The organism is Bacteroides luhongzhouii, from assembly GCF_009193295.2.
Classification (GTDB): domain Bacteria; phylum Bacteroidota; class Bacteroidia; order Bacteroidales; family Bacteroidaceae; genus Bacteroides; species Bacteroides luhongzhouii.
In genome coordinates, this window is the sequence record NZ_CP059973.1 from 980,416 (window position 1) to 1,038,086 (window position 57,671).

A 57,671-nucleotide genomic window follows, 5' to 3' on the forward strand; every position below is an offset into this window, starting at 1 on the left:
ACAAAAACATATATCGGAATTATTACTTTACCAATTACGAAGTACGTCCGGGCTCCATCGTATCAATGCCCCAAACAGAAATTAAAATGGAACGCACAGGTAATATGGTGACTTTAACAAATACAGGAAAGCACCCTGCTATCGGAGTACACGTAGAAGTACCAGAAAAAATGGACCAACTTATCGTTTCGGAGAACTATATATGGCTTAACCCACAAGAATCAAAAATATTAAAAATAAATTTGGAATCTCCAGTTATTGTAAAAGGCTGGAATCTTCAATCACCCTATTAAACAGAACATTATGAAAAAAGTTTTTATTTCGGCTTTTCTACTACTTAGCCTTCTTACTCTAAATGGATGTAAAAGTAATCAACCTCCGGTAAAAGAGACAGGTGAACCTTACGGAGTAAACTTGGCATGCGCGGACTTCGGTTCATCTTTCCCCGGTGAGTATAATAAAGACTATACCTACCCGACAGATCAAGACCTCGAATATTGGCAAAAGAAAGGGCTGAAACTTATCCGGTTACCATTTAAATGGGAACGGCTACAACTTGACTTAAAAGGACCGCTAAACCAACATGACCTCAATAAAATGAAAGAATTGGTCAGAGCAGCAGAGAAACGCGATATGGTGGTTCTTCTCGACTTACACAATTACTGTCGCCGCTTCATGAACAACGAACATACCCTCATTGGAAACAATGGATTAACAATCGAAGACCTAGCTTCTTTCTGGCAAGCTATTGCTAAAGAATTCTCGACTTTTAAAAACATATATGGCTACGGGCTAATGAACGAACCACATGATCTGGCCCCGGGAACCAAGTGGTTCGACATGGCGCAAGCGTCCATCAATGCCATACGAGAAGTCGACACAAATACGCTTATTATGGTAGGCGGCAACGACTGGTCATCAGCAGAGCGCTGGATTGAACAGAGTGATACACTCAAATTCTTAAAAGACCCGGCTAATAACCTTGCTTTTGAAGCTCATGTATATTTTGACAAGGATGCATCCGGTACATACAAATATTCATACGAAGAGGAAGAATGTTATCCAGAGAAAGGAATCGACCGGGTAAAACCATTTGTAGAATGGATCAAGCAGAATAAATTCCATGGTTTTATCGGAGAGTATGGAATACCCGACAACGATCCCCGTTGGAATGAAACCCTCGACTTATTCTTGGGATATTTACAAGAAAATGGGATCAATGGTACATATTGGGCTGCGGGTCCGTGGTGGGATACCTATTTCATGGCAATCACCCCCAAAGACGGGAAAGACAGACCGCAAATGCCTATCATTGAGAAATATACAAGTACCTTAAAAAAATAGAATTATGTTCAAACGATTCTCCATCTGCTATATTTTATTCATGTTTTGTATAACTGGAACTTCCGCCCAAGAAGACCGGTGGACAGGAAACGCCACGAATCTATCCAAAGGAAACTTAAGGGTAAATTCTTCAGGACGTTACCTAGAATACAGTGACGGAACTCCTTTTCTCTACATGGGAGATACAGCATGGGAACTCATCAGCCGCTTAAATGACAAAGAGACTGAACTATATTTGGAGAATCGCAGAGAAAAAGGATTTACCGTCATACAAACGGTAATCCTGGATGAATTAGATGATATGGATGTTTCATCTAACGGAGAACCTAAGTTAAGTGACGGCAATATTGACAAGCCCGCTCCCGGCTATTTCACTCATGTAGACAAAGTTATTTCTCTGGCAGCAGCCAAAGGTTTATACATAGCTCTACTACCAACCTGGGGAGATAAGGTAGACAAACAATGGGGAAAAGGACCGGAGATTTTTACACCGGAAAATGCATATAGATACGGCAAATGGTTAGGAGAACGCTATATGAACGCACCCAATCTGATATGGATAATAGGAGGTGATCGAAGTGGAGACGGAAAAAACTTTGCCATTTGGAATGCATTAGCAACCGGTATTAAAAGTGTAGACAAAAACCATTTGATGACCTATCATCCTCATGGAGAGCACTCATCCTCGTTCTGGTTTCACAATGCTTCGTGGCTGGATTTTAATATGTGTCAATCCGGACACGCACAACAAGATTTCGCAATCTATCAACGTCTGCTTTTGCCCGATTTAAAAAAGGAACCACACAAGCCATGCATGGACGGAGAACCCCGATATGAAAATATTCCGATCAATTTCAAAAAAGAAAATGGAAGATTTGGAGATGATGATATCCGCCATACACTTTACCAAAGTATGTTCAGCGGAGCTTGTGGATATACATACGGCTGTAATGATATATGGCAGATGTTTGATACCGGACGTGAGCCTAAATGTGACGCCGACACTCCATGGTACCAATCAATGGATAAACAAGGAGCATGGGACTTAATTCACTTTCGCAGATTATGGGAAAAATTTGACTTTACTCAAGGAAAAAAACAACAAACCATCTTTGGCAATATACCTTTAGAAAATAAAAACTATCCCGTAGCATTCGGCAACAAAGACTACTTATTAGTATATTTTCCACTAGGTGGAGAGAGAACGATTTATTTGCCTTCAATGAAGGCATCCAAACGGTCTTTAAAGTGGATGAATCCTCGCAATGGAAGAATCACATTCCATCAAAATACAACAGCAGATACCATTCTCGTATCCTCTCCCACAAAGGGAAAAGGAAATGACTGGGTTTTAATTATAGAATAATTAACCGAGAAAAATAACTATAGAATATGAAAAGTAATAGATTAGAAGAGCTAACACAAAATTATGAAGCTCTTATCAACCGAAAAAATGAGATATGTAACAATAGCAACGGTATATATAAACGTTACTACCACCCTGTATTAACAGCAGAACATGCACCACTCATCTGGAAGTATGATTTTGATGAAAAACAAAACCCATTCATGGAAGAAAGAATTGGTATCAACGCTGTAATGAATACGGGAGCCATCAAGATCAATCATAAATACTATCTTGTGGCGCGTGTGGAAGGAGCAGACCGAAAATCATTCTTTGCAGTAGCAGAAAGTAATAGTCCCGTAGACGGATTTCGTTTTTGGGATTATCCGATAGAAATGCCGGAGACAGACATTCCTGATACCAATATGTACGATATGCGCCTGACCGCACATGAAGATGGATGGATTTATGGCATTTTTTGTGCGGAACGCAAAGATACAAACGCTCCAGCCGGTGATTTATCTTCCGCAGTAGCCGTTGCAGGTATTGCACGAACAAAAGACCTGAAAACATGGCAACGCTTGCCGGATCTGAAATCTCCGAGCCAGCAACGTAACGTAGTGCTTCATCCGGAATTTGTGAATGGGAAGTATGCCCTGTATACCCGCCCTCAAGATGGTTTTATTGACGCCGGCAATGGAGGAGGTATCGGATGGGCACTCATAGATGACATCTGTCATGCCGAAATAAAAGAGGAAAAAATCATCAATAAACGGTTTTATCATACGATCAAGGAGGTAAAAAATGGAGAAGGGCCACACCCCATTAAAACTCCACAAGGATGGTTACATTTAGCACATGGTGTAAGAGGATGCGCAGCCGGATTACGCTATGTATTATACTTATACATGACTTCTTTAGAAGATCCGACAGAAATTATAGCTGAACCTGCAGGTTATTTCATGGCCCCTATAGGAGAAGAAAGAATCGGTGATGTATCGAATGTATTATTCTCAAACGGATGGATTGAAGATGATAACGGAAAAATTTATATCTATTATGCGTCTTCGGACACCCGTCTTCATGTAGCCGAATCAACAGTAAGCCAGCTTGTAGATTATTGTCTGCACACACCAACCGACGGTTTCCGTTCTATAGAATCTGTAAAGCGGATCATTACTATGGTAAACCACAATAAACAATACCTGAAACAATAAATACATCACCATGGAAAACATAAAACTAAGAGAAAAAATCGGGTATGGATTAGGAGATGCTGCTTCTTCCATGTTTTGGAAGTTATTCACAATGTATCTGCTATTCTTCTACACAGACGTGGTAGGTATCTCTTCGGCAGTGGTAGGAACAATGTTCCTTATCACACGCATTTGGGACACTTTCCTCGATCCGTTTGTCGGAATATTAGGCGACCGGACAAACTCACGCTGGGGTAAATTCCGCCCCTACCTACTATGGATAGCCATACCATTCGGCATCTGTGGTATACTGACCTTCTCATCTTTTGGAGATAACATGACTACCAAAATAATATTTGCCTATGCCACATATACCCTTATGATGATGGTATATTCATTAATCAATGTTCCGTACGCATCTCTATTAGGAGTAATGTCTGCCAATCCACAAGTACGCACAGAGTTCTCCTCCTACCGCATGACATTTGCTTTTGGAGGAAGTATTCTGGTACTATTCCTCATTGAGCCACTGGTTGATATATTCAGTAAAATGAAGATAACGGAAAATATACCTGACATCGCTTTCGGCTGGCAGATGGCTGCAGTCGTATTTGCGATTATGGCTAGTGGAATGTTTTTATTAACTTTTCTATGGACAAAAGAAAGAGTGCAGCCCATAAAGGAAGAAAAAGGATCACTGAAAGAAGATCTGAAAGATCTGGGCAGAAACAAACCCTGGTGGATTCTTTTATGCGCAGGAATCATGGCATTAGTGTTCAATTCTCTTCGTGACGGTTCTGCTGTATTCTATTTCAAATATTATGTAGACAGCTCCGATACATTCTCTTTCTCATTCATGAATAGTGCCATTACTCTAATCACGATCTACTTGGTATTAGGACAAGCCGCCAATATCCTCGGAATCATGTTTGTGCCATCACTCACCAAAAGAATCGGTAAAAAGAAAACTTATTTTGTAGCAATGGTTGGCGCTACCATTCTAAGTGTTTTATTCTACTTCCTTCCTAAAGATTTTATCTGGGGAATTCTTTGTTTACAGGTCTTAATAAGTATCTGTGCGGGTATTATTTCTCCTTTATTATGGTCTATGTATGCAGATATATCAGACTATTCCGAATGGAAAACCGGAAGACGGGCAACCGGCCTGATATTCTCTTCTTCGTCCATGTCTCAAAAGTTCGGTTGGACAATCGGAGGTGCTTTGACCGGATGGCTACTGGCCTATTTCGGTTTCAAAGCAAATGTAATCCAATCCGACTTTGCTCAAACCGGCATTTGTATGATGATGAGTATCTTCCCGGCAATTGCCACCATGCTATCAGCATTCTTCATTTCACGTTATCCGTTAAATGAAAAAAGATTATATGAAATATCAACAGAACTCGAAGAGAGAAGAAAAAAGTAAATTCATCACTAACCAACTAACCAATATGGCTCATATTCCAATTCGGTCCTATTTATATTTACTATTGGGTACAACCCTATTCTCATGTGCACCTCAAGAGCTAAAAACGCCATTTGAATTAAAATGTGAGAATATACCCGTTCCTGTAGGAGTAGATACTCAAACTCCCAGACTCTCCTGGAAACTTCCGCTACTAGAGGAAGATAGTATCAACAGAGTTGAGATATGGCTATCAACAGACAGTACTCAATTATCAGACAGACAGTCTGGTTATTGGAACAAATCCATCATAGGAGCTCCCATAAGAGTCTCCTATGATGGACAACCATTAGATTCATATACAACGTATTATTGGAAAATAGGCTATCAAACCTCTTCCAAACAGAAAACTACATTTTCTCCAATATCCTCCTTCACGACAGGATGTTTATCACCCGACAACTGGAAAGGGAAATGGATTACTGACAAACATGACATCACATACCGTTCGGCACCCTATTATAGAAAGAACTTCCAATTAGACAAAACAATCGAGCAAGCCTTACTCACTATTGCATCGGCAGGCCTGCATGAGCTCTCAGTCAACGGGCAACGGGCAGGAAATCATTTCCTGGACCCTATGTATACACATTTCGACAAACGTATATTATCAGTCACTCATGATGTTACGTCATTACTATCTCTGGGTGAAAATGTAATAGGAGTACAACTGGGGAACGGCTGGTATAATCATCAATCCACAGCAGTATGGTTTTTCGACAAGGCTTCATGGAGAAACCGCCCTAAATTCACAGCACAACTCCATCTGCGTTACACAGATGGAACAACAGAATATCTGGGTACTGACTCAACCTGGCAAACAACTGACAGCCCGGTTATTTTCAACAGCATCTATACAGCCGAGCATTATGATGCACAGAAAGAATTAGCAGGCTGGGACTCCCCCGGATTCAACGCTACCGGATGGTATCATGCACAAGAAACCGAATCGCCTACGGAAACGATCAAATCACAAGTTATGCATCCGATTCGTGAAACGGCCCGCTATACAGCAACTCAATGTAAAAAAATAAATGACAGCTGCTACGTCTATCATTTCCCCCAAAACATTGCAGGTGTCACCGAGCTAAAAGTGAAAGGGAAAAAAGGAACAAAACTGCACCTGAAACACGGGGAACTTTTAGACAAAAACGGTATGGTAAACATGGCAAATATAGATTATCACTACCGGCCGACAGACGACAGCGATCCTTTTCAAACAGACATCGTCATACTTAGCGGAAAGCAAGATAGATTCATGCCCAAATTCAACTACAAAGGTTTTCAGTTTGTAGAAGTCTCATCATCTGCCCCTATTCAATTATCCGACGAAAATCTTGTTGCAGTAGAAATGCACAGTGATGTTCCGGCCATCGGCTACTGGTCTTCGTCATCCGAGCTGCTAAACAAAATATGGAAAGCCACTAACAGTTCCTATTTAGCCAACTTGTTCGGTTACCCGACTGACTGCCCTCAACGGGAAAAGAATGGCTGGACAGGAGATGCACATATTGCCATAGAAACAGGATTATACAATTTCGATGGTATCTCTATATATGAGAAATGGATGAACGACTTCTATGATGAACAAAAAGGCAACGGAGTCCTCCCGTGTATCATCCCAACTTCTGTATGGGGCTATGATTGGGCCAACGGGGTCGACTGGACGAGTGCTGTCGCCATTATCCCCTGGGAAATTTATCGATTTTACGGAGATGCCACATTACTCCGCCACATGTACGGACCAATCAAAAAATATGTCTCCTATATAGAATCCATATCAACCAATCATCTTACAGACTGGGGACTGGGCGACTGGGTACCTGTACGCTCAAAAAGCAATACAACCTTGACTTCCTCTATCTATTATTATACGGACGTCTGTATTCTGGCCAAAGCAGCCAAACTTTTCGGATATACCGAAGATGCCTCCTATTATAACACGCTGGCACAAAAAATAAAAGAGGCTATCAACACCAGTTTTCTCAATAAAGAAACAGGAATATATGCAGAGGGGACACAGACAGAACTTGCCATGCCATTATATTGGGGAATCGTTCCGGAAGAAGATAAAAAGAAAGTTGCTGCCAAACTACATGAATTGGTAGAAAAAGACGATTATCATCTGGACGTCGGTTTATTAGGAAGCAAGGCTATACTTTCCGCCCTGTCAGATAACGAATATGCGGAAACAGCTTACAAAGTCGCATCACAAGACACCTATCCTTCTTGGGGGTACTGGATCAAACAAGGCGCTACAACTCTACATGAAAATTGGCGGACAGATGTTGTTATCGACAACTCATATAACCATATTATGTTCGGAGAAATAGGAGCATGGCTATACAAAGGACTGGGAGGAATTCAGATCGATGAAAAACATCCCGGATTCAAGCATATTTTGCTAAAACCTTTCTTTCCGGCAGACATGGATGAACTTACCATACGTTATAATACTCCCTATGGCTGGTTAAATATCAACTGGATTCGTCAAACTAATGACTGCATCCGTTATACAATCGATATTCCGGCAGGCACTTCTGCAACATTTATTCCTTTTACGATGCCAGAATCCCAAAAATCTATAACTTTACAAGCCGGGAAACATTCACTTGAACTTGATTTTATTCACCAATTAATCAATCAATGATAACTATGTACAAAAGAATCACCTTATTCACATTCATTTGCCTGCTCGCTTTAGCAGGAATAGCCCAAAATAAAGACACTTATACCATTTTATTATCCGGAGCATCTTTTGCCGAACCTAACAATAAGTGGTTTGAAATGGGATGTCGTGCCCTTCACGCCATCCCCATCAATCGGGCTGTAAGTGCAGAATCTATTGCTCACACTGCAAATAAAATGCTGGACGGCACTCTCTATACCCCGGAAGAGTTCGATAACATTGATGTATTCGTCTTGATGCAAGTACATGAAAAAGACGTATATAACGAAGCAAACTTAAAAGAGAACTACAAGGATTATAAAACTCCTTTTGATGCTTCCGACTATGCCGTTTGCTATGATTATGTCATCAAGCGCTACATATCAGACTGTTATAACCAGAAATTCAATCCAAAATCCAGATATTACAACACTCCTTATGGGAAACCTGCTTCTATTGTCTTATGTACTCATTGGCATGACAGTCGTCCGATATTCAACACTTCGGTCCGAAAACTGGCAGAAAAATGGGGATTCCCAGTAGTTGAATTCGACAGATACATCGGATTCTCCAAAAACCAGAAACATCCGGTTACAGGAAAACAATATAGCCTAATTTACACTGGGGATTCACAAGAGACTCATGGAGAAGTATTTGGATGGCATCCGCCACATGGAGAACATTCATTTATTCAACAACGCATGGCTGCAATCTTTGCCGATACGCTTCGTAAGATATTGCTTCCCAAAGAATATATTAATGAATAATCACCAAATACTCATCGGATGAAAAAACTTCTATCATTAACAGTTTGCTTGTTATTTGTCCTATCACAAATAATGGCACAGCTTTCCGTACCTTCTTTCTTTTCAGACCACATGGTGCTGCAACGTGAGAAGCCAATCAATATATGGGGAACTGCCAGTGCCGGTGAGCGAATTAGCGTAACATTAGGAAATGCTCAAAAGAGTACCCGAACCGATAAAAATGGGAAATGGTCAGTCAGCCTACCTCCTATGCAAGCCGGTGGACCGTATACTCTAAATGTAAAAAGCCCCAAGCAGACTTTATCATTTACAGATATTTTAATCGGTGAAGTATGGATCTGTAGCGGACAGTCAAATATGGAGTTTCGTCTGCGTAGCGCTAATCATGCTACCGAAGAAGTCGCAGCTGCCAATTACCCTCAAATCCGTTCATTCAACGTAACTCAAGAAATGGGACACACTCCTAAAACCGACTTAAAAGGTAAATGGGAAGTGTGTTCGCCCGCCTCCGCTTCTGATTTTTCAGCTGTCGGCTATTTCTTTGCGCGTGAATTATACCAAAAACTCAATATTCCTATCGGATTCATCAACTCCTCATGGGGTGGTACGGACATCGAAACCTGGATGAGCATGGAAGTGATAGAGCATTTCCCGAAATATGAAAAATCATTAGCCCGTATGCGCTCTTCTGAATTCGAAGAATACATCAAGCACAGTGACAAAGTCAAAAAAGAATTCGAACAAGCCATCATAAACGAACCGGGAGAAAAAGAGAAATGGTATTTAGAAAATACCCCTACAGAAAACTGGAAGGAACATATTGTTCCGTCATTATGGTCAAATGAAGAGTTATCCGGTATAGATGGAGTTGTATGGTTTACTTATCAGTTTTCCATACCGGCCAATTGTTTAGGACAGGATGCAGAATTGAGTCTCGGTACTATCGATGACGATGACATTACCTGGGTTAACGGACATGAAGTAGGACGAACGGTAGGATATGACCTGAAACGTCTATATAAGATTCCGACAGAAGTATTAAAGGAACAGAATACCATCACTATTAAAATATCCGACTATCGTGGAGGAGGCGGTCTATATGGTCCTAAAGATGAAGTATACCTGAAAGTCAACAACCGAATTTTCCCTTTGTGTGATAATTGGAAGTATAAAGTTGCAGTATCGAGTGCACAATATGATTATGTAGAATATGGTCCTAACGCTTTTCCCTCTTTGCTGTTCAACGCAATGATTCATCCGCTGGTAGGTTTGGGGATGAAAGGGGTAATCTGGTATCAGGGAGAAAACAATGCCGCCCGCGCCAACGAATACATTGATTTATTTCCGGCTTTAATTAAAGACTGGAGAAGCAGATGGAATAACGAATTCCCATTCTATTGGGTTCAATTAGCAAACTTCATGTCTCCGGCCAAGCAGCCTTCCGAGAGCCATTGGGCCAACCTGAGGGATGCACAGTCGAAGACACTGGTCTTACCACATACAGGACAGGCCGTCATTATAGACATCGGGGAAGAAAATGACATACATCCCCGCAACAAACAAGATGTAGGTAAACGACTTGCTTTGCATGCTCTCCACAATGATTACGGATATAACTCTATTGTTTGCACCGGCCCGATATTCCAGTCAGTAAAAAGAACCGGAGATGCACTAGAGATCACCTTTGACACTTGTGATGAGCAACTAGTAGCTCGTAATAAATATGGCTATTTATCAGGATTCGCCATTGCCGGCACAGATGGAAAATACCAATGGGCACAGGCTAAAATCGAGAATAATAAAGTAATAGTATGGAATAAGAAAATACAGCAGCCGGTCTCTGTACGATATGCTTGGGGAGATAATCCCGACGATGCTAACTTATACAACGCAGCCGGTTTACCAGCCTCTCCTTTCGAAGGACACATCAACCAATAAACGGCCTACGAAAAAACAGAAAAAGAATACCGGCAATGAATGTATGATCATCATTTCCGGTATTTTTCATATTTACAGTCCACTCCCTAATCGTCCAGAGACTATATTTTCTCTTTCCGCAACGTTGTAATTTAAAGATTATCACGTATCTTTGCCTCCTCAAATCATAAATACGAGATATGGCTATTACAATCAAGAAAGTCTCCACAAAGAGAGAACTTAAGAAATTTATCCGTTTCAATTACAGAATGTACAAGGGCAACCCATATTCTGTGCCCGACCTCTATGACGACATGCTCAACACCTTCAACAAAAAGAAAAACGCAGCATTCGAATTCTGTGAAGCAGATTATTTCCTCGCATACCGGGACGATAAAATAGTAGGACGTGTAGCTGCAATCATCAACAACCAGGCGAACGAGAAGTGGAAATGTAAAAACGTTCGTTTCGGATGGATAGACTTCATCGACGATCCCGAAGTATCATCCGCACTCATCAAAACGGTGGAAGAATGGGGAAAAGAACGAGGCATGACTCACATTGCCGGCCCTCTCGGATTTACTGATTTCGATGCAGAAGGAATGTTAGTTGAAGGATTCGACCAACTTAGCACCATGGCCACTATCTACAACTACCCGTACTACCCCGTACACATGGAAAAGTTAGGCTTTGAAAAAGACGCCGACTGGGTAGAATACAAGATATACATACCGGATGCCATTCCCGACAAGCATAAACGTATCTCCGAACTGATCCAACGTAAATACAACCTCAAGATAAAGAAATATACTTCCGGAAGAAAGATAGCCAAAGACTACGGACAGAAGATTTTCGAACTGATGAACGAAGCATACAGTCCACTTTATGGTTATTCTCCATTGACACAGCGGCAAATCAACCAATACGTGAAAATGTATCTGCCGATCCTCGACTTACGGATGGTTACACTGATTACTGATGCCAATGACGAACTGGTCTGTGTAGGTATCTCCATGCCATCTCTCGCCGAGGCTTTACAGAAATCAAACGGGCGTCTGTTGCCACTCGGATGGTTCTATCTGTTAAAGGCATTATTTATGAAACGCCGTGCCAAAATGCTTGATCTGCTACTCGTTGCAGTGAAACCGGAATATCAAAATAAAGGTGTTAACGCTTTGTTATTTTCCGATTTAATTCCTGTTTATCAAAAATTAGGTTTTATCTTTGCGGAAAGCAACCCCGAACTGGAACTGAACGGAAAAGTTCAGGCACAATGGGATTACTTTGAGACTCAACAACATAAGCGCCGCCGTGCGTTCATCAAAGAGATAAAATAAAAAACAGCTATGGAAGAGAACGAATTGATACCTGTAGACAACAACAATGCAGTAGAGTACACTGACGACAACATCCGTCACCTAAGTGACATGGAACATGTACGCACACGCCCCGGTATGTATATCGGAAGGCTGGGCGACGGTGCACATGCCGAAGACGGAATCTATGTCCTCCTGAAAGAAGTAATTGACAACAGTATTGACGAGTTCAAAATGCAAGCCGGTAAGAAAATCGAGATTACCGTTGAAGAAAACCTTCGTGTCAGCGTACGCGACTATGGACGAGGCATCCCACAGGGAAAACTCATCGAAGCCGTCAGCATGTTGAACACTGGTGGTAAGTACGACAGCAAGGCATTTAAAAAAAGTGTCGGACTAAACGGTGTCGGTGTGAAAGCCGTCAACGCCTTGAGCTCCTGTTTTGAGGTACGCAGTTACCGCGACGGTAAAGTACGTATCGCCACTTTCTCAAAAGGAAACCTGCTGACCGACGAGATACAAAATACCGAAGAAGAAAACGGAACTTACATCTTCTTCGAACCGGATAATACATTATTCCTGAATTACAGTTTCAAGCCTGAATTTATTGAGACAATGCTACGTAACTACACGTACCTCAATACAGGGCTTGCCATTATCTATAACGGGCACCGTATTCTGTCGCGCAACGGTCTGGTAGACCTTTTGAATGACAACATGACGGCAACCGGACTTTACCCGATCATCCACCTGAAAGGGGAGGACATCGAAATCGCCTTCACGCATACCGGACAATACGGAGAAGAATATTACTCCTTTGTCAACGGTCAGCATACCACCCAAGGAGGTACACATCAGAGTGCTTTCAAAGAACACATCGCCCGCACCATCAAGGAGTTCTTCAACAAGAACATGGACTATACCGACATTCGTAACGGACTGGTTGCTGCCATTGCCGTCAATGTGGAAGAGCCTATCTTTGAGAGTCAGACGAAAACGAAGCTGGGTTCTACCAATATGGTTCCCGGCGGAGTGACAGTCAACAAGTATGTAGGTGATTTTATCAAACAGGAAGTGGACAACTTCTTGCACAAGAATGCAGATATAGCCGAAGCAATACAACAAAAGATACAAGAATCCGAGAAAGAGCGTAAAGCCATTGCAGGTGTAACTAAACTTGCCCGTGAGCGTGCAAAGAAGGCAAACCTGCACAACCGCAAATTGCGTGACTGCCGCATACACCTCAACGACCCGAAAGGAAAAGGACTGGAAGAAGACTCCTGCATCTTTATCACTGAGGGAGATTCTGCAAGTGGTTCCATCACCAAAAGTCGTGATGTAAACACCCAGGCAGTGTTCAGTCTCCGTGGTAAACCGTTGAACTCTTTCGGACTGACGAAGAAAGTGGTTTATGAAAATGAGGAATTTAACTTGCTTCAAGCAGCTTTAAATATAGAAGATGGAATTGAAGGACTGCGCTACAACAAAGTCATCGTAGCAACTGATGCCGACGTGGATGGTATGCATATCCGCCTACTATTGATTACCTTCTTCCTGCAATTCTTCCCCGATCTTATTAAAAAAGGACATGTACATATTCTGCAAACGCCTTTGTTTCGTGTACGCAACAAGAAAAAAACAATCTATTGCTACAGTGAAGAAGAGCGCGTTAACGCAATTAACGAGCTAAGCCCGAATCCGGAGATTACCCGATTCAAAGGTTTAGGTGAAATTTCACCGGACGAGTTCAAGCATTTTATCGGTAAGGATATGCGCCTGGAACAAGTGACCTTGCGCAAAACGGACGCAGTAAAAGAACTACTTGAATTCTACATGGGTAAAAACACCATGGAACGACAGAACTTTATTATAGACAATCTGGTTATAGAAGAAGATTTGGCATCATGAGAAAAGCAATATTCCCGGGTACTTTTGACCCCTTCACCATCGGACATTACTCGGTAGTGGAACGTGCACTCACCTTTATGGACGAAATCGTGATAGGAATTGGTATCAATGAAAACAAGAATACATACTTTCCCATTGAGAAAAGAGAGGAAATGATTCGGGAACTTTACAAGGATGAGCCTCGTATAAAAGTGATGTCTTACGACTGTCTGACCATTGATTTTGCGCAGGAAGTAGGGGCCAGATTCATTGTCCGCGGCATCCGTACGGTGAAAGATTTCGAGTATGAAGAAACAATTGCAGACATCAACCGCAAACTGGCGGGTATTGAAACCATCCTGCTCTTCACGGAACCGGAACTGACTTGCGTCAGCTCGACGATTGTACGCGAACTATTGACTTATAATAAAGACATCAGCCAGTTTATTCCCAAAGGCATGAAAATGAGTGAATAACACTCGGCAGGAATAGATGGCGAAACTAAAAAGATGATGAAGAAACTAACTATTATACTATCCGTTTGCTTGTGGACAATTGCCGCACAAGCCCAGAACTTCGGTTCTGAAGCCATGCGTAAGCTACAAATGGCAGAGTTCGCAATCTCCAATTTCTATGTGGACAAAGTAGATGAAGACAAGTTGGTGGAAGAAGCCATCATCAAGATGCTGGCACAACTCGACCCGCACTCTACTTATTCGGACGCAGAAGAAGTGAAGAAAATGAACGAACCTCTTCAAGGTAACTTCGAAGGTATTGGAGTTCAGTTTCAGATGATCGAAGATACCCTGTTAGTAGTGCAACCCGTCAGCAACGGACCTTCCGAGAAAGTCGGCATCCTTGCCGGTGACCGTATCGTTGCGGTCAATGACAGCACCATTGCCGGAGTGAAAATGAGTACGGAAGATATTATGAAGCGTCTTCGTGGTCCGAAAGGCTCTAAAGTCAACCTGACTATTGTTCGTCGTGGCGTACAGGATCCTTTATTGTTTACAGTAAAAAGAGATAAAATACCTATCCTTAGCCTCGATGCTTCTTACATGATTCAACCAAAGACAGGTTATATCCGCATCAACCGTTTCGGGGCAACTACTGCCGAAGAATTCAAGAAAGCAATGACAAGCCTTCAGAAACAAGGTATGAAGGACCTGATTCTCGACCTGCAAGGAAACGGAGGAGGTTACCTGAACGCAGCTATCGACCTTGCCAACGAATTCCTGGGACAAAAGGAACTGATTGTCTACACGGAAGGACGGACTGCCAAACGCAGTGATTTCTACGCTAAAGGAAACGGAGATTTCCGTAATGGACGTCTTATTATTCTGGTAGATGAGTACACAGCCTCTGCCAGCGAAATTGTCAGTGGCGCAGTGCAAGATTGGGATAGAGGAATTATCGTAGGACGTCGCTCTTTCGGCAAAGGATTGGTGCAACGTCCTATCGACCTGCCGGACGGTTCCATGATTCGTTTGACTATTGCACGCTATTATACTCCATCGGGACGTTCCATCCAGAAACCGTACGACAGTACTGTCGATTACAACAAGGACCTGATAGAACGTTTCAACCACGGCGAACTGATGAATGCTGACAGCATCCACTTCCCGGATTCGCTGAAAGTACAAACCAAGAAACTGGGACGTACTGTCTATGGCGGAGGCGGTATCATGCCGGATTACTTCGTTCCCATCGACACTACTCTTTATACAGATTATCACCGTAATCTGGTTGCTAAAGGAGCCGTGATTAAATTCACCATGCAGTTTATCGAAGGACACCGGAAAGAGTTGAAAAACAAATACAAGAAGTTCGAATCGTTTGATGAGAAGTTTGTTGTCGATGATGATATGCTCGCCACTTTAAAGGAAATCGGTGAGAAAGAAGGGGTGAAATTCAATGAAGAGCAATATCAGAAGTCGCTTCCTCTTATCAAGACGCAACTTAAAGCACTGATAGCCCGTGACCTTTGGGATATGAATGAATATTTCCGGGTAATGAATACCACCAATGAGAGTATACAAAAAGCGCTGGAAATACTGAATTCGGACGAATATCAGAAGAAATTAAAATAAAATAGCAAAATAAGTAGAATAAACCGTACCCGAACAGGCACCCTTGTTGTAGTATAAGTAAAATCATTAAAACCAAAGTATGATACGACAGTTTGATTTTACTTGGACAACAATCTGGTTGTTATTGATCGGGTACGGTTTATTTTTTATCTCTCTCCCTGCACAGGCACAAACAGGAGCGAAGAGAATCTCATTAGAGTTGAAAGACAAAGCCTTGCCTGATGCGCTGAAACTAATTGAAAAAGCAGGTGGGAAAAGTATTCTCTTTACCTACAACGGAACCGAAAGTTATCGTGTGACAATGAGCATACGCGAAAAGACAGAGCGGGAAACCATTGATCTGGTATTGAGTGGGAAACCCTTCATCTGCATGGAGCGGGAAGACTATTTTGTTGTACAACAACACAAGTCGGACAAAGCCATTGCGGTAGAAGGAAAAGTGTATGATGAGAAAGGAATTCCCCTCCCTTTCGTCAATGTACTTGCTCTTGCTGCCGATTCCAGTTTCCTCGCGGGAAGCGTAACGGAGGAAGACGGTTCCTTTCGCCTGCCACCCATAGCCGGAGAGGATTGCCTATTGAAGGCTACTTTTGTAGGCTACTCTCCGCAAGTAGTTCCCTGCCGGCATACAAACATCATCCGCCTCCAGCCTGACGCGAAATTACTGAAAGAAGTGGTTGTCACCGCCTCACGCCCATTGATAGAACGCAAGGACGGAATATTGACGGCTAATATCATCGGCACTCCCCTTTCGCTGATGGGATCGGCAAACGAGATGATTTCACATCTTCCCTTTGTCACAGGTTCGGAGGGGGATTTTTCTGTTATAGGAAGAGGCACACCAGACATCTACATCAATGGACGTAAAGTGAGAGACAACACCGAGTTGAATCGTCTCCAAGCTAACGAAATACTATCAGCGGAAATCATTACTACACCGGGTGTACAGTATAGTTCCTCTGTGAAAGCCGTCATCCGCCTCCGCACCATCCGTAAACGTGGACAAGGAATGAGCGGTAACTTCTACACTGACTACTCACAAGGGCGGGTAGCCAACGGCACGGAAGGTATATCATTAAACTACCGTACCGGCGGACTGGACATTTTTCTAAAAGGAGATTTTGCGGAGATTAACAACCATAGTACAAGTATAATAAACCGTGAGGTTCACGCCTCTTCAGACTGGAACCAACAGACGGAAGCCCAAAATAAAGGCAACTACAATACCTTCAATGGAGAAGTGGGATTCAATTACGAGGTTAACGATCACCAGTCATTCGGCGTGCGTTATACACCGGGCACAAATATTGGCAACTCCCATTCCGTCACAGAAGGTAATACGCTCATTCTCCAAAATGGCAAAGAAACCGACAATCTACACTCCCGCCAGGAAACCAATGCCCACACCGGCTGGTGGCAGGGAGCCAACGGATACTACAACAGTACACACGGAAAATGGAATATCGACTTCAATGCCGACTACGTATATGGGCGTGACCGTATACAACAATATGCAGAAAATAATGGTATTGAGGACGCCACATCAAGCAACCGTGTACGCAATCGCCTCTATGCCGCCAAACTTCTTATTACCGCTCCACTGTGGAAAGGCAAGCTCTGCTTCGGCACAGAAGAGACATTTACCAACCGTCACGACATCTTCCTCCAAAACGGTTTTTCTGCCGATGCTGACGACCGCATCAAACAGACCATGATTTCCGGTTTCGCAGATTATAACCTGCCATTAGGTAAGTTCAATATTTCGGCAGGGCTACGCTATGAATTCCAAAAGACAGACTACTACGAGAAAGGGATCCACCAGAAAGAGCAAAGCCCCACGTATCGACACTGGATACCGGTTGTTGGCATCGCATACACTCCCGGAGACTGGTCTTTCAGCCTTTCTTACCGGACAATAAAATACAGCCCTAGTTACGAGATGCTCACCAGTGCCATCACGTATCAGAACAAATATGCCTACCGCAGTGGAGATCCGTTTCTCGTCCCTCAAATACACCGCAATATTTCTCTGGATGGTGGATGGAAATGGGTTAACTTCAGTCTTTTTTATGACCATACTTGGGATATGTACACCAGTTATACCAAGCCTTATGACGATGTAAACCATCCGGGCGTACTGTTATTCAGCATGGCAAGTATCCCGCATACCAACCAATATGGAGGTGCTATCGTTCTTTCGCCCCAAATAAGTATTTGGCAGCCGCAACTGACAAGCGGCATTAACTGGTACGATTCACACGCAGCTCCCATAAACATCACCCAGCATTGGAACGAACCCGTATTCTATTTTAGTTTAGATAATAACTTCAGCTTTCCCCGCGGCTGGTTCTTTAATATAAAAGGCACCTTGCAAACCGGTGCCAAACAAAGTTATGCCATCAGACATACCGCAGGAAGAGTAGATGCCCAACTGACAAAATCATTCCTGAAAGATCAGTCGTTAAAAGTATCGGTAACCGCTAAAGACATCTTTCATACAGCCTACAGATACTTTACCATTTATGGCGACCGGACGTTCAGTTCCAATCGCGATTATTCGGACCAGCAACGTCTGGGCATCCGGTTAAGTTACCAATTCAACGCCACAAAGAGCAAATATAAAGGAACCGGAGCCGGAGAAAGCGAAAAATCACGTCTATAGGTTTGCAACCCGAAAGAGAAACGTTACTTTTGCCATCTCTGATGCACATAAACAGATGATGCTGATATATTAAAACGAATGATACTCCTGTTTCATAAAAACCACACGAAGGAAGAGGCCTTCAAACAACTATTCACGGAAATGTATCCGCGATTGGTGCGTTATGCCACACAGCTCACCGGAGACAGGGAGGAGGCACGCGACATCGTAAGCGAAGCAATGGAACAGGCATGGAAGCATTTCGACCGACTGGACAAGAACGACTGTGGCGGTTGGCTCTACACCATAGTCCGCAACACCAGCCTTAACCACCTGAAGCACCGCATGGTGGAGCAAGACAACTTGACAGCTCTGTACGAAGCCACACAGGCAGACGTAGAAAGCAACTATAAAGAACACGAAGCATTGCTACAAAAGGCAGAAGCTATCGCACATCGTTTGCCAGAGCCAACCTGCACGGTGCTACGGCTATGCTATTATGAGCGCCTTACTTATCGGGAAGCCGCCCTACGTCTCGGCATCAGTCCCGACACAGTAAAGAAACATATATCCAAGGCATTGCGCATACTGCGCGAAGCCATGAACAAGTAAGAAGGAGGAATCAATATGGAAGAAAAGAAAAAACGTAATGAAGTGAAAGAACAGGAAACTTTCTCATTCCCGGAAGATACCGAAACGCGCCGTCTACAAAATATTTTTGGAGAAGCATTGGGTGACTTCCCGTTGCCGGAAGAGGTTCAGTCAGAGTGGAACACATTTATACAAAAGCAAAAAGAGAAAAGAAAAAAACTTTATCTCCGGATATGGCTCTCCGGCAGTGTAGCGGCAGCCATCATCCTCATCCTCTTGCTTTGGTCGCCTTGGCAGCAAACGGAAACCGAAATATCCGGAATTGAAATCTTCGCTTCTCTCAAAGCTCCTGAACGTATCACAACCACAAAGGAAAACGGACGAATTATCGTCTCCACTCCGCCAAGCACGTTGACCCACATCACGCTGGAAGACGGTAGTCATGTTATATTAGGTGCCAACAGCCGTTTTGAATATCCGGAGAAGTTTACTTCACCGGACAAACGTATGGTTAGCCTCACCGGAGAAGCCCGCTTTGAAGTTACCAAGGACATCAGTCGTCCCTTCATTGTTACTGCCGGGAAAATACAGACACGAGTACTAGGCACAGTGTTCGACGTGAACGCCTATCCCGCCAGCCTCCCAGCTGTGACCTTATACGAAGGATGCGTGCAATTGACTGATACCGTTTCTACTTCCAGCCGGAAAATGTCACCCGGACAACATGCCCGGTTAGCGGCAAACGGCGACATACTTCTCTCCAAAGTCTCTTGGAGAAAGGAAGAAGGGTGGACACAGGGAGAGTTCTATTTTGACAACATCCCCATGAAGGAAGTCTTACAAGAGATAGGCACATGGTACAACATCAGCATTATTTGCCATTCAGCCAGTCTCCTGCAAGAACGGATTCATTTTCGTTTTAGCCGGAACGTTCCGGTAGGAGATCTGTTGGCAGCGCTGAATGACTTGGGGATCGCAGAGTTTCAATATAAGGAGAAACGAATTATTGTAAAATAACGTCTCACACTGAAACTGATTCATTACTAATCTGAAGTATACTCAAATGTCACTGCATTGCGGATGTCAGCAGAAGAGGCGGCAATATAAGCTTTAAACTTCCCTGGTTCCACGATCCAGGCATGCTGCTTATCATCAAAGAACTTCAGCACTTCCGGCTTTATCGTAAACTTCACTTCTTTTTCTTCATTCGGAAGAAGTTGTACCTTCCGGAAATCTTTCAATTCCTTAACCGGACGGAGAACACTACACTCTTCGTCACCAATATATAGTTGAACAATCTCTTTCCCTATTACTTTTCCTGTATTCTTAACCTTCACGAGAATATCTATACTACCATCAGCATTCATTGTTTTAGCCGACACCACAAGTTTACCATACTCAAAGGTAGTATAACTCATGCCATAGCCAAAAGGAAAGAGTGGCTGCACCTTCTTCGTATCATACCAGCGATAGCCAACCAAAATATCTTCTTTATATTCCTGGCGGATGCTATCGCCCGGATAACTGATTTCTCCAAAGAAATGTGTCGGACAATCCTTCAGTTTCACCGGATAAGAGAAAGGCAGTTTACCACTGGGAGTCACATCTCCACTCAACACATCAGCTAGCGCCTCTCCACCAACAGAACCTAAATACCATGACTGGACAATAGAAGGAATCTCCTTCACCCAAGGCATTTCCACCGCATTTCCGCTGACAATCACCGCTATCAGGTTTTTATTTACCTTCAATAAAGCTTCTATCAACTCATTCTGGGCAAAAGGAAGTTCGTACGATAAACGGTCTCCACCCTCACAATCTTGAAAATGATTCTTATTCAATCCACCTACAAAAATCACTAAATCCGAGTTCATCGCTTTTTCCACCGCATCATTACGCAAAGAATCCACAATAACCTGCGGAATGACATCCGCCCGACCGTACATCGGACGACCGCTTGTGTAACCTTGTGCATAAACTACATTATCACCAAACTTGGCCTTTATACCGTCCAATGGTGAAATCACTCTCTGAACTTTTAATTCTGAAGATCCACCGCCTAACATCAAATTACGGGTAGCATTATCTCCCACCACTAAAATACGTTTGTATTTTCCTTGGGATATAGGCAATAAAGAAGGCTGTTTCCCGCCAGTTCCATTTTTCAACAAGACAATCCCCTCTGTTGCAACCTCATAAGCCGTGCGATAGTGCTCTTCACTAGTCAGTGCCCCAAACGGCTTCCCGCGATTCATAGCTGTACGGAAAATCAAACGTAGCACACGTTCAGCCTTATCATTCACTACTTCCATCGGAATTTTACCTTCCCGAACCATTTTCAGATAAGACTTGCCCAAGTAATAATCATCATAACCGAATTCCGATTCCGAAGTCAAACCATTCGTATAAGATCCCATTTCAATATCCAAGCCATACATGGCAGCTTCATAAGTGTCATGCGCAGCTCCCCAGTCCGTTATGACACAACCGTCGAATTTCCATTCTCCTTTCAGTATATCATTATTCAATAGCTTGTGATGAGTAGCATGGGTCCCACGCACCTTATTATATGCTCCCATAACAGACCAGACCTTACCTCTTTCTACGGCAGCCTTAAAGGCAGGCAGATATATTTCATACAGAGCACGGTCACTTAGCTGCACATCAATATGTCCCCGCCATAACTCCTGATTATTCAGCGCATAATGCTTCACACAAGCAGCTACTCCATTCTTCTGCACTCCCTGAATATAGGGAACACAAAGTTCCGAAGCTAAATAAGGATCTTCTCCCAGATATTCAAAGTTACGTCCATTGAGTGGGGTACGATAGATATTCACACCCGGTCCCAGCAAAACATCCTTTTCACGATAACGGGCTTCCTCCCCAATAGCGGTTCCATACTTCTCCGCTAACAGAGGATTCCAACTGGCAGCCAGACAGGTCAGCGCAGGAAAGGCTGTGCAACTGTCATTAGTCCATCCTGCATATCCCCAATCGTTCCAGTTAATTTCGGCACGTACACCGTGAGGTCCGTCACTCATCCAAAGTTCAGGAATACCCAAACGGGGACAACCTGGAGAGCTGAACTTTCCCTGTGCATAGCTAAGACGAGTTTTTTCCTCTACGGTCATACGGTTCAAAGCATCCCGCACTCTAACCTCCATCGGTTGTGTATCATCAAGATAAACCGGTGTTTGTTTCTTATCCTGGGCAATCATCTTCGTACCTGCCCCAACAGACAGGAAACATATAGTCAATAAAAACAGTCTCATTATCAAATTATCATTTACAGTTTACAATTCTTTCGCCGAGATCTTTACCACAGCTCGCCGAAGCCCCTCTGAAGTAGCTGTTAGCTCTGCTTTTCCCGGTTTTCCATCATTCTGAATTACAACAAGGCATTTTCCATAAAATGCTTTCCTCTTTTCATCCTTAAAGCGTTCCATCGATATCGGGTTTCCGTTGTCCACCCCTGCGATAAAGGCATTACCTTTTACTGTGAAACTCACTAAATTATCAGCATTAGGGCAAAGATTTCCTTTCTTATCCAACACCTCCACAGTGATAAAACACAAATCTTTTCCATCAGCAGTAAGAACAGAACAATCAGGAGTCAGACGAATTTCTGCAGGTTTTCCGGCTGTCCTGATTTCCTTTTCCGCCACTACCTTACCACTTTTACGTGCAACAACCTTCACCACCCCCGGTTCAAACCTTACACGCCAAACTACATGCAGGTTATCGATATCCTTACACTTCACTCCTTGCGATTTTCCATTCACAAACAATTCCACTTCATCAGCCTGATTATAGTAACACCACATATCGATCTCCTGTCCCGGAGTCCAGTTCCAGTGCGGGAAAAGATGTAATACCTGTTTGTCCGTCCATTCCGATTGATACAGATAGTAGACATCTTTCGGGAAACCAGCCAGGTCAACAATACCAAAATACGAACTACGCGCAGGCCATCCGTAAGGAGTAGGTTCTCCGATATAATCAAATCCAGTCCATACATATTGTCCACTGATAAAATCATTGTCCCTGACTAATTTGAGGCTTTCCTCGTGAGTGTTTCCCCAAGGCACATGACAGTTTTCATAAGATGAACAGGCAAAAGTAGAATCGACAAAGGGCTTGTCCCAACGTTCGGGCCAGATAAACATCCGGTCGCTGGGCATACGGTAATATCCACGCGTCATCAATGCCGAATTACTTTCAGTAATGATAAACGGCTTGTCCGGGAAATTGGTCGGAGCATTGGGAATATCCTTGTTATGATAATTATAGCCAATCACATCCAATGCGCCGGAACGAAATAAATGGTTCCCGGAATTCGGCTCATTACATCCGGCAGTGACAGGACGGGTAGCATCGAGCTCCTTCACAAAATCCACCAGCTTCTTCGTCAGCAAAGAGTTGATACTTTCTTCTCCTTCTTTGGCCAACATATCAGAAGAATGTCCGAAATTCAAGATCAGATTAGCCTCTTCCAAACTCAACGTATCCGCTTTGGCATCACTCCACTGTTCCAGGACTTCATTACCGATACTCCACATAAAAACAGAAGGATGATTACGGTCACGCAAAATAAAATCATTCAAATCACGTTCATGCCATTCGTTGAAGTAACGTGCATAATCATGCGCCGTCTTTTTCTTCCGCCACATATCAAAAGCCTCATCCATCACGATAAACCCCATACGGTCACAGAGATCAAGCAATTCGGGTGCCGGAGGATTATGAGAACAACGTATGCCGTTACAACCCATTTCTTTCAGAATCTGCAATTGCCGTTCAATGGCACGTGCATTGACTGCCGCTCCCAGGCAGCCCAGGTCATGATGCATACACACACCGTTAATTTTTGTCTGTTTGCCGTTCAATATGAATCCTTTCCGTGCATCAAAATTGAATGTGCGAATACCAACAGGAGTAGTATACCTATCGATACATTCCTCGTTTCGCATCACTTTGGTAACCAGTGTATACAGATACGGAGTATCAATATCCCACAATTGAGGTTGCTTTACAGTCAGCTGCTGGGAAAAAACAACCTCCTTACCGGCTTCCGTTTTCCCAGTTGACCGGATTTCAGCAACTTCTCTGCCTTCAGCATCCTGCAAGGATGAACAGACTGCAACATTCTCGTTCGTATCACTTTCATTCACAAGGGTAGTAGCAAGATTCAGTACAGCCTGTTTTTCGTCAACTGACGATGTCGTGACATACGTCCCCCATCCGGCCACGTGTATCGGAGCGGTCTTACTTAGCCACACATTCCGGTAAATGCCACAACCTGAATACCATCGCGAATTAGGTTGCTCCGCATTATCCACACGTACAGCCAGTACATTCGGCTCATCCCATTTCAGATAAGAGGTCAGGTCATAACTGAAACTAATATATCCATAAGGACGTACTCCCAATGAAACACCATTGATAAATACCTCCGAGTTCATATATATTCCGTCAAACTCAATACGGAATATCTTTCCCGTATCGGCTTTATCCACGTTAAAGGTTTTGCGATACCAACCGACTCCCCCTGGAAGTGACCCTCCTCCTGTACCGGAAGGATTTTCCCTGCTGAAATCCCCCTCAATCGCCCAGTCGTGAGGTAAATTCAATACACGCCAGTCATTGTCGGCAAAACCGGGCTGTGCCGCTTGCAGTCCATCTCCTAAATGAAAACGCCAGTCTGCATTAAAGTCGGACCGCTCACGCGGAAATGCGGGGGAAGAGCTGCTACATGCTCCTAATAGTAGCAGACAACCTCCCAGTAGCAGGCAGCTCCCCAGTATCAAATATTTTAGTTTACCAATCATCATCAACGAATTATCATTCAGGCTACAGTTTCAATGTCTGTTTGCTGCCATTATACTTCACAGTCACCCCTTTCGCATTCAAATCAAACGGTTGGGCTTTTTCCTTATTGACCGTAATCACAGTAAAAGTCCGTTCTTTCAGCATACCCGGAAAGTCTCCCTGGCGTTCACCGATCACTAAAGTCTTGGTAGCTTCATCATACTTCATTGGTATCATGGCATACCTCCCTTGTTCATAGTTATAATTCACACCCTCATCTTCGTATAACGTAAACTCTCCATCCGCTCCCTGATAAATATACAAACGGATATGATCCGCCGGTTTTTCATCCGTATACTGAATATCATCTCCGAATGGTACGATAGCACCGGCACGCACATACAACGGAATACGCTCATAAGGAGCTTCTATTACCTTTCTCTCTCCTCCAGCCTGAAATTTGCCTGAATAAAAATCATACCAGCCTTCTGATTGAGGGAAATAAATTTCACGGCTGCGGTCACCATATCGATAAACAGGAGATACCATAAACGAAGGACCGAACATAAACTGGTCACCAATATTATTCACTTCGGCATCCGCTGTGAAATCCATAACTAAGGGACGCATGATCGTATAATCATCCAACCAGGTCATACCTGCCAACGAATAAATATACGGCATCATATTATAACGTAACCTGGTATAATACACAACCGACTGATAAGCCGGATGCCCTTCCGGCGCAATCTCCCATATTTCACGGAAAGGGTATTGCCCGTGTGCACGATATAAAGGCACAAACGCACCGAATTGATACCAGCGGGCATTCAACTCACGCCATTCTTTATAATCGGCGTTTTCCGTCTTTGTCGCATTCCATTGTTTCTGCCCTGCCACATAACGATTCTCTACACAAAAACCGCCAATATCCATTGTCCAATAAGGAATTCCACTCATCGCAAAATTCAACCCTGCAGAAATCTGCGCTTTCATATCTTCCCAACGTGTACCGATATCTCCACTCCATGTAGCCGTAGAATAACGCTGCAATCCGGCAAATCCCGAACGGGTCAATAAGAACACACGTTTGTTATTATCCACCCCGCGCTGACCGTCATAAATCGCTTCCGCATTCATCAGTGCATAAGCATTGAAGAATTCTGTTGAGGAACCTAATGCCGTAGGCCCGCACAAAGCCTTCCGATATTCCAAGTCTGTACAATCACGCACATTCGGTTCGCTGGCGTCCATCCACCAGGCATCTATACCCAACGGATAATAATGCTCATACATCTGTTTCCAAAACAATTTCCGTGCGTCGGGATCATAAGCATCATAAAAACCATAATGGTAACCGGGACCTACCCAATCTTTCAAGCTATCCCTGACAGACTGCTGATACATCCATCCATTCTCGTCGAATTCTTTGAAATGTTCAGTAGTAACATAGAACTTAGGCCATACCGAGATCATCATACGGCCATGCATAGCATGGATTGAATCGACCATTGCTTTCGGATCTGGAAAACGAGCCTTATCAAACTCGTGACTACCCCAGGCATTCTCCGGCCAGTGATTCCAATCCAGTACGATATTATCCAACGGAATTTTACGATCACGGAAACCTTTCAGTGCTCCCAACATTTCATCTTGTGTATTATACTTCTCCCGACTTTGCCAAAAACCCATTGCCCATTTCGGCATAACAGGTGACTTTCCGGTCAGAGTCCGATAGCCACTGATTACTTCATCCATATCCTCACCAACCACAAAATAATAATCAAGCTGCTTTGCCATCTCGCTCCACCATGACTGTTTCCCCTGTTCTGCCGGATCTACAGAAGTCAATGCCCGCAGCCCGCAATAAGACTGCCCGCCATCAGGCTGCCACTCGATTTTCAACGGCACACGCTTTCCTGCTTCCAAATGAGCAGCAAACTTATAACTATTAGGATTCCATGCAGTACGCCAACGTTCCGGCACAACCAGCTCATTATTCAAATAAACCTTGACATATCCTGCATAATAAAGAATAAACTTAAATTCTCCCGTTTGAGCAGGCTCTATCTCTCCTTCATAGGTGACGTTAGCTCCCATTAACGGCAGTTTCTTCGGAAGATTCTCAATCGTTTTCAGATTCTCGAAATAAATGGAATCTTCCCGACGAACCAGATTTTCTCCTTTTTTCGGTACATAAGTACCGGTAAGCGCCCCTTCCTGACCTGTCTTATCATAAAGTTTAAAGATACGGTTCAACTGGGAATAATCATTCGGATTACCGAAGCGGCACAACGAATAACTATCCAGTAGTATGCCATAATTTTTATTCGAAACAACAAACGGAACAGATACTTTCGTATTGTATTGGAACAATTCTTCATTCTTGCCCTTATAATTAAATTCATCCGCCTGATGCTGACCTAATCCGTAAAACGCCTCATCTTCGGGAGACTCAAATACCTGACAGATCGTATATCCTTTCGTCCCCTCCACTTCTATCGGAGTAAACTTCTTTCCTCCTCCCTTGTTTTCCTGTAGGATTAACTCTCCGTTTCGATCCGTAAACCACACTTCCCCGGTACTAATCAGTACGGATGCTTTTACTTCTTCAGTAGACACTGTAATCGTATCGCCATTCTGCACAACGGCAAAGGATGTTTGTTTTTCCTGCGGAACAACAATCAGACTTTGCGGATCGGCAAACTTGCTGTCGGCAGTGGCAGAAACACGGATTAACTTATCTCCCATCACTTGAAGGCGAACTAAACGAGGCCCTCCTATTTCTTTCTGTTGTACTTTAACTATCACACTATCACCTGTCTCTTCGTAGACCTTATTGGAACATGCTCCGAAAAGAAGTCCCGGTAACAGGCAACAGAAAATGTTTTTCATATTCATAATCATACCTACCTTTAGGGTTCAACAATATATTTTCTCATATCGCAAAAGTAAGTACTATAAATTAAAAGTTCCCCTTCTAATGTTTTATAGAAGGGGAACTTTTAAACAGTGACCGGACAATATGTTTTTTTCAAAGGTATCATTTGTTATTTCCCTTCTTTTTCCTGATAAACGGAGGGTAAAACACCAAATTCATCCTTGAAATAACGACTGAAATATTTGGGGTTATTGAAGCCTACTTCGAAGGCCACTTCGGACACATGAAGCTGGCTTTCACGCAATAATTGCGCTGCCCGTTTCAAGCGAATCACGCGGATAAACTCAATCGGTGTCTTTCCTGTGATCTGAAGCAATTTCTTATACAAATGCACACGACTCATACCCAGCTCCCGACTAAGTTCCTCTACCGAGAGTTCAGTACGTGACATATTATCTTCCACATACTTGACTGCTTTCTCTATCAACTTCTCATCCAATGAAGTAATCACAATCTCACTAGGCGCAGGATCAATCATTCCCAGGGTGACACGATGATAACGGCTTAGTTCTATCAGTTTACGGATACGCAACACAAGAATAGTCATGTTGAACGGCTTCGTTACATAATCGTCCGCTCCTGTCTGCAATCCTTCTAACTTTGCTTCGGTATTCTGTCGCGCTGTCAGCAAAATCACAGGGATATGCGCTGTGCGCTTATCCTGCTTTATCAGGCGACACAACTCATTGCCGTCCATTTGGGGCATCATTACATCACTGATGACCAGATCGGGTAATTCTTCCTGCATCATTTCCCACGCTTCCTGACCATTCACAGCCAGTTTGACACGATACTGCAACTCTAGACTATAACGCATAAAGATACGGAAATCTTCATTATCATCTACTATCATCAACAATGGGAAATTTTTGCGTTCCGTTTCCTCCCTGGCTTCCTCTTTCATCTCCTTATCTTCTTCATCCCCGACCGGTATGCCCCTTTCTTCTGGCAACTGCACCTGTGTCTCCACATGTTTTACCGGAAACTGAATAACGAAAACAGACCCCATCCCTATATTATCGAATACCTTCACTTCTCCTTCATGCAAAGTGACAAAATCACGTACCAAACTCAAGCCGATACCATTTCCGGTAGTTTCCTCTACTCCCTTATGATCCGCCTGATAGAAACGTTCGAAGATATGTTCCTTGTCCACATCGCTAATTCCTATTCCGGTGTCGGTAATCTTGATTTCCAGTATATCGGGAGTTCCTGCCACATGCTCTACCATCACCGTCACACGTCCTCCTTCGGGAGTAAACTTAAAAGCATTAGAAAGCAAATTCATCACAATCTTTCCTATCTTGTCAGCATCAAAAGCCATCGAGAATGTATCTATACCCGAAAAGAAAGAGAACTGAATATGTTTCTTATCCGCCATCAACAAGAAAGAGTTACAAACACTATGCACATACGAAATGATATCTCCTTCCGACAGAGACAACTGATGAGTACTCATTTCTCCTTTACGAAAATCAAGCAGTTGATTAACCAGATGCAACAACCGTTGTGCATTACGATACATCAATTGCAAACGTGTACTCTGCAATTCATCGGTCGTTTCTTTCAGCATGCCTTCCAAAGGAGAAATAATCAAAGTGAGCGGTGTACGCAATTCGTGGCTAACGTTCGTGAAGAAACGGAATTTCATATTATTTATTTCTTCATTCTTCGCCACCTCATTTTCTATTTGCTGAAGATGAAACTTCTCACGTTCACGTTTCAGCATCCGGTAACGCGCTAGGAAGAGCACGATAACCAAACCGACGGCATACAACAAATAAGCCCACCATGACATCCAGAAAGGAGGATTGACTACAATACCCAGAGTGGCTTCCTTTATGCCGACATAACCGTCACTATTGATCGCTTTCACTCTCAAAACGTACTTTCCCGGAGCAAGATTAGTGAAAGTCACATTGTGTACTCCTAATGGCAGGGTTAACCAGTCATTATTGAACCCTTCCAACTTATACATATATTGAGTTTTCTCCGGCAAGTTATAGTTATCCGAAGCAAAAGATACACTAAAAATGTTCTGCTTATAATCGAACTCTACATTTTCTACATCGTTCAACTCTTTTTCAATCAACACTCTTCCACCATACGACTGTCCCACTTTCACAGCCTCATCAAACAGCGAAAGACCTGTAAACATCACATTAGGCAGCATTTTATTATAGCGTATATGATCCGGAGCAAAAACATTTACTCCATACAGACCACCAATCGCAATAATCCCATTGTGCAACGTTTTGATGGAACGCTGATTAAAATCACAATTCTGCAATCCGTCCTCACTATTGTAAGCCCTGGAATCGAAAAGATAATTCCCTTTTCCATCAGAGGCCACTGTTACCCGAATCACCTTTCTGCTGGTCGATACCCACATATTACGCTCCTGATCTTCCGTAATTGCTGCAATAAAATTTCCTTTGGCCTCTGCAACAGGAGATAGATCCAGAAACATATGGCGCCTCGTATCATACACATTCAATCCCTCACGGGTAGCAATCCATACCAATCCCCGGCTATCCTTATATACATGATTAACCGCATCATTCGACAACTTGACATTACCGCTCTGGCCTTGAATCTTTTTTATTTCTCGAGTACGCATATCCATCATGCCTACTCCCTGATTGGCAGTTCCGAAAAACAATGTATTATTATCTGCCCAACACAAAGAGGTTACATTATTCTCCAATAAAGCCGAGTTATTACTGGTATAAGTTTCAAAAATACCGGATAATGGCTCCAAACATTGCAAACCGCCTCCCAACGAAGCAATCCAGATTCTTCCCTTATCATCCTCCACCAATGCCCAGACATTATTACTCGCCAAAGCGTTTCCGGTACTTTCCTTATAAGAACGCACCCGGGAACCATTCATACAATACAATCCCCCATTAAATGTCCCGACCCATAATTTACCATCTTTTGACTTCAGCATAGATACAACCGGATTTGGCAACTGTCCTTCGGCATCTCGCCAAAAAGGTTCAGCCTTTCCTGTAGAGCGATTCCACAAAAGAATCCCATGGTCGTTCGTGCCTAGCCACAGCCTGTTTTCATCCGCCTGTTCTATGCAAGTTATATCTCCCCATTCATACATATTGAACTTAAAGATACTTTCACTATAATAAGATACTCCTTTTTTATAAGTGCCTACCCACATGATACCATCCCTGTCAGCATATAGGTCATAAATGGTATTATGAGGCAAGCTCCGTCCATTGTCATCGTGGGTAACAAGAGAAGTCACTTTCCCCGTTTCTTTCTCAAGCACGTCTATGCCGTCATAATCCTTTCCAACCCAAATCCTGCCTTCTATATCCTGTGCTACCGCATGAATAATTACGTCCGGACGTGACGACCAGATACCGGTCAAATCTGTCCGCCAACTTTTTGTTCCGCAATCATACGCCCATATTCCCATAAGGCTGTATGCCCAGATACAATTGTCTCTGTCTACAAAGAGCGAAAACTCTATTGTCTTTCCTGCCGGAATATATTTTTTTATGTCATCAGACTTCCATTTTATTGCCAATGTGGCATGATCCAGACAGACAAGCAGTCCTGTATTATAAATCAACAAAAGTCCGTCACTACACTCCGCTATTTGTGTCACTCCATACTCCGGCAATGAATGTTCCACATACGAAAAAAAAAGTCTCTTTCCACCTTCCTTGTAACGGTAGCATCCTTCACCTGCCACACTAAGACATATATTCCCTTCCCGGTCTACAAAGACCTGTTCCGGAACTCCTCCTGACTCGAGATTCTTCATGAATCCGGTAACATCGGTGATAAAACAATCCCGTTCTTTATCAAACAACACATAGCCTCGGGCCGTATTTATCCAAAACCGTCCATCAGGCATTTCCACAATATCAGTAATATAATTATCCGGCAAAGATCCCGGATCATTCTCGGCATGCTGGTATATTTTAAAAGTATATCCATCATAACGATTCAATCCCGTAGCCGTACCAAACCACATGAATCCATCACGATCTTTACAAATAGTGTTTACAGAGTTATTAGACAGTCCATCCGATACTTCCAGATGCTTAAACTGATAGGATTGCGCAACCACCATCCACGAAGTGAGAAGTAAAACAAACAATAAAAGGTTCTTTCTTATCATGTTTTTCAGATTTGTACAAAGGAAATAAAATATTACCAAACAGCCAAGAAAAAGAGCCTGCGAAAGCCTTTACTCATCGGTAATTTAGAAAAAAAGTGAAGGGGCTACAAAAAAGACAAACGGTCTGAACAGAGATTCCCGCCCAGACCGTCCTTATGGTTTATTAATACTCAATAGAAACAACAGAGCAACTCTACCCCGGACTATTCCGTCGCGAGTCCCTCCATCAGCCCGTTATACTCCAAATTGTCATAAATATCCAACGTATTGCGACTCAGAACACCGTCCCCACGATCCCAATAGAATGGAACCAGTCCATGAGCACGCGCCTGGCGCACTACACATCTGTCGAACGCCGCACGCGACAAGTCATGTATTCTTTGGGCTTCTTCATCCAGCAATTGACGACGGATAGCCGCAAACTCACCGATGAGTACCGGAATATTCTGTTCAACAAACCGGGTCTTCAGTTTCTGAAATTGAGCTTTCATATATTCCTCTCCACCAATATTGTCCCAACGACCTTCGTAATTGCCAACAGCATACCCGCGATTCTCTTCTCCCCAGAAATAGAAAGCCTTTCCCCAACTCTCGTCTTTCTCCATGCCGCAGAATTGCCACGAACTATAATAATGTACTTCAACAATCATTCGTCCGTCCGTCGGGTCTTCGGGCAATCGGTCCATCCATTGAATAGTTTTGTCAATATCCGTAGCAGGTCCCTGTACTATGAGATTACGATACACATTTTTCCCTCCTGTAGCACGAACGGCATCTACAAATGTCTGTTCGTACTGTAGCAGTACTGCCATATCATCGGCATCCTCAACATTCGGTTCGTTGCAGCCAGCAAAAATCAGACGCTCGTCATAGTTTCTGAAGAAAGTAGCAATCTGTTGCCACAAAGCTCGTTGTTTTTGGTCTACAGCTTTATTATATCCGTTTGGAATATCATTCTCCAACCAGCCTCCGTCCCAATGAATATTAAGAATAGCATACAGTTTGTTATCCACACAATAGTCTACCACTTCCTTCACACGGTTGAGCCACGACGCCTGTATTTCATAGTTTCCATCACTAACTAAATAATCATTCCAGGCACAAGGAATACGTACCGCACTGAACCCAAGTTCCTTTATCTTGGTAATCATGGCTTTGGTAGTAGCCGGATTTCCCCAGGCGGTTTCTCCACCGACAGCTTCCAGCGAATTACCCAGATTCCATCCAATCGCAATTTCCTTCATCAATTCCATCGCATTCTTCTCCATGCCTGTCATATCTGCTTCTGGTATCGAAGAAACCTGTTGAATCACGGTAACTGATTCTATAAGGTCATTCAGCACGAATGTAATAACGGCTGTACGAGCTTCATTACCAACGTTAGGATCGGCGGTAAATGTCTCCACCTTTTCAGTCAGAGCACGTAAAGAATTATGATGAAGCCATCCGGCACCAACCGTTATCTCATAATCTCCGGATGCCTGTATCTGAATAGAAAAGTTTTCCCCTTCACCGGCAACTGTCACTTCGTGTGTTTCCGCTACTAAAAGGTCACTGGCGAGCTGATTCACCTGTACCACCCCATTCTTTTCACTTCCTGTCACCTTAATCGTAGTCGAACGGGATTCCGTATCAGGATTGGCAGTTACACTGACTAGATACTTGCCAGTCTTTTTCGAATCCGATTCCTGCCGGGTGATGCTGCACCACTCCGGCGAATCCGACACTACTTCATAAGACACGTTTGATTGTATATAGAGTAAAGTCTCGCTTTGGCTCTTACCGAAAGTCAATTCTTGCTTTGAGATTGTGATGAAAGGAGTTCCCGCTACTTCATCTTCCGTACAGGAAATAAGCAAAATACCTGCCAGACAGAAAACATAATACGTCCAAAGACTACAAATCTTATTCATACTCATTCAATTACAAGATTTTTAAAGTATCTATAGTAACGTTCACTTTATCCGGTTCTGCAATGTCACTGAACATATCAATGATATCAATCACGAATACGATTACACCGTTATATGCGGCTTCCGGTTTAATGTTGATAGCATAAGTACCGTTGCCTTTCACCTTTACATCACTCGTGCCTGAATAACTAGGCCACCAACCACTTGCCGTACACATCAGACCTGCATTATATTCCTTGGTGGCCGCATCGCCACTCAATCCGCTAATAGTAAAAGTCAGCTCCATTGAATAGTCGAACACAATGCTTGCCGGATCAACCGGAAATGCAGATGCAGTCTGACCATATTGATTATACAGTTCGATACGAAAATTATTCTTATCGCTCTCCAGATGTCCCCACACCAATTTATGGTTGTCAACAGTAATAGTGGTTGCCTCCGGTTCGGAACTTCCTCCGGCATTGGGCACAAAGTGATAAGCCTGATATTCATCTTTTTCAGAGCTGCGCGCACCAAGCCACATTCCTATCACCGATCCTCCTGCACTCTCGATGCGGAGGATGCGGAGCTGGTTGTTAGCATCTGCTCCAAACATAATATCACCGCCACCGATGTGACAGGCAGGCAAAGCTGAACTGAAGGTGTAAATGCCTTTTTTGTCCAAACTATAGGTTCCGTCCGAAGAAGTACCATCAGGCAGAATAAGAGAATAGGTCATTGTACTTGAGTTCAAAGTCAACGCAAGTTTTTCCAATCCACTGACCGGGGTTGCCCACTCGGGATAGTTACCGGCCGTAAAGTTATTCATCAGGCTACCATCCAGGTTTGCCCAGTCGAACGGAACATCAGGCGACATCGTCCATTTGATTTCGGTAGTCACGACTTCTGATACCATATCCTCCCATCCGTCAGGCAATGCCGGTTCCGGATCGGGCTTATCGTCAGGCACGTAATTGTCGGCATATTCTTTCGAAACAAAGTTCCATACCAACCACCAAGGTCCTTCACTATTGTCACGCATCACCCCGATACGCATATGATTCTCATCCAGTTCGAGCAACTTCAGATTTCGGTTCCAGTTCGTACTTCTGTCCGACCATGAAGGCGTGTGCAACAGTTCACAGTCAGTAAACGTGATGGTATGATCGTCCACATTGAGCATAAATGTACCTACGGCTGTGCTCTGTGAAGAAGAATTATAAACTGTCACGTTCGCTCCGCCGGTCAGACCGAAAGTCATCGTACTCTCCCAAATAGCATCATCTCCCGAATGACCAACGCCCGGGTCCCAGTTGGCACTCCAATTGTTCCACTCTACGGTCGTGCTTGGATCAGCATAAGTCACTTCACCCGCAGCAAAGCCATACGAGCCGTTATCGAAAATCCAAACCTTCTCATTGTTGACTCCCCCCGACAAATAAGTCCATAAGGCATCATTCACAAATTCGGCACAGAAGCTGTCGATGGTAAACTTAGCGGCGGGACCATACACAATTCCGGCTCGTGTCTGTACACCGAACTTCACGCTATACTCTCCCTCAAACGGTATCTGTAGCTTAACTTCCGCACTCAGACTCCGTCCTTGCGGATGTTCCCAACAAACCTGATAACTTGAAGGCATCAGACTTTTCAGATAAATAATGTTCGGATTCACCGCATCATGCGTGATCGAAAAAGCAATTCCTTCGGCCAGATCATCCGAAACGACATCCTGACTTCCCAATTCATAAGTTTCGGGAGTACATGCCGACAACAATGTGACGAGCGTTGCCAGCAATGCTATATATAACTTTGATACAATCTTATTCATAACTTCCATTTTTTAATACCAACCTGCATTCTGTTTCAAAACGCCATTCGAAAGTGTAATCTGATTATTCGGAATCTGAGAGAAACCTCGTTTGCCGATAATGTTCGAAGCTATAATGCTTACCTCCTCGGGACTTCCTCCGCTGACAACCGACGTAGTACCTGCAATCTGCGAAGCAGCATAATCCACCCCCTGACGTAACAGATCCCAGTAACGCTGTCCTTCAAAAGCAAACTCTAGCATGCGTTCTTTTACTATATTTTCTTTTGTGACCGCAACCTCCCGATAATCACCTGAAACAGACAAGTTTCCCTTACCATCATTCACCGTATAAGCACGCTGGCGTACCTGACTGAGATATGCCTGTGCATTCGGACTTCCTAATTCAGCAGCCATCAACAACACATCAGCATAGCGCATCACAATGAAATCCTGATATTGTGAAATCTGGAAATCTCCTTTGCCCAGACCGGAAACTTCATCAGCAATCGACCATGCACCGGACTTTTCATCTTTGACCCATTTCGACATCGGAGTATATTTCTTTACCGTATAACCGGTGTATTCACGTTGGTCGGCATATGATTTTGCATATTCCGAATCATCGGCGATACCTTCACTATCCAGATTGATGATAGAAGCTTCACGACGTGCATCACCTGTACCATAGACAGTCCACATCCTAGGATTGACCGTACATCCTCCCCATCCTTTCCCATAAGGTGCATGATTCAGATAGCTACGTATTCCCATATAGACCAACCAGCGGTTTCCATCATTATTACCATCATAATCTTGCGTATAATTAAATTTCTGTGCCAATACCACCTCCTTATTTCCTTTTCCGGCATAGGTTGTAGTCTGCGTATAATCACCTGTCGCCGCGTTTCGGCTCCATGAAGTGGAAGCAGCCGGCCACAAGTTCTTGAATTCTTCAACCAGTCCGTAGCCTTCGGTCTCCGCTACAGCGATAAAATCTTCCAATCCCTGCAATACCGAAGCTTTGGTGACACCTTCTACCTGAGGTTCTTTGCCGTAATAGCCTGTATAAAACAGGTAAACACGAGCTAACAGCGCCTCAGCAGCAAACTTGGTTATATGACCGTCGTTCGAAGCAGCCGCACTTTTAGGATATACACCTGCCGGAATATTATCCGCAGCAAATTTAAGATCGCTGAAGATAAGATTGTACACCTCTTCCGGGTTAGCCTGCGCACGGTTCTCGTTCACAGGTTCAGTGAATAAGGGAATATTTTCCCAAAGGCGGACCATATCGAAATAGCACAAGGCACGTAAGGCACGACATTCACCGATATAAGTATTTCTCGTCTGGTCACTTGTCCAGGATATCTGACCTTCATGAGCCAGAAGTTCATTGCATCGATACACTGCCGCATAATAGTTGGTCCATTCCGTTTCCAGCAAGTTCATATCGGAAGGAGACTGAGTGGCATCGAAGCGATCTATCACCTGATAGTTGCGGGCGTCAGTATTTCCCATACCGGCAAAACACTCGTCCGCCATGATTTGCGAAGCAAAATAAAAGGCACATGCCTGACTGGACGTAGTACACTGCCAGCCATCATAACAACCTATCAATGCTCGCCACGCATCACTCTCAGTCCGGTAGAAGTTACCGGTAGTAGATTCTTTCTTCGATTCTACATCCAGAAAGCCTGCCGTACATCCCATAAGTGACATCACGGCTAGTCCCATTCCCACTATATATAATTTCATATTACTCATATTCTCTGATTTTTTTAAGGTTATAAATTAGAACTTCAGATTGACTCCAACGAGGAATGTACGTGGACGAGGATAATACCCCAGGTCAATACCCGATACCCAGTCGGATGTTCCGTAACCAATTTCGGGATCCATGCCATCGTATTTGGTGAAAGTAAACGCATTCTGTACCTGAACATACAAACGGGCCTGACTGATAGCTTTGAGTTTGATCAGCTTGGCAAAATCGTAGCCCAAGGTAATGTTGCTGATACGCAGATAGTCACCGTCTTGCAGGTAGAGGTCGGAGAATTGCCAGTTGATATTAGTATCCGTCACACGAGGCATCCGGTTGGAGGTTCCTTCTCCAGTCCAGCGATTCAGAATGGCAGTCGTATAGTTAGCCTTGCTATTGGCATAATTACGGTATGACTGTACAATCTGATTGCCAGCGGCTCCATAGGCTACCAGTGAAAAATCAAAGTTCTTGTAGTTAAATCCGACATTGAATCCATAGGTAAAATCGGGAGTGCCGTTGCCCAAATCCACCTTATCATTATCATCGATAATTCCATCCTGGTTCTGGTCTACGTAGATAACGTCACCCGCTTGTGCACCGGCCTGCAGGATGCCATGCTTTCCATCGGCATTCCAGTTGGCAATCTGTTCTTTGTTTTGGAAGATACCGGCAGTTTCGTATCCCCAAAAGTAACCGATAGCATGACCGTCCTGTGCACGGTAGAACTCCGGTGTATTATCATACAACATATTGATTTTGCCGTGAATGATACCATCTTCAGTAGGAATATTCCCTACCTTATTCTTGTTATATGCACCGTTCACACCAATATTATAATTGAAGTCCTTACCTGCTCGGTCATTCCAGGTTAAAGCCAGTTCAACACCTGTATTCTTCACATCGCCGCCATTGATAAAAGGTGCACCCGTTCCTGCCGTAGCCAGAATAGGAGCTTCCACCAGCCAATCTTTGGTTGTCTTGATATAGAAATCGGCGGTCAAACTCAAACGGCTTTTTAAGAAACGTGCATCAATGCCTATATTAGTCTGTTCCGAAGTCTCCCAAGTTACGCTCTCATTGGCCAGACGGCTGGGATATGCACCCCAGTAACCGGCCTGTGCCGGAGCGCCATCGACTGTTCCGAAAATGTAATGGGTATTGGAAGAGGTGATAGGAGCTGTATACTGGTAATTATCGATGTTCTGATTACCGACTTGCCCCCAACTAGCACGCAACTTCAGATAATCAAGCCAATTCTGAGTATTCTGCATGAACTTTTCATTTGAGAGAGTCCATCCCGCAGATATAGATGGAAATATACCGTAACGGTTGCCACGTGCAAACTTCGATGAACCATCAGCACGTAAGGTAGCATTCAACATATAGGTTTCCTTCCAGTTCCATCCGAAACGTCCAAAGTAAGAAACGGAGCGACTTTCATCATGCGGATATCCATCGACAGACATTCCGTCGTCGGCGCTCGAAGCTGTACCATTACCTGCATAGGCATGATCCCAATCGTCAAAGCCTTCTCTCAATGCTCCGGTTCTGGCCTGCAGATAAGTACCGGAATAGCGATATACTTCCATTCCGACTAAAGCATTGAATGCATGTCTGCCACATGTCCAGTCATAAGCTGCCGTATTAGTCCAAGTCATTCCTAAAGAATGATTCATATTCTGTGTGGCTGTTGTACGGGTCGTATTATAAGTATAAATTGAGAATCGATAAAGCGGATTGAAACTACGATATTCCGAAGAACCGTACACTGCTCCGAATACGCTCCTCAACTTCAAGTTCCTGACCGGTTGCAGTTCGGCATATACATTGCCGGAGAATGTGGCCGTCTTGTTCTCGTTGTTGCTGTTGGTCATCATCAAACCGTAAGGATTGCCGTCACCGTTATACCAATCAGAGTTCGATGTATCGTTATAAGAAGAATCATAAGCATTGTTGTCGCTATAGATTGGAGCAAGCGGTGAAGTGGCAAATGCACCGCGCAAAGTATTGTTATATTGGTCGGATACTGAAATACCATTGTTCATCTTGTAGACGAAGCTTACCTGTTCGCCCACTTTCAGCAGATCCGAGTCCTTGAATATCTTATGCTCGGAATTGATGCGGAAGTTGTAACGTTCATAGTTTGAAACGTCCTTACCGCCCACTACTCCTTCCTGACTCATATATCCCAACGATAAAGCATAGGTGGAAGTCTTCGAGCCTCCGGTGATGCCGAATGTATAACTCTGCGTCCTGGCATTGTCTTTAAACATCGAGTCTACCCAGTCGGTGTCGTGTACATTTCCATTGGCATCATAAATACTCCGGAACGAACTCCAGTTGTAAGGCGTATTTCCTGAATTAACCGCCTGCTCGTCCATAATGGTCATGTATTCTTTCGCGTTCAGCATATCCATCTTACGGGCCACAGTCTGCACACCGTAATAGGCATCAAAAGAAATCTGCGCCTTTCCTTCCTTGCCCGATTTTGTGGTAATCAACACTACACCATTGGCAGCCTGAGCACCATAAATAGCTGCCGAAGCTGCATCCTTTAATATATCGATACTTTCTATATCGGCAGGATTCAAGGTGGAAATATCACCTCCCACACCATCAATAAGATACAGCGGACTGGAATTTCCGACAGTACCCAGACCACGAATACTAACTTTCATGTCCGAGCCCGGCTGACCGGAAGTGGAAGAGATATTCACCCCGGGTGTCTGTCCTTGCATACCTTGCAAAGGGCTATTGGTGTTCATCTTGGCAAGACTCTCACCCTTCACCTGCACCGTTGCACCGGTCACCAGTTTCTTTTTCTGCACACCATAACCTACCACCACTACTTCATCAAGGACTTCGGTATCCTCCTTTAATATTACATTAAGCGACTTCTGACCCGTCACAACGATTTCCTGCGTAACGTACCCTATATAAGAGAAGACTAAAGTCTGGCCGGACACCACATTCAGCTTAAAGTTTCCGTCCATATCGGTTATCGTTCCATTAGCTGTCTCTTTCACCAAGACACTGACCCCCACCAGAGGTAGCTCATCAGTAGCCGAGATAACTACACCACTGACAGTTGAAGTTTGTGAAGGAGCAGCCTTCACAGCCATTATCGGCAAACATAATAGAATGATTACCGTAAAGCTAAAGAGATGCACGAATGTGCATTTTCTAAAAAAGTGTTTACTCATGGTATATTATTTAATAGTTGATTTAAAACACATGACAAAAAAACCGCAGACACGATGTCTTTTTTCCCGTTCCTTGCACCCTGTATCAGGATATCAAAGAGGTAGTCAATAACACCAGCACAAATACGACTTGTTTAATACCCGATGGACTAAATATTCCATCACTAAATGACTGTTTTTCCATATTCTTCTATACTATTAGATTAAATTTAACACCGTTAACCCTGCCTGATCAAAATATATTTGTTTCTATGTCACAAAATTATGTATTCGGCATGTAACTTCACCTCTGTAATGTTATTCATATAGGGAGCATTTTGGAAACGATGGGGTGAATTTGTTTTATAAAGGGGATTCATTTGTTTTCTCTCTATTTCCCTTTATATTTAAAGCACTCAAAATCAGCGTACATCTTTGATTCTTTAGAAGCCGATGTAGCATAAAGTCCCAAGACGACTCCAGTAAATCCACCTACTGTTTCAGTGCTTAGATAACGAGTATTCATCTTACCCAAATCATGATATATTCCATTCAGTTTATAACCGAAATAATAGTAATTGATATCCGACTTCACCATCAGTTCTACTTCACCATTGGCCGGCAAGGAAACCTCTTTGGCATAATGGGTAATCTCTCCCAATTTGTATCTAAAGCCAACAGAACGTTTCCGATCCTTATCCTGGCGAACAAATAAATCATAGTGAGAATGAAACTCCATAAAGACAGAAAGTCCCGCCTCATCATTCACTCCCGCTTTCTGCAAGACTACCGGAGCGGATGCTTCCATATCAAAATGCTCTTGCCGCAAAGCGACAAAAGTAGGGCTTTTCCAGTCGCTTAACGTAACGGGAGCCGCTATCAAACGAAGCTTGCCATCTTTGGTAAAAGTATAATTCTTCGCCTCCGGGTTTTGCAAATGAATCCATTCGGGAGAGAGTTTTCCTTCTCTAAAGTCTATCCGCTCCGGTCTATCTTTCATTTTCTGTTGAGGCAGAGTGGCTACATCCATCTCCAAAGAAATAGTTCCATTGCCATTGACTACAGGCCAGGCGTCCTTATCCCAACGCACCGGAGCCAGATAGGTTTCACGACCTAACGTATGATGCGTACCCGGCATCACTCTGTACGCCAGACAAACCATCCACCAAGAACCATCAGTACCTTCCACCAGGTCGGCGTGCCCCGTTCCCTGAATCGGGCTGGATTGTCCCGACTCATTGGCATGGGTCAAAATAGGATTTGCCGGATTTCCCTGATAAGGACCGTCTATGTAACGACTGCGGGCAATGGTTACTTTATGTCCCAATTCCGTACCACCCTCTGAAATCAGCAGATAGTACCAGCCGTCTTTCTTATAAATATGTGGACCTTCGGCATATCTGCCTCCGGTACCGTTCCATATTCTTTTGGAAGAAGAAAGCTGTTTGCCTGTCATGGGATCAATCTCACACAGGTTGATGTACCCATCCGGATTGCTGACCATAAAACATTTGCCATCTTCAAAATAAAGCGAAGGATCGATACCTCCTTGTTCGAGCCAGACTGGTTCCGACCATTCACTACGGGGATCAGTAGTATGTACCAGGAAATTTCCCCTACCGGAGACATTAGTGGTAATCATGTAAAACACTCCATCATTATAACGAATGGTAGGAGCAAAAATACCGCTTCCCGAATTGGCGTTAGTCAGATCAAGCTGAGAAGGACGGGTCAGACAGTTTCCTATCTGCTCCCAATGCACAAGATCTTTGCTATGAAATAAAGGTACACCGGGGAAATATTGAAAACTGCTGTTGACTAAATAATAATCATCTCCTGCCTTGCAAACACTAGGATCAGGATGGAAACCGGGGATTACAGGATTGCTGTAACCTTGAGCCGACGACTTGCATACCGAACAAAGCGAGATGAAAATAAGGAATAAAGCGTTTCGCATATTATATAATTTAAGAGTTAAACATCTTCTGTCGGCCAACGGTACAAAAGTAGATGTTTTTCTCCAAGAAGACATGGTATTTCGTTCACACTCGGTCTGCCAAATGTTTTACCCATACGCACAGAATGTTTCCCTTTAACGCATCATTTGTTTCCAATCTTATTAGACTCTTTCAGGAAAGTGCAAATCTTTATACATTTGTGCAGGATATAAACTCTCAAATTCAAAAATATCAACTCATGAAAAACATTAAGAAAATGGTATTAGTATCAGCCTTTGCCGGTACTTGTCTTGCGCCCCATGCACAGACAACCTCTCCTGCCATCCCGTCTGATCCGGCTATTGAAGCTAACATCCGGGAATGGCTTCAAAAAATGACTCTCGAACAAAAGATCGGTCAGATGTGTGAAATCACCATTGATGTGGTTTCTGATCTTGAAACCAGTCGCAAAAAGGGATTCCGTCTTAGCGAGGCAATGCTCGACACAGTTATCGGCAAATATAAAGTAGGTTCCCTGTTGAATGTTCCTTTAGGGGTAGCACAGAAAAAGGAAAAGTGGGCGGAAGCCATCAAACAGATACAGGAGAAGTCTATGAAAGAAATCGGCATCCCGTGCATCTATGGGGTAGATCAGATTCATGGAACAACCTACACATTGGACGGAACGATGTTTCCGCAAGGCATCAACATGGGAGCCACCTTCAACCGCGAGCTAACCAGAAGAGGTGCCGAAATCTCCGCTTATGAAACGAAAGCCGGCTGCATCCCCTGGACGTTCGCTCCGGTAGTCGACTTAGGCCGAGACCCGCGCTGGGCACGTATGTGGGAGAACTATGGTGAAGATTGTTATGTAAATGCAGAAATGGGCGTATCGGCCGTGAAAGGTTTTCAGGGAGAAGACCCGAACCGTATCGGAGAATACAATGTAGCTGCATGCATGAAGCATTATATGGGTTACGGTGTACCTGTTTCCGGTAAAGACCGTACTCCATCTTCCATCTCACGCAGTGATATGCGTGAAAAACATTTCGCACCTTTCCTTGCCGCTGTACGTCAGGGTGCATTGAGCGTAATGGTAAACTCCGGTGTTGACAACGGACTGCCTTTTCACGCCAACCGTGAGTTGCTGACCGAATGGCTGAAAAAAGACTTGAACTGGGACGGACTGATTGTGACAGACTGGGCAGATATCAACAACCTTTGTACCCGGGATCACATCGCTGCCACCAAGAAAGAGGCTGTCAAGATTGCCATCAATGCCGGTATCGACATGTCGATGGTTCCTTATGAAGTGAGTTTCTGCGATTATCTGAAAGAGTTGGTTGAAGAAGGAGAGGTATCGATGGAACGCATCGACGACGCAGTAGCCCGTGTGTTGCGTCTGAAATATCGCCTGGGATTGTTCGACCATCCGTATTGGGACATTAAGAAGTATGACAAGTTCGGTTCTAAGGAATTTGCAGCTGTTGCTCTGCAGGCTGCCGAAGAATCGGAAGTGTTACTGAAGAATGATGGAAATATCCTGCCGATAGCGAAAGGTAAAAAGATTCTTCTGACCGGACCGAACGCAAACTCGATGCGTTGTCTGAATGGCGGATGGTCGTATAGTTGGCAAGGACACGTTGCCGATGAATATGCACAAGCATATCATACCATCTACGAGGCTTTGTATGAGAAATATGGAAAAGAGAATATTATCTATGAACCGGGAGTGACCTACGCCCCTTATAAGAACGATAACTGGTGGGAAGAGAACAAACCGGAAATTGAGAAACCGGTGGCAGCGGCAGCACAAGCGGATATAATCATCGCCTGCATCGGCGAAAACTCTTATTGCGAAACCCCGGGCAACCTGACTGATCTTACATTATCGGAAAACCAACGAAATCTGGTAAAAGCTTTGGCTGGTACGGGCAAACCTATTGTCCTGATTCTGAATCAGGGACGTCCGCGCATTATCAACGATATAGAGCCTTTGGCTAAAGCGGTTGTCAACATCATGTTGCCAAGCAATTACGGTGGCGACGCACTTGCTAACCTATTGGCAGGCGACGCAAACTTCAGTGGAAAAATGCCGTTCACCTATCCCCGACTAATCAATGCCTTGGCGACTTATGACTACAAGCCTTGCGAAAACATGGGGCAAATGGGAGGTAACTACAATTACGACTCGGTGATGGATATTCAATGGCCGTTCGGTTTCGGATTAAGTTATACTAATTATAAGTACAGCAATTTAAAAGTAAATAAACCTACTTTTAATGCTGACGATGAATTGATATTCACAGTTGACGTAACCAACACGGGCAGAGTTGCCGGAAAAGAGAGTGTGTTATTGTTCTCTAAGGACTTAGTAGCAAGCAGTACACCGGACAATATTCGTTTACGAAACTTCGAAAAGGTATCTCTGAAGCCGGGAGAAACAAAGACTGTTACGCTGAAACTGAAAGGAAGCGATCTGGCATTTGTCGGATATGACAGTAAATGGAGACTGGAAAAAGGAGATTTCAAGATTAAATGTGGTGACCAATGGATAGATATCGTATGTAATCAGACGAAGGTGTGGAATACTCCGAATAAGAATACGCTCCACAACTAAACCTCTTTTTATATATTTCTATATAAACATCTTCATATAGAATCTTCTTCCTATATAAAAATACACATTCCTCTATCGCCTATCACCGCCAGTAATCAAAATCCTTATTCATCAAGGTTTCCGGCGGTGATAGGTTGTTTCTGAACCTATCACCGCTATTCACCATTATCCAAAGTCTACACCATTGCAAATGCAAGATTACTCATAACTATCTTTTTTAATTACGTGTTTCCGCATGCCAATGAAAAAGGCGCGAAAACAAATAAATAATGGCAATACAATTTGAATTGTACAAGACTCCCCGCCCGAAGGACGAGGAAGGTAAAGAAGTGTATCACGCACGTGTAGTCAACTTCCAACACATTAACACAGACTATCTGGCAAAAGAAATCCAGATAGCCACCTCTCTGACTGAGGGAGATGTGAAGTCAGTCCTCGAATCTCTAAGTCATTTTATGGGAGATCGTCTCCGGGAAGGAGAAAGTGTCCATCTGGATGGCATCGGTTATTTTCAAGTAAAACTGAACAGCAAAGAACCCATCACTTCGCCCAAACTAAAAGTGAATCAGATGAAACTCAAAGCCAACATCAGTTTCAAAGCAGACGCTAAATTGAAAAGATCTGTCAGTGTTGTTCATATGGAACGAAGCAAACTAAGATGCCATTCTGCCTCCCACTCAAATGATGAAATAGACAAACTACTGACAGACTATTTCAAGAGTAACCCTGTATTAACCCGTCGTGACTTTCAAGGGTTATGCGGATTTACCTCTACCACTGCCGCACGACAAATCAAACGGCTGAAGGAAGAGGAGAAAAAGTTGAAGAATATCAATACTTATTATAATCCGATTTACGTGCCGATGCCGGGATATTATGGCAAAGCAGAGATAAAAGAGGATGAAGCAAATACTATACAGCAATAAAGTAAAGAGTATGACAAAGTACCCAAGAAGGCACTACCGAACATTTTGCTGACGTCAGCAAAATGGTATTCCTGATCATAAATGAGAGACACCTTGCGGCGAGGTATCTCTCATTATCTATATCAGTAAAACACTCTAAATCGGTTTCGGGACATATTTTTATAATGCTGTTTTGATAAAGCATATCTGTTATATCTCTCGACAGCACTGAAGTGGGGCTATGGAGGTGCGAAATTGGCTGTTTTTCTATTTCATCATCGGACAGATGGCTTATCTGGTTGGGGTTACATATTTCATGATAGTTTCATATTCGTTACCTAATTTTTTATCAACGGCAAAGATAATACCTTCTTTAAAATTGCGGATGCCCAAAATACCACGACCCTACTTTCATCGAAAGCAGCAAGACAGCGAACAACCTTTCCTGATAATATGAAAATAATCTTACCGGCCATGTTTAATAAGACCTTTTTGTTTTTCATAATAAAGTTGCAATATTTAGTTATAAATTCATTCCACTACATTTAAAGACCGCCATACAAAGGTTTCTACTAAAACATAAATAAAAGAAAGAGTTCCATTTTCCGCAAAAAAAACCTATCTTTGTTCCGTCAAGATAATAAATCACGCATAAGACTCATGCCAAAAGATTCATTTTGCATACAATATACCAACTGTACAGGATGTCCCAAAAGTGTTGAGAATATCCTTATATATAGAAACTTACCTAAAGGAGAGCATATCCCCAAGGATAAGTGTACACAGAATTGTATGCTTTTTATGATAAAGGGCGAATTACTTATCAATAGCGAAGAGCATCCCGGAATAACGTTACGCGAAAGACAAATTGTTTTGCAAGCTATTGGCTCCAAGGTCGAAATACTGGCACTGACAGATGTTGAATACGTTGTCTACTGGTTCAACGAACTGCCTCTGCTCTGCGAAGACCGGTATAAAGAAATGATGGAACAGGCGGAAGCTCCTTTGACCTACACTCCACTGATTATGAGTGAAAGACTTTACCACCTTGTCACCAGTATGCCCGAATTCCTCGCTGAAGAAAACCCTTGCAGCAAGTATATCGACTTAAAATGCAAAGAATTGGTTTTCTTGATTACCAACTTCTATCCGCTGCCCCAGCTAGGTTCATTCTTCTATCCAATCAGCACGTATACGGAAAGTTTCCACTATTTCGTCATGCAGAATTACAGCAACGTGAAGAACGTAGAAGAATTTGCACATCTGGGAGGATATACGACCACTACTTTCCGCCGACTTTTCAAAAACCTCTATGGTGTGCCCGTATACGAATGGATACTGGAAAAGAAACGAGAAGGAATCTTGGAAGACCTGCAACACACCAAAATGCGAATCACCGAAATCTGTAACAAATACGGATTCGACTCCCTGTCGCATTTCGCACACTTCTGTAAAGACTCTTTTGGCGATACCCCACGCGCTTTACGCAAAAAAGCAGCCGGCGGTGAGAAAATCGGAAAGATACAATAAACAGCCCCATCCTACGAATGTGCCAATCAGTTGCACCATGCACGCATACAGGCTGGTATATTGACACATTAGCGTATTGATCCATTATTAAAGAATTATTTCTTTAATTCCTTGCTCAATCAATCTATTTCCCCTATTTTTGCAGTCCGTAAGAGGTGTAAAACGTCGAAATTTTAGTTCTAACAATTAAATAATTTAAATTCAATCATTTATGTGGTTAAGTAATTCATCTGTAGGAAGGAAAGTGGTGATGAGCGTTACCGGTATCGCCCTTGTCCTGTTTCTAACATTTCACATGGCGATGAACTTGGTTGCGATCATCTCGGCTGATGGTTACAACATGATTTGTGAGTTCCTGGGAGCAAACTGGTATGCATTAGTGGCTACCGCAGGACTGGCTGCTCTTTTCGTTATTCACATTATCTACGCATTCTGGCTGACCATGCAGAATCGCAAAGCGCGTGGTAGCGAACGCTATGCAGTGGTTGACAAACCAAAAACTGTAGAATGGGCATCTCAAAACATGTTGGTGCTGGGTCTGATCGTTATTGTAGGTCTTGGTTTGCACCTCTTCAACTTCTGGGCAAAAATGCAGTTGCCGGAACTGATGCACAACATGGGCATGCACGCTGATACACTGACGCTGGCTTATGCCGCTAACGGTGCTTATCACATCCAGCAGACTTTCTCTTGCCCGGTTTACGTAGTTCTTTACCTCGTTTGGCTGTTTGCTTTGTGGTTCCACCTGACTCACGGTTTCTGGAGCTCTATGCAATCACTGGGATGGAACAACAAAGTATGGATCAATCGTTGGAAATGCATTTCTAACATCTATTCTACGATTGTTGTACTCGGTTTCGCACTGGTAGTAGTGGTATTCTTCGTGAAAACACTGATTTGTGGCGGTGCTTGCTAAATAGTAAATTGTAAATGATTAAATTGTAAATAATATTATGATCAAGATAGATTCAAAAATTCCAGAAGGCCCGGTGGCTGAGAAATGGACCAACTATAAAGCTCACCAGAAATTGGTGAATCCCGCTAATAAACGTCGTTTGGACATCATCGTTGTGGGTACGGGTCTGGCAGGTGCTTCTGCCGCTGCTTCACTTGGTGAAATGGGTTTCAGAGTATTCAATTTCTGTATTCAGGATTCTCCCCGTCGTGCACACTCTATCGCTGCACAGGGTGGTATCAATGCTGCAAAGAATTATCAAAATGATGGTGACTCGGTTTACCGTCTGTTCTACGATACAGTGAAAGGTGGCGACTATCGTGCCCGTGAAGCAAACGTATATCGTTTGGCTGAAGTATCCAACGCTATCATCGACCAATGTGTAGCGCAAGGTGTTCCTTTCGCTCGCGAATATGGTGGTACGCTGGATAACCGTTCTTTCGGTGGCGCACAGGTATCCCGTACTTTCTACGCTAAAGGCCAGACAGGTCAACAGTTACTGCTGGGTGCTTACTCTGCATTGAGCCGTCAGGTAAACGTAGGTACTGTTAAACTGTACACCCGCTATGAAATGCAGGATGTTGTCATCGTTGACGGACGTGCCCGCGGTATCATCGCAAAAAATCTTGTAACAGGTAAGTTGGAACGTTTCGCCGCTCACGCTGTAGTCATCGCTACCGGTGGTTATGGTAACGCTTACTTCCTGTCTACTAACGCTATGGGTTGTAACTGTACAGCTGCTATCTCTTGCTACCGCAAGGGTGCTGTATTCGCAAATCCTGCATACGTTCAGATTCACCCGACTTGTATCCCGGTACACGGTGACAAACAGTCTAAGCTGACTTTGATGTCTGAATCTCTCCGTAACGACGGTCGTATCTGGGTTCCGAAGAAGAAAGAAGATGCCGTAAAACTCCAAAAAGGCGAAATCAAAGGAAGTGATATTCCGGAAGAAGACCGCGACTATTACTTGGAACGCCGCTATCCGGCATTCGGTAACCTGGTTCCGCGTGACGTTGCCAGCCGTGCTGCCAAAGAACGTTGCGACGCAGGTTTCGGTGTAAACAACACCGGTTTAGCCGTATTCCTCGACTTCTCTGAAGCTATCAACCGCTTGGGTATCGACATCGTTCTTCAACGTTATGGCAACCTCTTCGATATGTATGAGGAAATCACTGACGTTAATCCGGGAGAACTGGCAAAAGAAATTAATGGCGTAAAATATTATAACCCGATGATGATTTATCCGGCTATCCACTATACAATGGGTGGTATCTGGGTAGACTACGAACTGCAAACCACTATCAAGGGTCTGTTCGCTATCGGTGAATGTAACTTCTCCGACCATGGCGCAAACCGCCTCGGTGCTTCTGCATTGATGCAAGGTTTGGCTGACGGTTACTTCGTATTGCCTTACACCATCCAGAACTATCTGGCAGACCAGATCACTGTTCCTCGTTTCTCTACCGATCTTCCTGAATTTGCAGAAGCAGAAAAAGCTGTTCAAGCTAAGATTGACAAATTCATGAGCATCCAGGGTAAAGAATCAGTTGATTCTATCCACAAGAAACTGGGTCATGTCATGTGGGAATATGTAGGTATGGGACGTACGGCAGAAGGCTTGAAAAAAGGTATCGCCGAACTGAAAGAAATCCGCAAGGAATTCGAAACGAACTTGTTTATCCCCGGTTCTAAAGAAGGTATGAACGTAGAGCTTGACAAAGCAATCCGTCTGTACGACTTCATCACTATGGGTGAGCTTGTTGCTTACGATGCATTGAACCGTAACGAAAGTTGTGGTGGTCACTTCCGTGAAGAATACCAGACTGAAGAAGGAGAAGCAAAACGTGATGACGAAAACTTCTTCTATGTAGCATGCTGGGAATATCAAGGTGACGATGAAAAAGCTCCGGTGTTGTACAAAGAACCACTGGTATACGAAGCTATCAAGGTTCAGACTCGTAACTACAAGAGCTAATCGGTGAAGTTAAACATTTAAAAGAATTAGAAGAAAATGGATAAAAATATATCATTTACACTGAAGGTATGGCGCCAAGCTGGTCCGAAAGCTAAAGGTGCTTTTGAAACCTACCAAATGAAAGATATCCCCGGCGATACTTCCTTCCTCGAAATGCTGGATATTCTGAACGAACAGCTCATCAGCGAAAGAAAAGAACCGGTAGTATTCGATCATGACTGCCGCGAAGGTATCTGCGGTATGTGTTCTCTTTACATCAACGGACACCCGCACGGTCCTGCGACAGGTGCTACTACTTGCCAGATTTACATGCGTCGTTTCAACGATGGTGACACCATCACTGTTGAACCTTGGCGTTCGGCCGGTTTCCCTGTCATCAAGGACTTGATGGTAGACCGTACTGCTTATGACAAGATTATGCAAGCTGGTGGTTACGTAAGCGTACGCACAGGTGCTCCGCAGGATGCTAACGCTATCCTGATTGCGAAACCTATCGCTGACGAAGCTATGGATGCTGCTTCTTGTATCGGTTGTGGTGCTTGTGTAGCTGCATGTAAAAATGGTTCTGCTATGTTGTTCGTTTCTGCAAAAGTTAGCCAGTTGAACTTGCTACCGCAAGGTAAACCGGAAGCTTTGCGTCGTGCAAAAGCTATGTTGTCAAAGATGGACGAACTGGGCTTCGGTAACTGTACAAACACTCGTGCTTGTGAGGCTGAATGTCCGAAGAACATTTCTATCAGCAACATCGCTCGCTTGAACCGCGACTTCATCATCGCAAAATTAAAAGACTAGAAATTGCTAAATTTCAATAGTGAGAGCTTAATTTGATTAATGACAGAATCCCCTGCCGGCTAGTTCGACAGGGGATTTCTTTATATATGAGTAGATCACAATTATTATTAATACGGATCAGTAACATGAACTTTTAATTCATAAGTTTCACCGATTTCACCATATAGCCAAAACTGTTATGAATGAGAAAATTACGGGTGAAAGCGAGGATTGAAATAAGGTAAAATCATTCGTTACCGCTTTCACCTGTCTTATTAAAATATCCCTTGAGCTAAAGCAATTATCATTATAGCTAATCCGGATATGCTTATAGCAAATCCGCTTTCAGGTGTTAATGAGTGAACTGTGCGGATGTAGTACTTTGGCCGCCAGGTCTTAACACCTTAGTTCTCATGTGTTAATACTTGAGTTGTTGCATCTATATATCCAGCATCTTGGAGCTATATATCCAACACCTTAGAGCTATATATCCAACACCTTAGAGCTATATATCCAACACCTTGGAGCTATATGTCCAACAGTCGGTATGAATAAACTCAATAGGTGAAACCGGGAAGGTTCAGTTTCACCTGAATTTCTCCCTTGCTTTCACCCGCTGTTACCTTATTCATCGGCATTTAGAGAATTGGGTGAAACCGGTGAACCGCAATTATCTTACATAGTTGCATTTATGAAATGTCTTGCCTACGTAAATTACGTGGAGAGACACCAAAAGATTTCTTGCAGAAATTAGAAAAATGGGGTAAAGATTCAAAACCATATTTATAGCATATCTCCGAGATGCTACATTTAGAGTTGTTCAAGTCGTCCAAAATGCCCTCTTTACGTCTCGCCAGCATCCATTCATAAACAGGTTCATGAAAGACGTTATTGAAGATACGACGGAATGTACTAAGAGTATATCCACCCAATTGTGCCAGTTCTTCCACTGTCTTTACTTTCTTATAGTTTTGAATAACGAAATATTGGAAACTGTTTACATATTTAGAGAGTGGATGCACCAAGCTCGAAAGATCATAATCGGAATAATAGTATCCCAATACAAACGCCAATTCTTTTCGTTTCAGAGATAGCAAATCCCGACAGACTTTATCCCCTTTCAGATAAGTGATAGACCCATTGAGGAAATATTGCAGTTCTGGAATTATTTTTAATGGAGTATAAATAAGTGGAGGAGATACTTCCTTCATGATATGATTGAAACGGAAATCACAAAACAGTTCGGGCTGGATAAAACGATAATAAATACACTCACATTCAGTCATAGCAAGCATCTCAAACATAGAACCAATAGCCTGAAGGATAAATTCACCTTCCTTAAGCATTGTCCCCGCATATTCCTTACTATTGACCAGTATTTCTCCCTTCATCAAAAAAAGGATAAGATTTTCTTCACACTTTTGAGCCGGTTTATGAAAACCACGCTGATAAATCACATGAGTAATGGCATTACTCACCGCTTTTGGACATATTTGACAATCCCAGGTTCCTTGACAAATAGATGGCATACGCTGACTGTGTTTGTTTTTGTTTATGCTGCCAGCAAAAATATATGAAATCTTTCATATTGCCATAAAAAAAGAGAGAAAAGTGAAAATAAACCTTTTACTATCACGAACCAATTATAAGACAATCCATATTATATACAAAAGCAGCACAAAGTGAATACTTCATGCTGCTTTTTATTAATATAATTATTTAACTCTATATGAAAGAACAGTATCTATATTTACTTAAGATCATCCGGTTGAGGCTCCTTATCAGCCCAACCATTGTTTACAACCTCACCTGAAATATTCATGATCTTACCAGGGGTTAAAGCAATAGTGAAAACAATTCTTTGACTCACTTCCCACTGGTCAGTCGGTACATTTACTTCTTTAGGAGCATTATTATACACAATATTCGTTGTCTTATCAGTAGCAGTATATGTAACCTCTATTTTTGCACTATTTGGAGCTTGAGGAATCAACATCAGCACTTTATCATCACCTGTCAATTCGACAGCATCTGCACCATCACCGACAAATGTTGCAGCAGAACTTACCATATCAATCGTATAATCTTTCGTTCCAGTTGTAGACTCCCATGTATTCGTTCCCCATTTATATGTTCCAACATTGTTAATCCCTTTCAGAACTAATTTTGTAACAGTGTAATTAACATTTGAATCACTCCCTTTCAACTTAAATGCAATCTGGGTCAGAGCATGTTTAAATCCTAAAGAAATACCATCCACATTAGTAGTTCCATTACCAGTCTTATCAGCAACCAAAAAATCTGATTGACTAGCAATATCATCATTAACTGTATAAACGATTGTAGGATATCCTTTAGAACTTTCTGGATCAGTATAAGTAGTCCCTGTTTCTGCTACAGGGCTATATCCAAAGAAAGTTACATTACCTTCGGATGGCCAGTAAAACTTATTGCTATCTTTCTCTGACCATTTTTTGTCTTCTGACTTATTAAAAATTCCTTCAAGAAGAGTTTTACTTTCAGTCTCAGTAGTAAATTCACCTGTATGCGCATAGCCATACACTTTAAACTGCTTAAAATTATCAGTAATCATAGCAGTTGCTCTTGTAACAGCAGCTGTACTAAAATTAATTTCGGCTTTCTGTGAAGGGGAGTCAAACTCTTCATTCTGTGAGCAACCTGTAATTGCCAAAGCAGCTGTAACTGCCAATAAAATCTTCTTCATAACTGTATTTTTTAAAGTTTATAATATTGTTATATTTTGTTTATAGCATCTATTTCAATCCACGGGTAACTCAACATTATCTTCGGGTCCCCATCCATCAACATTGCCGCCCATTCCTCCACCTCCATCAGGATTCGGTGGTGTTTCCGGCTTATCAACCTCAATCTTATCATCAGGCGGTAACTCAATCTCCGGTGGTGGGGTTGGCTTTCCATCTTCCCCTGTTCCAGCATTTTCAAGTGTACCTATTATTTCAGTAACATCAATTGTTGCTTCCTGAACTGTATTATCTGTTTTGATAAATTTCAATATTAATATTATAGCACCTTTCTCACTAGAAGTTTCTCTCTCTGATGTTGACATTCGCGTCGGCATTGTCATTTCCTTTACTTGTTTGAAAGCGGTGAAAAATGCCGTTACCTTATTATCTCCCTTCTTTACCTCAAAGTAGATAGGTTGTGAGCTACATACTCCACGACCTTTGCCTATACAGTAACAATCGGATAATCCATCAATGCTTCCTACCACTGTTGCAACATACTCCAAGCCTTTAGCCTCTACTGCAAAAGAATATTTCTTCACCACAGATTCCAACTTCCAGTCTAAGCGAAGCACTTCTTCACTCTTCTCTATTTTCAGCTCATCTATATTCAACACATACAATGAATCCGGTGACCAAACCATCTTTTCCGTTCCTTCAATCCCTAAACCATTGCAGTTTCCCGTATAGGCTTCTATCGTTTCATAGGACTCTTCGCCCCTGATTCGTATAGATTCCGTGTTATAATTGTAGACTACTACCGAATACCGTCCCGGAGGAACTTTCATTTCTCCGCCTCGTACCGAAAGGTATTTATCTACTTTCCTGCCATCTCCGTTCTTCGGATAAAAAATCACCCGAACTCCCTCCGGCAGTTGATCTGTCACTCCATCCCAATCCAGCTTTATATCTACCCCACTTACGGGATAATCATCCAATATATCGCGACGGCTACATCCAGTTAACATCAGCAGCGAGGACAAAAGCACAAGAAACCCGTATCTTGTATTTCGCATTGCGCCCTCCTATCTCTTCGTTGTTATCAACCATACCAAAGAAACTTTCGCCTTGGTAGGACCAATAAAGTTATAACGCCCACTATTTGTCCATATAATATCCCCCTCATAAGGAGTATATTTTTTATATTCTGTTGTCAAATACCCTATGCCAAAACTGAATTCAAGGGAAAAATGCCGTGCCAATTGCCGTGCATATCCATAAGTCACTCCCGCAGCTCCGTAATACTTACCTTGATAGCCGTCTCCACGCAGCTGGAAGTCATATATCCCGCCTTCAGCATAAAGTCCGATAAAATGTCCGGTCAATCGGTCACGTTTCTGACGGTTTCCCAGCCAACAACGTCCTTCCATCCCTCCCGAAAGGAGCTGATAACAGAAATCATGTTTGCTATTCAGCCACCACGGACATTTATATTCAGTATTCAAAGACCACCTCTCGCCTATCGGAATTTCCACTTCTATATTTGGCGCCAATGCCAAATCATATAACAGATTATTCTTCACTGCAAGTACAGTTTGGCTTTGCACCGGCCCTTCTGCCTCCGATATATCGACCTCACAGGCCTGTTTTTTTTCACTTTCTCCCACAGGCTTATCAGGTTGATCTTTCGGAAGCGCCTCTTCCTGATTTGAAACAAACAACCCGGAGACAGAAGATACCGGTTCAAAAGCCTCTTTACCTAATTTCGAAGTTTCTCCGACAATCGTAATAACCGATCTCCGCAGTTCTGGAAAGATATTGTGAACAATGTATCGGTAAGCAATTCCCCGATTCAATTTTCGCAACAGTTGCTTCCGTTTATTGACATCATTTTTATGATAATCAATCAATATCAGCACTTCTTCCCGATCTGGTAAGTTGGAGTCGGATGCCACCAACTTACGAAACTCCGACCAATCCTCTCCCTCTGAAAAAAAATGAATCTTATCAACACTAACATCCGAATTATACCGTTGTAAGAATTCCTTTATCGAATCATTTCTCCGGGCAATCAAACTTCTATTATAAGACTCATCACCATCAGGAGAAACAAAAGTTTCCACATTCAGCGCATTTATATATTTCGTATTCAGATGCCCGAAAAACAAAGAATCCAAAGTCGCAATCACCTGATTATTACTTTTATAATTAGGATTCACTCTCGTTTCATTCGCATCAAAATGTATCACAACCCGTTGGATCGTGTCATTCGCAACAGCGAAAAATGGAATCGAAGCATACCCACTTTCTGGAAGGCTTAATAAAGCCATAAGAATAGCCAATATATAGATACCATGTTTCATTGTCGTTCGTTTCTGATGACAAATATAAAAGTTAGAAAACAATTCGAATCATACTTTTAGAACAAAAATCAAGACATGAAAGGTTCTGTGAAACGATTGCAACGATTTTGCAAGTTTGGGAGAGTCAAAGTCCGCCATAAACAAAAAAAGATGCACAGGCTACCGACTATAAGCCGATGTCCTGTGCATCCGTCACTACCTCTTCCATCCTCCATATCCTCCGCCATCGTATCGGTCAAACCACCGACTAGCAAATCCACCGCCTTACGATGGACAATACAAAATGCTCGAATAAAAAGACAGATGGACTACTTACAATTCTGCCACTAACAAACTTACTAGTTTTATCCGTTAAAAGTATAGAACATAATTACGTAAATAGTTCAGAAGCGCCCAAAATGCCATCATCATAGCCAATACAAATAAAACTACGAGACCAATCGCCAGAGCAATCCAGTGTTGTGAATGATCATCAGAATATTCCTTATGACCATCATTAAATTTGTATATTGTCCGCACTGTCTGCGCTCCTGCCAATAAACCAAATACTCCGGCAAAAATGCCATTATGAATGTTTCCACCGCCACGCAGTGCCCGCTTATCGATCAAGAACTGAGGTGTCCTACTTGCTACAATATACAAACCGGTAGCTATTAAAGTGGAGAACATCATACCGATTCCCATCATCCAATACATCAAAATGCCCACAATGACACCCAGCCAGATTAATTTTTTGGAACCATCGAAATGACGTTCTTCACCACTATTAATCACATCAGTCAGTGAATTTAAGCGCTCTATAACATCGGCATCAGTAGGACACATCGCGATAACCTGATCAATCAAAAGAGCAGATCTCTTAATCTGTTTCATCTTTGTCGGCTTTCTGAATTCATCATCACCTGTTTTTTCAATCACAGTCCAAGTAGCGAATGCCTCATCCATCAGCCTCCATGCGTCCGTTATCTCTTCATCCGTCATCTTCTCCGGCATTCCGGCCGCAATGCGTTTATTCAACATACCTTCTACCGTGAAAACCTCTTTATAGCGGGCTCCCTTATACCATACGAAAGCCATATGTCCCACAATAAATAAAACGACAGCACCATACAGAATGATTTGGAGAACT

At 43.1% G+C, this 57,671-nt stretch carries 35 protein-coding genes (2 of these 35 only partly in view); 21 read left to right on the forward strand and 14 right to left on the reverse strand.

Going from position 1 to position 57,671, the window contains the following annotated elements; all coding sequences use genetic code 11:
- The 15 genes from GD631_RS03775 to GD631_RS03845 all read left to right on the forward strand — a co-directional run.
- Positions 1–293: the 3' portion of a glycoside hydrolase family 2 protein gene (locus GD631_RS03775; RefSeq protein ID WP_143258924.1), read on the forward strand. It extends 2,278 nt beyond the left edge of the window; 293 of the gene's 2,571 nt are visible here — the last part of the coding sequence; its start codon lies beyond the left edge, outside the window; its stop codon occupies positions 291–293.
- A 10-nt stretch (positions 294–303) separates the two neighbouring features.
- Complete coding sequence (locus GD631_RS03780; protein WP_143258923.1) at positions 304–1,344, forward strand: glycoside hydrolase family 5 protein; 1,041 nt, start codon at positions 304–306, stop codon at positions 1,342–1,344.
- A 4-nt stretch (positions 1,345–1,348) separates the two neighbouring features.
- Positions 1,349–2,710, forward strand: a complete 1,362-nt coding sequence (locus tag GD631_RS03785) for a glycoside hydrolase family 140 protein (RefSeq protein WP_143258922.1) — start codon at positions 1,349–1,351, stop codon at positions 2,708–2,710.
- 26 nt (positions 2,711–2,736) lie between these two features.
- Positions 2,737–3,906 carry a glycoside hydrolase family 130 protein gene (locus tag GD631_RS03790; RefSeq protein WP_004298408.1) on the forward strand — a complete coding sequence of 390 codons (1,170 nt, stop codon included), beginning with the start codon at positions 2,737–2,739 and terminating at the stop codon, positions 3,904–3,906.
- Between the two features lie 10 nt (positions 3,907–3,916).
- Positions 3,917–5,311 carry an MFS transporter gene (locus tag GD631_RS03795; protein WP_004298410.1) on the forward strand — a complete coding sequence of 465 codons (1,395 nt, stop codon included), beginning with the start codon at positions 3,917–3,919 and terminating at the stop codon, positions 5,309–5,311.
- Positions 5,271–8,000 carry an alpha-L-rhamnosidase gene (locus GD631_RS03800; RefSeq protein ID WP_143258921.1) on the forward strand — a complete coding sequence of 910 codons (2,730 nt, stop codon included), beginning with the start codon at positions 5,271–5,273 and terminating at the stop codon, positions 7,998–8,000. The genes GD631_RS03795 and GD631_RS03800 overlap by 41 nt, the downstream gene beginning before the upstream one ends.
- A 5-nt stretch (positions 8,001–8,005) precedes the next feature.
- Positions 8,006–8,785 carry a DUF5040 domain-containing protein gene (locus tag GD631_RS03805; RefSeq protein ID WP_004317074.1) on the forward strand — a complete coding sequence of 260 codons (780 nt, stop codon included), beginning with the start codon at positions 8,006–8,008 and terminating at the stop codon, positions 8,783–8,785.
- Positions 8,786–8,803: 18 nt separating this feature from the next.
- Positions 8,804–10,723: a sialate O-acetylesterase gene (locus GD631_RS03810; protein ID WP_143258920.1), complete on the forward strand. Its 1,920-nt coding sequence runs from the start codon at positions 8,804–8,806 to the stop codon at positions 10,721–10,723.
- Positions 10,724–10,902: 179 nt separating this feature from the next.
- Positions 10,903–12,039, forward strand: a complete 1,137-nt coding sequence (locus GD631_RS03815; protein ID WP_143258919.1) for a GNAT family N-acetyltransferase — start codon at positions 10,903–10,905, stop codon at positions 12,037–12,039.
- A gap of 9 nt (positions 12,040–12,048) precedes the next feature.
- The gene (locus GD631_RS03820; RefSeq protein ID WP_143258918.1) at positions 12,049–13,926 is read left to right on the forward strand and encodes a DNA topoisomerase IV subunit B; all 1,878 of its coding nucleotides are present in this window, start codon (positions 12,049–12,051) and stop codon (positions 13,924–13,926) included.
- The gene (gene coaD, locus GD631_RS03825) at positions 13,923–14,381 is read left to right on the forward strand and encodes a pantetheine-phosphate adenylyltransferase (RefSeq protein ID WP_143258917.1); all 459 of its coding nucleotides are present in this window, start codon (positions 13,923–13,925) and stop codon (positions 14,379–14,381) included. The genes GD631_RS03820 and coaD overlap by 4 nt, the downstream gene beginning before the upstream one ends.
- A 36-nt stretch (positions 14,382–14,417) precedes the next feature.
- A complete protein-coding gene (locus tag GD631_RS03830; RefSeq protein WP_143258971.1) occupies positions 14,418–15,995 on the forward strand; it encodes a S41 family peptidase in 1,578 nt (525 codons plus the stop codon).
- Between the two features lie 79 nt (positions 15,996–16,074).
- Positions 16,075–18,657, forward strand: a complete 2,583-nt coding sequence (locus GD631_RS03835) for an outer membrane beta-barrel family protein (RefSeq protein ID WP_143258916.1) — start codon at positions 16,075–16,077, stop codon at positions 18,655–18,657.
- A gap of 78 nt (positions 18,658–18,735) precedes the next feature.
- A complete protein-coding gene (locus GD631_RS03840) occupies positions 18,736–19,248 on the forward strand; it encodes an RNA polymerase sigma-70 factor (RefSeq protein ID WP_185911571.1) in 513 nt (170 codons plus the stop codon).
- A gap of 15 nt (positions 19,249–19,263) precedes the next feature.
- Complete coding sequence (locus tag GD631_RS03845) at positions 19,264–20,244, forward strand: FecR family protein (RefSeq protein ID WP_143258915.1); 981 nt, start codon at positions 19,264–19,266, stop codon at positions 20,242–20,244.
- A 26-nt stretch (positions 20,245–20,270) separates the two neighbouring features.
- Here the strand turns inward: GD631_RS03845 and GD631_RS03850 are convergent, their stop codons facing one another.
- The 9 genes from GD631_RS03850 to GD631_RS03890 form a co-directional block, all read right to left on the reverse strand.
- Positions 20,271–22,502 (reverse strand): glycoside hydrolase family 3 C-terminal domain-containing protein, encoded by a 2,232-nt coding sequence (locus GD631_RS03850; RefSeq protein ID WP_143258914.1) that lies wholly within the window; start codon positions 22,500–22,502, stop codon positions 20,271–20,273.
- Between the two features lie 21 nt (positions 22,503–22,523).
- Positions 22,524–25,061 (reverse strand): glycoside hydrolase family 2 TIM barrel-domain containing protein, encoded by a 2,538-nt coding sequence (locus tag GD631_RS03855; protein WP_143258913.1) that lies wholly within the window; start codon positions 25,059–25,061, stop codon positions 22,524–22,526.
- A gap of 19 nt (positions 25,062–25,080) precedes the next feature.
- Complete coding sequence (locus GD631_RS03860) at positions 25,081–27,945, reverse strand: alpha-xylosidase BoGH31A (RefSeq protein WP_185911572.1); 2,865 nt, start codon at positions 27,943–27,945, stop codon at positions 25,081–25,083.
- Between the two features lie 143 nt (positions 27,946–28,088).
- Positions 28,089–32,129 (reverse strand): hybrid sensor histidine kinase/response regulator transcription factor, encoded by a 4,041-nt coding sequence (locus tag GD631_RS03865; protein ID WP_143258911.1) that lies wholly within the window; start codon positions 32,127–32,129, stop codon positions 28,089–28,091.
- A 203-nt stretch (positions 32,130–32,332) separates the two neighbouring features.
- The gene (locus GD631_RS03870; protein WP_244983357.1) at positions 32,333–34,048 is read right to left on the reverse strand and encodes a cellulase family glycosylhydrolase; all 1,716 of its coding nucleotides are present in this window, start codon (positions 34,046–34,048) and stop codon (positions 32,333–32,335) included.
- Positions 34,049–34,052: 4 nt separating this feature from the next.
- The gene (locus tag GD631_RS03875; RefSeq protein ID WP_223225872.1) at positions 34,053–35,852 is read right to left on the reverse strand and encodes a hypothetical protein; all 1,800 of its coding nucleotides are present in this window, start codon (positions 35,850–35,852) and stop codon (positions 34,053–34,055) included.
- Between the two features lie 12 nt (positions 35,853–35,864).
- A complete protein-coding gene (locus tag GD631_RS03880) occupies positions 35,865–37,598 on the reverse strand; it encodes a RagB/SusD family nutrient uptake outer membrane protein (RefSeq protein ID WP_143258908.1) in 1,734 nt (577 codons plus the stop codon).
- 27 nt (positions 37,599–37,625) lie between these two features.
- Positions 37,626–40,718: a SusC/RagA family TonB-linked outer membrane protein gene (locus tag GD631_RS03885; RefSeq protein ID WP_370511916.1), complete on the reverse strand. Its 3,093-nt coding sequence runs from the start codon at positions 40,716–40,718 to the stop codon at positions 37,626–37,628.
- A 451-nt stretch (positions 40,719–41,169) separates the two neighbouring features.
- Entirely contained in the window at positions 41,170–42,735 is a 1,566-nt protein-coding gene (locus GD631_RS03890) for a glycoside hydrolase family 43 protein (RefSeq protein WP_143258906.1), read from the reverse strand.
- A gap of 239 nt (positions 42,736–42,974) precedes the next feature.
- Between GD631_RS03890 and GD631_RS03895 the strand changes: the two genes are divergently transcribed.
- The 6 genes from GD631_RS03895 (at position 42,975) to GD631_RS03920 (ending at position 51,495) form a co-directional block, all read left to right on the forward strand.
- The gene (locus tag GD631_RS03895) at positions 42,975–45,335 is read left to right on the forward strand and encodes a glycoside hydrolase family 3 protein (protein WP_143258905.1); all 2,361 of its coding nucleotides are present in this window, start codon (positions 42,975–42,977) and stop codon (positions 45,333–45,335) included.
- A 269-nt stretch (positions 45,336–45,604) separates the two neighbouring features.
- Positions 45,605–46,261: an HU family DNA-binding protein gene (locus tag GD631_RS03900; RefSeq protein WP_143258904.1), complete on the forward strand. Its 657-nt coding sequence runs from the start codon at positions 45,605–45,607 to the stop codon at positions 46,259–46,261.
- Between the two features lie 639 nt (positions 46,262–46,900).
- Complete coding sequence (locus GD631_RS03905; protein WP_185911573.1) at positions 46,901–47,770, forward strand: helix-turn-helix domain-containing protein; 870 nt, start codon at positions 46,901–46,903, stop codon at positions 47,768–47,770.
- Between the two features lie 211 nt (positions 47,771–47,981).
- The gene (locus tag GD631_RS03910) at positions 47,982–48,686 is read left to right on the forward strand and encodes a succinate dehydrogenase/fumarate reductase cytochrome b subunit (RefSeq protein WP_004311073.1); all 705 of its coding nucleotides are present in this window, start codon (positions 47,982–47,984) and stop codon (positions 48,684–48,686) included.
- 37 nt (positions 48,687–48,723) lie between these two features.
- Positions 48,724–50,703, forward strand: coding sequence for a fumarate reductase/succinate dehydrogenase flavoprotein subunit (locus GD631_RS03915; RefSeq protein ID WP_143258902.1), 1,980 nt, complete (start codon positions 48,724–48,726; stop codon positions 50,701–50,703).
- 36 nt (positions 50,704–50,739) lie between these two features.
- Positions 50,740–51,495, forward strand: a complete 756-nt coding sequence (locus GD631_RS03920) for a succinate dehydrogenase/fumarate reductase iron-sulfur subunit (protein WP_004298485.1) — start codon at positions 50,740–50,742, stop codon at positions 51,493–51,495.
- 668 nt (positions 51,496–52,163) lie between these two features.
- On the opposite strand, the gene GD631_RS03925 is transcribed toward GD631_RS03920, so the two are convergent.
- The 5 genes from GD631_RS03925 to GD631_RS03945 form a co-directional block, all read right to left on the reverse strand.
- Positions 52,164–53,003, reverse strand: coding sequence for a helix-turn-helix domain-containing protein (locus GD631_RS03925; protein ID WP_143258901.1), 840 nt, complete (start codon positions 53,001–53,003; stop codon positions 52,164–52,166).
- A 221-nt stretch (positions 53,004–53,224) separates the two neighbouring features.
- On the reverse strand, positions 53,225–54,199 hold the full coding sequence (locus GD631_RS03930) for a fimbrillin family protein (protein WP_143258900.1): 975 nt from the start codon (positions 54,197–54,199) through the stop codon (positions 53,225–53,227).
- Between the two features lie 54 nt (positions 54,200–54,253).
- Positions 54,254–55,255 carry a DUF5119 domain-containing protein gene (locus tag GD631_RS03935; RefSeq protein WP_223225871.1) on the reverse strand — a complete coding sequence of 334 codons (1,002 nt, stop codon included), beginning with the start codon at positions 55,253–55,255 and terminating at the stop codon, positions 54,254–54,256.
- Between the two features lie 9 nt (positions 55,256–55,264).
- On the reverse strand, positions 55,265–56,542 hold the full coding sequence (locus GD631_RS03940) for a DUF3575 domain-containing protein (protein WP_143258899.1): 1,278 nt from the start codon (positions 56,540–56,542) through the stop codon (positions 55,265–55,267).
- Between the two features lie 351 nt (positions 56,543–56,893).
- On the reverse strand, positions 56,894–57,671 hold the 3' portion of the coding sequence (locus GD631_RS03945) for a hypothetical protein (protein WP_143258898.1). The gene runs 509 nt beyond the window's last position; 778 of the gene's 1,287 nt are visible here — the last part of the coding sequence; its start codon lies beyond the right edge, outside the window; its stop codon occupies positions 56,894–56,896.

Coding starts and splice junctions, on each gene's coding strand:
- GD631_RS03780 (WP_143258923.1), top strand. CDS start 304: ATGAAAAAAGTTTTTATTTCGGCTTTTCTACTACTTAGCCTTCTTACT.
- GD631_RS03785 (WP_143258922.1), top strand. CDS start 1,349: ATGTTCAAACGATTCTCCATCTGCTATATTTTATTCATGTTTTGTATA.
- GD631_RS03790 (WP_004298408.1), top strand. CDS start 2,737: ATGAAAAGTAATAGATTAGAAGAGCTAACACAAAATTATGAAGCTCTT.
- GD631_RS03795 (WP_004298410.1), top strand. CDS start 3,917: ATGGAAAACATAAAACTAAGAGAAAAAATCGGGTATGGATTAGGAGAT.
- GD631_RS03800 (WP_143258921.1), top strand. CDS start 5,271: ATGAAATATCAACAGAACTCGAAGAGAGAAGAAAAAAGTAAATTCATC.
- GD631_RS03805 (WP_004317074.1), top strand. CDS start 8,006: ATGTACAAAAGAATCACCTTATTCACATTCATTTGCCTGCTCGCTTTA.
- GD631_RS03810 (WP_143258920.1), top strand. CDS start 8,804: ATGAAAAAACTTCTATCATTAACAGTTTGCTTGTTATTTGTCCTATCA.
- GD631_RS03815 (WP_143258919.1), top strand. CDS start 10,903: ATGGCTATTACAATCAAGAAAGTCTCCACAAAGAGAGAACTTAAGAAA.
- GD631_RS03820 (WP_143258918.1), top strand. CDS start 12,049: ATGGAAGAGAACGAATTGATACCTGTAGACAACAACAATGCAGTAGAG.
- coaD (WP_143258917.1), top strand. CDS start 13,923: ATGAGAAAAGCAATATTCCCGGGTACTTTTGACCCCTTCACCATCGGA.
- GD631_RS03830 (WP_143258971.1), top strand. CDS start 14,418: ATGAAGAAACTAACTATTATACTATCCGTTTGCTTGTGGACAATTGCC.
- GD631_RS03835 (WP_143258916.1), top strand. CDS start 16,075: ATGATACGACAGTTTGATTTTACTTGGACAACAATCTGGTTGTTATTG.
- GD631_RS03840 (WP_185911571.1), top strand. CDS start 18,736: ATGATACTCCTGTTTCATAAAAACCACACGAAGGAAGAGGCCTTCAAA.
- GD631_RS03845 (WP_143258915.1), top strand. CDS start 19,264: ATGGAAGAAAAGAAAAAACGTAATGAAGTGAAAGAACAGGAAACTTTC.
- GD631_RS03850 (WP_143258914.1), bottom strand. CDS start 22,502: ATGAGACTGTTTTTATTGACTATATGTTTCCTGTCTGTTGGGGCAGGT.
- GD631_RS03855 (WP_143258913.1), bottom strand. CDS start 25,061: ATGATGATTGGTAAACTAAAATATTTGATACTGGGGAGCTGCCTGCTA.
- GD631_RS03860 (WP_185911572.1), bottom strand. CDS start 27,945: ATGATTATGAATATGAAAAACATTTTCTGTTGCCTGTTACCGGGACTT.
- GD631_RS03865 (WP_143258911.1), bottom strand. CDS start 32,129: ATGATAAGAAAGAACCTTTTATTGTTTGTTTTACTTCTCACTTCGTGG.
- GD631_RS03870 (WP_244983357.1), bottom strand. CDS start 34,048: ATGAGTATGAATAAGATTTGTAGTCTTTGGACGTATTATGTTTTCTGT.
- GD631_RS03875 (WP_223225872.1), bottom strand. CDS start 35,852: ATGAATAAGATTGTATCAAAGTTATATATAGCATTGCTGGCAACGCTC.
- GD631_RS03880 (WP_143258908.1), bottom strand. CDS start 37,598: ATGAGTAATATGAAATTATATATAGTGGGAATGGGACTAGCCGTGATG.
- GD631_RS03885 (WP_370511916.1), bottom strand. CDS start 40,718: ATGGCTGTGAAGGCTGCTCCTTCACAAACTTCAACTGTCAGTGGTGTA.
- GD631_RS03890 (WP_143258906.1), bottom strand. CDS start 42,735: ATGCGAAACGCTTTATTCCTTATTTTCATCTCGCTTTGTTCGGTATGC.
- GD631_RS03895 (WP_143258905.1), top strand. CDS start 42,975: ATGAAAAACATTAAGAAAATGGTATTAGTATCAGCCTTTGCCGGTACT.
- GD631_RS03900 (WP_143258904.1), top strand. CDS start 45,605: ATGGCAATACAATTTGAATTGTACAAGACTCCCCGCCCGAAGGACGAG.
- GD631_RS03905 (WP_185911573.1), top strand. CDS start 46,901: ATGCCAAAAGATTCATTTTGCATACAATATACCAACTGTACAGGATGT.
- GD631_RS03910 (WP_004311073.1), top strand. CDS start 47,982: ATGTGGTTAAGTAATTCATCTGTAGGAAGGAAAGTGGTGATGAGCGTT.
- GD631_RS03915 (WP_143258902.1), top strand. CDS start 48,724: ATGATCAAGATAGATTCAAAAATTCCAGAAGGCCCGGTGGCTGAGAAA.
- GD631_RS03920 (WP_004298485.1), top strand. CDS start 50,740: ATGGATAAAAATATATCATTTACACTGAAGGTATGGCGCCAAGCTGGT.
- GD631_RS03925 (WP_143258901.1), bottom strand. CDS start 53,003: ATGCCATCTATTTGTCAAGGAACCTGGGATTGTCAAATATGTCCAAAA.
- GD631_RS03930 (WP_143258900.1), bottom strand. CDS start 54,199: ATGAAGAAGATTTTATTGGCAGTTACAGCTGCTTTGGCAATTACAGGT.
- GD631_RS03935 (WP_223225871.1), bottom strand. CDS start 55,255: ATGCGAAATACAAGATACGGGTTTCTTGTGCTTTTGTCCTCGCTGCTG.
- GD631_RS03940 (WP_143258899.1), bottom strand. CDS start 56,542: ATGAAACATGGTATCTATATATTGGCTATTCTTATGGCTTTATTAAGC.